Here is a 57,671-nt window from a genome sequence, read left to right as displayed (position 1 = left end):
TCATCAGTTCGGCCGTGCATTCCCGCACCTGCGAAACAGAACCTGCGGCAGATTCTATAAATTGGCTAGTTAATGTCTGAATGGAATCTATCACGAGCAAATCAGGCTTAAGCGCTTCGATTTGCTGAAAAATCTGCTGGGTATTTGTCTCCGAAAGCACGTAGCATTCTGGATTCTTAGCAGCCATACGATCTGCACGCATCTTGATCTGCGCTTCACTTTCTTCCCCAGAAACGTAGAGGATTTTCTTGCCTACTAGGATCAAGGCAATCTGAAGCATTAGCGTGGACTTGCCTATTCCAGGTTCACCGCCTATAAGCACAAGAGAGCCTGGCACAATTCCTCCACCCAAAACTCGATCGAGTTCATCATCTCCGGTCACATATCGCGGTGACTCCTCATAGTTGACTTCGTGGATTTTCTTTGGGACGCTGGCTTTTTTGGTGGTGGAAGATTGGGGCTTCCAAGATCCTTTGCCGGATTCTTCCTTCTGCACTACTTCCTCCACATAGGTGTTCCATTCCCCGCAAGCAGGACATTTACCCAGCCACTTGGGACTTTGCGCGCCACAGTTTTGACAGAAGAAAGTGGTTTTTATTTTAGCCATTTGGAGGTACGATATACGATTTTTGATTTACGAGATGTTGGGGGACTTAGGAGATACTTTTAAAATTTATGAATTACGATTTGCGAGAGACAAAGTACTCCTATCATCTTCCTAGTCAGTTTATTCAAGAAATTTTAAATTTTTCAATTTCAATTCTACCAATTTCAAATGATGAACATCCAATGCCGAATGATGAAGTACTTACTACCTGCTACTTATGACTTACTACTAAAATTAATGCGCCTGCAGCCAATCCGTTCCCGTTCCTACTTCCACTTCTACCGGCACAGCCATTTTGATGGCGTTGGACATTAAGCCGGGAATATTTGCTTTTAAGATTTCGACCTCGTCTATATGCGCATCGAAGACCAATTCATCATGAACCTGCAGGATCATTTTGGACTTGAGGCCTTCTTTTTTCATCCACTTGTGCACATCGATCATCGCTACTTTAATCAGATCAGCAGCCGAACCTTGAATTGGCGCATTGATCGCATTTCGCTCGGCGAAGCCACGCATCGTAGCATTTCGGCTGTTGATATCTCGGAGATATCGGCGACGGCCGAGAATGGTTTCCACGTACTCATTAGCACGAGCTTTTTCGATGGCTCCGTCCATGTATTCTTTCACGGCTGGGAATTCATTGAAATAGGCATCGATAATCTCTTTTGCCTCTCCTCTAGGAATAGACAGTCTTTGCGAAAGTCCAAAAGCAGAAATACCGTAAATAATCCCAAAATTGGCGGTTTTGGCTTTTCTACGCATATCAGAGGTTACTTCATCTAGTGGCACTTGGAAGATCTTCGCAGCCGTAGTGGCGTGAATATCACGGCCATTATTGAATGCTTCGATCATAGATTCGTCACCTGAAAAAGCAGCCATGATACGCAACTCGATCTGTGAATAATCCGCTGCTAGCAATACGTAATTTTCATCCCTAGGAACAAATGCCTTACGGATCTCACGTCCTCTTTCGGTTCGAATAGGGATATTTTGAAGATTGGGATTGGTGGAAGATAGTCTACCTGTGGCTGCCACAAACTGGTTGTAGGTGGTGTGGATTTTCCCTGTTTTGGAATTGATCAGCGTAGGCAAAGCATCCACATAAGTTGACTTCAACTTCACCATTTGACGATAATCCAGAATGTTCTGGATAATCTCATGCTCGTTGGCCAATTTACTCAGCACTTCCTCACCCGTAGCATATTGCCCAGTTTTGGTTTTTTTGGCTTTAGGATCAAGTTGTAGCTTGTCGAAAAGTACTTCACCGAGTTGCTTTGGAGAGGCCAAATTGAAGCGAACACCGGCCATTTCATAGACCTTGTTCTCAATTTCCTTGCTCTCTTTTTCCAGTAAAATAGACATCTCCGCCAGGCTATCTGTATTGATACGAATTCCTTCAAATTCCATATCAGCCAGCACATTGATCAGTGGATTTTCCACTTCGTCAAACAGCTTTTCCAGTTTATTTTCTTTTAAAAGAGGATCAAATTCAGCCTTCAATCTAAGCGTAATATCAGCATCTTCAGAAGCATAAGCAGTCACTTCGTCTTCGTCCACATCACGCATACTTCCCTGATTCTTGCCTTTTTTCCCGATCAACTCAGTAATCGAAACAGGCTCATAATTCAGGTATTGCTTTGCAAGCCAATCCATAGAATGCTTGCCATCTGCATCGATCAGGTAATGAGCAAGCATGGTATCGTAAAGAAGGCCTTTGATCTCGATATTGTAATTTTTCAGGATGAGAATATCGTACTTAATATTCTGACCAATCTTTAGGATTGCTTCATTTTCAAATACTGGCTTGAGCAATTCAAGGATTGCTAAGGTCTCAATTCTATCTGCTGGGCAAGGAATGTAATATGCCTCACCAGTAATGTATGCGAATGAAATACCAACCAATTCGGCTTCCATAGCATTCACAGAAGTTGTTTCTGTATCGAAACAAATTTCTTTTTGAATCTCTAAAAATTCAACTAGTTCAAGGATTTCTGCTTTTCCTTTTACTTTATGATAATTCTGGATATTGCTGCGAATCGTATCTGGCGCTCTGACCTCAGCCACTGTTACAGATTCTTCTTCAAATTCTACTTCAGGAGAAAAAGAAGTTGTAGCAGCTGGAGCTTCGCCAAAAAGACCTAGTTGATCATTTTTCTGAACTGCTGCTTTTTTATCTGTCCCCTTAAAAACTCGGGACGCCAAGGTTCTAAATTCAAGTTCGGTGAAAATCGCTCGAACTTTTTCCTCATCAATTCCCTCGTATTTGAGGTCTTCCTTCACGTAGGTGATCGGCACGTCACACATGATGGTTGCGAGTTCTTTGGAGAGGATTCCCTGTGCAGCGAAGTTTTCCACATTCTCTTTTTGCTTGCCTTTGAGATCAGCGGTATTCTTTACCAATTCTTCTACTGTACCATAGATCTTGAGTAGTTTGACTGCCGTTTTTTGACCGATTCCAGGGATTCCAGGTATGTTATCCACAGCATCTCCCATCAGTCCCAAAATATCACGAACCTGATCTACATTGTCGATATCCCATTTGGCGCAAATCTCTTTTGGACCCATGATATCTACTCCATTTCCCATGAAAGAGGGTTTGTAAAGGAAAATATGATCATCAACCAGCTGACCATAATCTTTGTCGGGAGTCATCATATAAACTGTAAAATTCTCCTTCTCGGCCTGTTTAGCCAGTGTTCCTATCACATCATCAGCTTCATAGCCATCCAGTTCTAGAATAGGGATATTGAATGCTTTTACAATTTCTTTTACCCATGGAATAGCAATAGCAATATCCTCGGGTTGTTCTAGTCTGTTGGCTTTGTAAGCTTCAAATTGCTTATGTCTAAAAGTAGGAGCACTTGTGTCAAAAGCGACCCCAATATGGGTAGGTTTTTCCTTATCTACGATTTCGAGAAGGGTATTGGTAAACCCCAGCATCACTCCAGTATTTAGGCCTTTGGAGTTTATTCTAGGATTTTTGCTGAAGGCAAAATGTGCTCTATAAATAAGAGCCATGGCATCAAGTAAAAATAGCTTGCAGGGCTGTTTTTGGGTCATTTTCGGATGATTATAGGATAAAATAAAGGTCTTTTTTAGGCCGTGTAAGTTACAAATTTTCCGATAGAGCTAGCTCAAAAGGTTGTGTAATCCATAGCTACTAGACAGTCTTTGGCGGAAAATTTGATCTTATGGTAATACATACTATAAACAAATTCTTACATCCTAAACAATTACCTAATGAAAAAATTATTCGCAATTTTAGCATTATTCATCTCCACTCAGATGATCATGGCTGCGCCAGCTAATGAATCAAAATCCAAAAAAGGAGAAACAGAATTAACAGAAGCGCAAAAAGAGCGCTTATCTGAGATCGAGTTCAGAGTAGAAGAAATTAAATCGATGGACTTCGGTGATATGAGCAAGGAAGAAAGAAAAGATGTTCGTATGGAATTGAAAGAAATGAAAGATGAATCCAGAGCCTTGGGTAATGGAGTGTACATTTCTGTCGGTGCAATTATTATCATTTTGTTGATTTTGCTTTTAGTATCCTAAAGAAACCAACCACCAATCAATCACACGAAAAAGGCTGACAGATAATTGTCAGCCTTTTTTGTATTTGTATGTTTTTCAATTTGTGAGATCTACATCATGATCCGCAGTGATTATTGTTTTGAGATCTAATCTTATTCTTGATAGAGCAGCCCCAAAATTCTTTTTGGGTAAAGAAAACCTTCGATTAGCACTACATAGCTAGAACGTATTATTCAGGGTTTTCTGCTATATAATTTCTCACCTGAAGGCCTCTTAAAAAAACCAAAATCAGAGGAATGAGCCACAAAATTTCATTAAAAATCAATTGAAAAGCGGTTCGCTTATTCCAGCCCAAATCAGGCAGAAAACTTAGGGTAAACCAAATAGCCAATATTATTTTGCCAGTGATGCCTGCGATAATCAAGTATACCCAGCTGATGGGGTAGAATGAACTAAAAAATATCAGCAAGCCTACTACTATTCCAAAACCTCCATAATAGGCCATGGAGATGTCTGGACTGAATTCGTTGCCATTTGCAAGCCAACTAATAATAGAATTTCCCATCATTCTGTAGATAGCAGACCAAGCGATCGTGTACATTCCAGAAAGCATTAAAATTCCCCGGAAATGCATAGGAAATATAGGAAAAGAAGGACTTTGATCCATAAGGTTATTTATCTTGGGTAATGGATTTTCAACTTGAAAATCTTTTTACAATAATTATGTATGACTGCAATTCTACCAGTAAGCGATAAATGGATCATAGAACAAGGTTAACTCTACGATTTAGGCCACTTCGATCACCTGTTTTGCGATTGCTATCGGGATGTCTTTTAGCCTGAAAAGCAAAGAGTATATGGCTACTGGCATCATTGCGGATAATTAGATACAATTAATACAAAACTATTCAATGAAATCAAAAAATATAGTTCAATCGCGTGTTTTTATCCTAATTGGTGCAGCAGCTTGCCTAGCCTTAGGTTTTTCCTTTGGTGAAAAATATGGTGAAATCACTCCAGCAGCAATTGATGGAGGATCTGAATTGATCGGACTTAACTTCACTTCTGCCGAAAAAGATAGTATGATCGGCACACTCACTTCTCAGCGTATGAAGTATAAGGGACTGCGCGAATTTCAGGTTGATAATTCGGTAGCTCCATCGCTGATATTCAATCCTCTTCCCATTGGATTCACTCCAACTCAGATTCAGAAAGAGTTGGATTGGGGATTGCCTACTGAAGTAGCGTTGCCTGAGCAGGAGTCAGATATCGCATATATGCCTGTTCATCAGCTAGCAGTCTTGATCAAGAACAAAAAAATTAGCAGTGAGCGATTAACCAAAATCTATTTGGACAGAATCAAAACCTATTCAGATACGCTTCAATGTCTAATCTCGCTGATGGAGGATTCGGCTTTAGCAAAAGCTAAGGCAATGGATCGGGAGATTTCTCAAGGAAAATACCGAGGTCCATTGCACGGAATTCCCTATGGAATCAAAGATTTACTAGCAGTGAAGGGTACCAAAACAACTTGGGGAGCCATGCCTTACAAGGATCAGGAGATTGATCAAACAGCAACTGTAGTCACAAAATTAAATGACGCCGGAGGTGTTTTGGTAGGTAAATTTACTTTGGGAGCTTTAGCGATGGGAGATGTCTGGTTTGGTGGAGTGACCAAAAATCCTTGGAATTTGAAACAAGGATCCAGTGGATCTTCTGCTGGGTCAGCCTCTGCGGTCAGTGCAGGCTTAGTTCCGTTTGCTATCGGAACCGAAACTCTGGGATCTATAGTTTCCCCATCTACTAGAAACGGTGTGACAGGATTGCGTCCTACTTATGGTCGTGTAAGTAAGACTGGCGCTATGGCTTTGAGCTGGTCCATGGACAAAATTGGCCCCATTTCAAGGTCAGCTATTGATAATGGAATAGTACTTTCAGTGATCAATGGCGAGGATGTGATGGATAGAAGCACAATTGCAGCAGCATTTAATTATTCTAGCAAAACTGAGGTCAAGAAATTGAAAGTTGGCTATTTCAAATCATTTTTTGGAGGAGATCGAAACGGGGCAGAAAACGATGCTAAAGTGCTGGAATTATTGAAAAACCAAGGCTTCGAACTTCATCCCGTGGAGTTGAAGACTTCAGTAAATCCAAGTGCAATTGGACTTATGCTAATGGTGGAAGGTGCGGCTGCCTTCGATGAACTGACTCGACTCGGTTGGGATGATGAGCTGGTGGCACAGCACAAAAATGCCTGGCCAAATCTATTCCGAGCTGCGCGATTTATTCCAGCTGTGGAATATGTTCAGGCAGCTAGACAGAGAAGTATATTAATAGAGGAAATGCACGAACTGATGAAGGATTATGATGTGATTGTAACTCCAAGTTTTGGAGGTCCACAATTGCAAATTACCAATCTCACTGGTCATCCTGCGCTTTGCCTTCCAAATGGCTTTACAGATTCGGGGAACCCCACTTCTATTACGCTTCTGGCCAATCTTTTTGAAGAAGAAAAACTAGTGATGTTGGGAAATCTGATTCAGCAGAATAGTGATTGGCAAGCGAAAAGACCGCCGATGTTTGATAAATAACGAGTAGCTAGATCCTGGGTCAATAAGCGATATTTTACGCTGCAGAATTACTGTCGAAAACTCAAACTCCAAGGGAAAACTGGTCGAAATTTCGTGTTCCAAACTTTTGGAATTTGTATTTTTTGGGACAAAAAAAAGGCAAGAATTGAAGTTGATCTCCAGTTCTTACCTTTTTTTTCACTGTATGTATATCCGCAATTGCACCAGTAAAAGGCAAAATGCGGCTCTAAATATGGTAAACACTATAATTCCTGTACTTCGGTCATCCTTCCTAAAGAGCAAAGAAATAGAGATTACGGGCTTCGTTGCGGGTAATCACTTTTCAATATAACCCAGTTCTTACTGAACTATCGCTCCTTGGATTTTCATGTTATTTGGATCTAGAAACCAAATTTTCTGAGTCGTCTCAATAGAATAATGATCTATAAGATGTGTGGCATTATTCATATAAATCTCCGCCAAGGTAGTGGTGGAGTAGAACAGGTTGTCATCTGCAATCTTGATGGAAACTCTGCTTACTTGGTCTCCTGTATAGCTTACTTTGATATACTTTACTTTTCCTTTGGTGTCTGGCAGAAGCTCATGTGTTAATCTATCTTTTGAAGTAATCGTCTCATAGGATTGAATTGACGATGGGTTATTGATATCTGCTTCTGCAAAAGTGCTAAACTCCTGCTTCCAATCTAAGATCGAATAGGCTAACTCAACTTTTTGTTCTTCTCCTTGAATCCTAGAAATTTTTCTCACTTGCATGCCATCGACCTCTTGGATTTTTTCATTTATAAAGCCTTTAAGATCAAAATAAGGGCTTGTTTCAAGTGAATTGGAAGATTCTTGCGCACAGGAAAAAAGTCCAAGGACAACAAGGAAAAGAATTCCAAATGGTTTGAAATGCCTCATCAAGCCAATAGAATATTTCCAGTCATAATTTCTGGCTTCTCTACGCCCATAAGCAAGAGAATGGTTGGAGCCAAATCTCCTAATTTTCCCTCATTGATGGTCAGCTTATCATTTTTGTCCACCATAATGCAAGGCACCAAATTGGTGGTATGCGCAGTATTTGGTGAGCCGTCCGCATTGATCATCATGTCGCTATTGCCATGATCGGCAATGACAATGATGGTGTAATCATTGGCCAGAGCTGTGGTAATCACACTTTCTGCACAGTCATTTACTGCCTCACAAGCCTTCACTGCAGCATCGAAATCACCTGTGTGACCGACCATATCAGCATTTGCAAAGTTGAGGCAAATGAAATCAGCACTTTTCTTTTTCAATTCTCCATTGATTTTGGAGGCGATTTCATAAGCACTCATTTCAGGTTTTAGATCGTATGTTGCGACCTTTGGAGATGGACAAAGCAATCTACTTTCTCCGATAAATTCCTTTTCTCTTCCTCCGGAAAAGAAGAAGGTTACGTGTGGATATTTCTCTGTTTCGGCAATTCTGATTTGCTTTTTCCCAGCTTTTTCTAAGACTTCACCAAGTGTATTATTCAGGTTGTCTTTTTCGAAGAGGACTTGTACATCTTTGAACGTAGCATCATAGTTAGTGAATGTGACGTACTCTATATTCAACTTTTTCATGCTGAAATCTTCGTAATCGCGCTGCGTAAGTGCTTGAGAGATTTCTCTGCCACGATCCGTGCGGAAGTTGAAACAGATCAACAAATCACCATCTTCTATTTTTGCCAATGGCTTATTATCAGCTCCAGCATGGATGATTGGTCTGATAAATTCGTCTGTAACATTATTTTCATAAGATTTACGCATGGAAGCGATGATGTCTTTGGATTTCTCTCCCTCACCTTTCACCATTGCGTCGTAGGCAAGCTTCACCCGCTCCCATCGATTGTCGCGATCCATAGCGTAATATCTCCCTACCACTGATGCAATTTTGCCAGTAGAATTAGTCAAATGTGCTTTGAGATCTTCTAAGTAACCGATACCTCCCTTTGGATCAGTATCTCTTCCGTCCATGAAGGCATGAATAAAAACATCCTCCATTCCATTGAATTTTGCAGCGTCACAAAGCCCTTTCAAGTGCTCTATGTGTGAATGGACTCCACCATCTGAAAGTAATCCCATGAAATGGACTTTTTTTCCAGAGGCTTTGGCTTTAGCAAATGCATTTACCAAAACTGGATGCGTATTTAACTCCTTATTCTCTACGGCAAGGTTGATTTTTACCAGGTCTTGATAGACTACGCGACCTGCACCAATATTCATATGACCCACTTCTGAATTACCCATTTGGCCTTCTGGTAAGCCAACTGCTAAACCAGATGCTTCCAGTGTAGCATGAGGATATTTGGTATAAAGACTATCTATAAATGGGGTTTTTGCTTTATCAATCGCAGAAACTGAAGGATTTTTGGCTATTCCCCAGCCATCCAAGATCATTAAAAGTACTTTCTTATCCATTCGGCAAATATATTATATTATAAGGCAAAGTACTGTTGAATTCCTGATTAGACAAAACTTCATACAATGGATTTGATAAATTACCAGCTCAATGATATAATTCCTTTTTTGGCTTAGTATTTGCCCTGCAAGGGCAATGACCTCATTATTAAGTTTAATCGTATCACTATTTTTGTTTATTCAATCTCCTAATAAGGAAATTGCTAATACTGATTCAATTGATACGGTTATTTCTGCAATTGAAAATAGCTCCAGCGGAGACTTAGCAAAATACTTCGATTCCAGCATTTCTTTAAATGTAAACGGATTACAGGGAGATTATTCTAAAAATCAGGCAGAGCTTGTACTAAAAGATTTTTTTAAGAAAAACCCATCCATGGGATTTATCCTGGTTTTTCGAAGTGAAAATAACCCAAGCCTGAGCTCCTTTATTGGAGATTACCAGAGTGCTCAGGGTTTATTCAAAGTTTTTATAAAAGTATCTCAACAGGATGCAGACTTTAAGATATACAGTCTTGAGTTTGTGAAGGGCTAAGTCTGGTTTTTTTTTACCGCAAAGTTCGCGGAGTTTTACTCAGAGAGCGCAGTTTCCCTGTGAGAATTGAAATGTTCTGGAGAGCTGGTCGAACTATGATCACTGATGATTGAGTTTTTTTTTAGCCACAAAGCCAGCTATAAAGGCAAAAAGTAAGTAGCTATTCTTTCCTTGGTAATTGAATTTGAACATTGATTATCGAAACTTTCTCGTGCTTTCTATGAATCGTACCTATTTAAACAATTTTTTGTTTTTCTGAGAAATTTGCAGTTTAGGGACCTAGCGTGAGATCTGAATGTCTATTTTTGGGGATGAAGCCATCTTATCTTACTGATCAAGCAATTTCCACTTTTATCGCTGCAGCTTTTGCCGAAGATATCGGTCCGGGCGATTACTCTTCTCTTTCCTCCATCCCAAAAGGGAAAGTAGGTCAGGCCAAACTCCTGATCAAAGACGATGGTATTATTGCTGGGATAGAATTAGCGGAGAAAATTTTCAAGACGTTCGATTCAACTCTTGAGGTAGAACTTCTGGTAAAAGATGGGGATAGAGTTAACTATGGTGATATTGGCCTTATTGTGAAAGGTTCGTCTGCATCCATTCTATCCTCAGAGCGATTGGTGCTCAACTGTATGCAACGAATGTCTGGGATTGCTACGCTAACCAATAGACTTACTGAGAAAATACTTCATACCAAAGCCCGTCTGATGGATACTCGTAAGACTACGCCGAATTTTCGATTGATGGAAAAGTGGGCTGTACTGATAGGCGGAGGAGTAAATCACCGCTTTGCACTGTATGACATGGTGATGCTAAAGGATAATCATGTGGATTTTGCAGGTGGAATTCGAAAGGCTATCGAAGGATCTAGAGCCTATTTGTCAGAAAATAAACTAGATCTGAAAATTGAAATTGAAACCCGAAATCTGGATGAGATCAAACAAGTACTTGAAGTGGGCGGAGTAGATCAGATTATGTTGGACAACATGGATTACGATACGATGCGTGAAGCTGTGCGTAAGATCGGTGATGAGTATAAAACTGAAGCTTCGGGGGGAATCACAGAAGACACCTTGGTTGCTGTAGCGGAATGCGGTGTGGATTATATCTCCATGGGAGCTTTGACCCATTCTGTAAAAAGTTTGGATATCAGTTTGAAGGCATTTTAAATAAAAATAGCGGAACATTTGGCTCGGTTTCTGACTTACACTAATTGTAAACACTAACCAACTATGAGAAATACCCTTATACTATTTGTAGCCATTTTTGCATTTGGCTTAGCATCTTGCTCTTCCAAATCCTATCCAGATGTGAACTGGAACAATAAAAAATGGACAGTAGTAGAGATCTTGGGGGCACCGGTTCAGACATCTGGATCTGACCAAGATGCACATCTGATTTTTGACGCAAAAAAAGCCAGTTTTTCTGGTTCAGGTAGCTGTAATCGCATCTTTGGATCGTATGAGATCGGGAAGAAGAATTCCTTTAGTTTCGGAGAAGTGGGAGCTACCCGTATGGCTTGTCAGAACTTACCATTTGAAAACAAATTCCTAGAGGTACTTAAATCAGTGCGTTACTATCAAGTAAATGCTGGTGAGCTTTTGTTGAAAAACGGAAATAAGAAAATTGTGCTAAAGCTACAGTAGGTCTTAAATCCAATCCTTCCTCCTGAAAAATACTAACATCCCTACGATAGCTAATCCCATTCCCCCTATCACATAGAAATATCCATATTTCCAGTGCAGCTCGGGCATATTGTCGAAATTCATCCCATAGACTCCCGCCACAAAACTCAGTGGTATAAAGATGGTGGAGATGACCGTCAACACTTTCATGATATTATTCATGCGGTTGGAAAGGCTATTCATGTAGAGATCTAGCACGCCGGAAGACATGTCACGGAAAACCTCCATGGTCTCGATGACCTGGATGGTGTTTTCGTAGAGATCGCGAATGAATGGTCTTGTCTCAGGACTGATCTTGTCATCTGCGTATTTGTCAAAAGAGCCAATCACCTCACGAAGCGGATAGACAGTTCTCCGTAGATCCATCATTTCACGTCTTTGAAGATAGAGCGCACTTAGGGTTTCGCTACCTGGAGAAGTCATAGCTTGTGATTCCAAGTTCTCGATCCGTTCGCCCACATTTTCCATGACGATGAAGTAATTGTCTATTACCGCATCAAGCAGGGAATAGAGTAAATAATCAGCTTTTCTTTGACGTACGGTGCGCTTTGGGTCTGTCAAGCGACTACGTACAAAATTAAATACATCCCCCTTTTTCTCCTGAAACGTCAGTAAAATCCCATCCTTAAGTACAAAGCTAATCTGCTCATCATCTATGGGGGACTCGGGCGTAGGACATTGGATCATCTTCATGGCTGCAAAAAGATAGTCTTCGAATGCTTCCATTTTAGGCCTCTGATTTACATTCAAAATATCCTCAAGCGTAAGTTTATGAATCCCGAAAAGCACTCCTATTTTTTCAAGTATTGCAACATCATGTAAACCTATTATGTCAATCCAAAGAACTTTTTTCTTCAGCTTCAAATGCTCTCGTAGCTTATCCAGCTGAATAGTTTCCTCATAGAAATCAACTTCATCATAGGTGATCAGGTTAATCTCTACTTCATCGAGCTTTTTATCACCTGTAAAAACCAATGCTCCTGGAGGTAAGCCGATTTTATGAGTTGACTTTCTCTTCTTCTTTTTAGGTTTGAAAAGCTTCTGTACTGCTTTTAGGTTGGGAGTTTGAGGGCTCATAAGGTCTCAATAAAGTTATTTCGAATTAAGAAAGTCAATATTTCTATTTAACCCTACAAGTTTGGTGCGCTTTACTGCCGATTTTTTGAAAACCCGCCTGAAAGTTTCCTCGGTGATCTCTTTCCAATCGGATTTCGTCAATTCCTTCAACTCATCACTTGGTTGAAATCGAGGTTCTTGGTTGGGCTTGGAAAAACGATTCCATGGGCATACATCCTGGCAAATATCGCAGCCAAAAGCCCAGTTTTCCATCTTGCCTTTGAACACATCAGGAATCGCATCTTTCAATTCAATAGTCAGATAAGAGATGCAGCGGGAACCGTCAATCACGCCATTGCCAACTATCGCATCCGTGGGACATGCGTCAATGCAGGCAGTGCAGGTGCCACAGTAATCCTTTGCTAAAGGCGTATCTGGAGATACTTCCAAATCGATAATGAGTTCGGAGAGAAAGAAGAAACTCCCTTGCTTTCGATTTAGCAAAAGGCTGTTTTTACCAAGCCAGCCTAATCCTGCTTTTTGAGCCCATTGCCGTTCCATGACAGGAGCGGAATCTACAAAACTTCGCCCATCGATCTCTCCGATCTCATCTCGGAGTATTTCTAAAAATTCATTGAGTTTGTCCCGAATGACAAAGTGATAATCCTCACCGTAGGCGTATTTGGCGAGTTTGATAGCAGAACTTTCAGATTGTAGTTCTTCAGCTGGATAGTAATTATAAATCAGAGATACCACCGTTTTAGCTCCCTCCACGAGTTTTGTAGGATCGAGCCGCTTGTCAAAGTGATTGGCCAAATAGCCCATTTCACCGTTGTAATTTCGGTTGAGCCAATCTTCCAATTTCGGAGCCTCCTCTTCGAGAAATCCTGCTTTCGCTATTCCACAAAAGTCAAAGCCCAGCCGCTTGGCGGTGGATTTGATGATGGAGGCATTTTTCTCGGCGGAAGTCATGAGGTAAAGATAGGGGAGATATGTTTTCCTTAGAATATGATATTGAGAGATATGAGAAGGCTGTAAGATTTGTAAGTTGTGAGAGGTAAGTGGTAAAAAGTGCCTAGTAAAAATTTAAAGCCTGAAACCCTTCCTATTAGGGTTAGTAGAATAGAAATCTTTTACAGAAAATGCACGTATATTTAAGTCAAACACGTGTCACTTATGAAAACCAAACTCACCCTTACTGTAAGGAAAGAAATTGTAGAGAAAGCCAAGATGCAAGCTGCCAGCAGAGGTATTTCTCTTTCCAAGATGTTTGAAGAGATTTTTGAAAAGGAAAGTCCGGGTGTAGAAAAAACTTCGGAGCAGGTAGCAGCAGCTCGATTTTTAGAAAGATTAAAAGAGGAGACTCCTATCAAAGCCTTAGAAAAGTCAGACAAAGAACTTTTACGCGAACACCGCGATAAAAAATATGTATAGGATATTTTTGGACTCTAATGTAGCGCTTGATTTAGTGGCTAATCGAGAACCATTTGTTGAGGATTCTAAGCCATTTCTTTCTTTGGCCATTCAAGGTGAAGCTCAGCTTTTTATCTCTGAAGTTTCTCTAGGGGTACTAATTTATATGTCTTTTGATCGATATAAGGTGGATAACGCCAAAGAAAAATTGATTCAATATATTGGATTTTGCAAGGTGATTTCTGGTGGGAAGGAAGCATTTTTAAATTCTTTGAATTCCGGTTTCAAAGACAAAGAAGATGGTCTTCAGTATTTTACTGCTGTGGCAAATAAAATGGATTTCTTGATCACACGAGACAAAAAAGACTTCAAGTATGCCGAGGGCAAAATGCCTATTCTCACTCCTAATGAATTTTTCAAAGCTTAATAATCCGCACACTGATCATCTTTTTTGCCTTTTTGCTCCGTTTATTAAACTACCATACCCATCTTCTTGTTATGTCCCTGATTGGAGTGAAAAGGGTCTTTAAAATGTTGAATCGGAGCTTTTTAGCTTTTGCTTTATTATTACATGACTGAAATCAATCTCTAAAATCTTGCTTCTAGCATCTAAAACCTTAATAAATGAAAGGATTTCGATTTACTCAATTCGTACCCACTCAGGATCCTGAGAAGAATACGTTTGAGAATCTGCTGAATATATTTTTGCAACTCATCACCATGACTGGTGGAGATGTAGCGGAAGCGCTGAGTTGGCTCACCAATTTGGACAATCGCTACAACATGACCAATCCCAATTATGGAATTGGCGACTTTATCGACGATCTGAAAAGCAAAGGCTACCTCACAGAGGAAAACCAAAAAGGCGAATTTAAAATCACCGGGAAAGCGGAGCAGACCATTCGAAAGTCAGCTTTGGAGGAGATTTTCGGCAAACTTAAGCGTAGCAAATCTGGTCAACATAAAACCACGCATTCCGGGCAAGGCGACGAAAGAGGCACAGATCGTCGAGCCTATGAATTCGGAGATAATCTAGATCAGATAGCTTTGACTGATTCGCTCCGAAATGCACAAGCTAATCACGGTTTTTCGGGAGAATATCTGCTTACTGAAGGTGATTTGGAAGTATCAGAAAATGAATTCCGCTCCCAGACTTCTACCGTGCTGATGATTGATATTTCTCACTCCATGATCTTGTACGGTGAGGATAGAATCACTCCTGCAAAGAAAGTTGCCATGGCTTTGGCAGAACTCATCAAAACACGTTATCCAAAAGATACACTTGATATCATCGTATTTGGAAATGATGCCTGGCAGATTGAGATCAAGGATTTACCTTATCTCCAAGTTGGGCCATATCATACAAATACGGTTGCTGGACTTGAACTGGCGATGGATTTACTCCGAAAAAGGAAAAATCCAAATAAGCAGATTTTCATGATTACTGACGGCAAGCCAACCTGCTTGAAAGTAGGAATCAAGTATTATAAAAATGCTTTCGGGATAGATAGCAAGATCCTCAGTGAAACGTTAAAACTCGCTGCACAATGCCGAAAGCTGAAAATACCAGTGACAACTTTTATGATTGCTTCGGATCCTTATCTGAAAGAATTCGTGAAGGAGTTCACCAAAGTGAATAACGGGAATGCCTATTACAGTAGCCTGAAAGGGCTTGGCGACCTGATATTTGAAGATTATAAACGCAATAGAACGAAACGCTTGTAAGTACTATGAACTACCAAAAACTGACACCAAAAGAACTCACCCAAATAAAAACTTTCGGCCAACTCAAAGCTGCAGGATACGAATCCAAATCCATTAAAGAAGAACTTCGCGACAATTTGATCACTAAGATCAAGAATAAAGAGAACGTTTTCGAAGGAATCTGGGGATACGAGGACACCGTGATTCCTGACATTGAGCGAGCGATTCTTTCCAGACATAATATCAATTTGTTGGGTTTGAGAGGACAGGCGAAAACAAGAATTGCCAGAATGATGACTCAGCTTCTTGATGAGTATGTTCCAGTAGTTTTAGGAGCCGAATTGAATGACGATCCTTTCAAGCCTTTAACTTCTTTTGCAAAAGACCTGATCGAGGAGAAAGGTGATAACACACCTATAGGATGGTGGCATCGGGACGATCGCTATACAGAGAAGTTGGCGACGCCGGATGTATCTGTAGCCGATTTGATAGGTGATGTGGATCCTATCAAGGCCGCCACGATGAAGTTGAGTTATAATGACGAGCGCGTGATTCACTACGGTTTGGTACCGAGATCTCATCGTTCCATTTTTGTGATTAATGAATTGCCGGATTTGCAGGCTAGAATTCAGGTTGCCTTATTCAATATTTTGCAGGAAGGCGATATACAGATTCGTGGTTTTAAATTGAGACTGCCGCTAGATATTCAGTTTGTCTTTACAGCAAATCCAGAGGATTACACCAATCGTGGAAGTATCGTAACTCCGCTGAAGGATAGAATTGAAAGTCAGATCATCACCCACTATCCAAAATCCATCGAGATCGGTAGAAGAATTACAGCTCAGGAAGCCAATCTAAAAGGTAAACCTGTAGATAATATCTATGTGCCTGAATTGATGAAGGACTTGATCGAGCAGATTGCTATCGAGGCAAGAAGTTCTGAGTTTGTGGATGAGAAAAGCGGTGTTTCGGCGAGATTGACGATTTCAGCTTATGAGAATTTGATCTCAGCAGCTGAGCGCCGAATGTATATGAATGGGGAAAGCAATACTATTGTTCGGATTGCTGATTTGATTGGTGTGATCCCGGCCATCACCGGAAAAGTTGAATTGGTTTATGAAGGTGAGCAAGAAGGCGCGGGATTGGTTGCGTACAATTTAATTGGAAAAGCGATTCGTACCCAGTTTGAAAATTATTTCCCATCTCCTGAGCAGAAGAAAAAGTCAAAAGAAGGCAATCCTTATGTGCTTCCTTTGGCATGGTTTGGAGAAGGAAATGAGTTAGATATTTTAGCCTCTCAGTCGGATAAAGATTATAATTCTGTACTTCATTCTGTGCCCGGATTAGAAGATGTGGTAACGCAACTTGTGAAGGAAATGCCAGAGAAAGAGAAGGAATTCTTCATGGAATTTGCTCTTCACGGCTTGGCAGAATTTTCTCAGCTTAGCAAAAAAGTGCTGGATACAGGCTTGCAGTTCAAAGACTTGTTCAGCTCCATGTTCGATATGGGACCTGGTGATGCCGATGATTTCGAAGAGGAGGACTTATAGATAGTTAATAATTAAAGAGACGCGGAGGCATAAGGTTTAGTCATATGAACTTATAGCTCTCTGCGTTTTTTTATTTCAAGTGCACCAAAATCAAGGCTATTAATGCAGGTAAGCCTTGAATCCATAAGATTTTTTTGCTTGCAGTGACCGCGCCGTAAATACCTGCGACTAATACACAGCTAAGAAAAAATATAGCTATATAATCTGCCCACAAGGGATCTGAGATTAGCAACGACCACCCTAATCCAGCCACCAAAAAACCATTGTACAATCCTTGATTTGCAGCAAGAGCTTTTGTGTGTGGAAAAACATCTGCCGGAATTTGCTTAAACGTCTTTCTTCCAATCGTATTCCAAGCGAACATCTCGAAGTAAAGAAAGTAGAGATGAAGTGCGGCAATAGCAGCAATCATTATATCGGCTAGGAGTTGCATCATGTTTTTTATTTGAAATTAGCGAAAATGGTTAAGAACGCATGCTTAGACTTTATTGATAAGAGGGTATCTAAGTGGTAGATAGGCTTCAATAAAATCACATTTTAATGAGTTGCCGTTTTCATTCAGATAACCATTAATATAATTCCCTGAGTATTATGAAGTATTATAAAACAGAAATTATCATCCAATTAAATTCACTACTTTCGCGACTGAAATAGTTCTTAACTTTATTTCTTTATCAACCGGAAGAGGTTTTACTTAGCTGTAGATTAATAGGGAATCGTGTGAAAATCACGAACTGTCGCGCAACTGTAAGTAACATACCAAAGACGATCATCCTCGCATGTCCACTGTCGCCCATACCACGGAGACGGGAAGGACGATGAACGTCGTTACAAGTCAGGAGACCTGCCTATTCCGACCTGCCTGCCGTCAGGCAGAGTTGACAATGCTTTCGCGAATGAAGCTTTTAGTCAAGTTTGATACGTTTTCTTAGCTTGCTTTCATCTGTGCCTCTCGGCTCAGTTATGAGAATCTATGTGCGTATTTCACTTTTCCAACTGACTTATTCGCGTGCATAGTGAAATGTTGCTATAGAGCTTTTAACTAATTATTTATCATTTAAAGTTAAAAGAGATGCAAACGCATAATCTTGGCTATCCGCGAATTGGTAGCCACCGCGAACTTAAGAAGGTCTGCGAACAGTATTGGTCAGGGAGAATTACACTTTCAGAACTGGTCACCGCAGGAGCAAACATCAGAAAAGAAAATTGGAAGCTTCAAAAAACTGCTGGAATTGATCTGATTCCTTCCAATGACTTTTCGTTTTATGATCAAGTGTTGGATATGTCGCTTATGGTTGGTGCAATTCCCGAGCGCTATCATGAAGTGATCCTACAAAAAGGGCGAAATGAACTGGATCTTTACTTCGCTATGGCGCGTGGGTATCAGCAGCATGGCCTCGATATCACAGCAATGGAAATGACCAAATGGTTTGATACAAACTACCATTACATCGTCCCAGAATTCAAGAAAGATCAGAATTTTAAGATGTTTTCGACCAAAGTAATTCAAGAATTTATGGAGGCAAAGCAAGCTGGGATTCTTACTAAACCAGTGCTTATAGGTCCAGTTTCCTACTTGCTTTTGGGCAAAGAGAAAGAGGAAGGATTTGAGCGCATAGATTTGATTCAAAATTTACTTCCCGTTTATCTTGAAATTCTTAAACAACTAGAGGCATTAAATGCAGAATACGTGCAGTTTGATGAGCCTTTTTTAGCGATGGATCTTTCAGAAAAGGAACTGAAAGCTTTTACCTACGTCTATGGCGAAATCAAAAAAGCTTTCCCGTCTGTTAAGATTATACTGGCTAATTATTTTGATTGTTTCGGTGAAAATCTGGTAACTGTGCTTTCCCTTCCTGTGCATATTCTTCATCTTGATCTGGTGAGATGCCCTTCACAGCTGGATGATATCCTGGATTCGGGAAAATTAAAAGTTGATACCAAGCTCTCTTTGGGAGTGGTAGATGGAAGAAATATCTGGAAAAATGACTTTGATCAGTCACTTGCATTGATCCAAAAGGCGAAAGATGCACTGGGAGAAGAACGTATTTTGATCGCACCATCCTGTTCTTTAATTCACTCTCCTTGTGATTTGGATTTGGAACAAAACACGGAATCGCTTCCTTCAGAGGTGAAGCAATGGTTGGCTTTTGCGAAGCAAAAAATCGAGGAAGTCGTTGTTCTCAGAAAATTGATTGAAAAAGACACTTCTGTTGATATTTTGAAAATTTTGGAACACAATCAACAAGCAGGGAGAAATCGGAAAACCTCATCTTTGATTCACGATGGACGAGTGAAAAATAGGGTAGTCAGTATTGCTCTAGGTGATGATCAGCGTAAAAGCAGCTTTAATGTTCGTCAATCCAAGCAAAAATTAGCTTTAAACCTCCCACTTTTTCCCACAACGACTATTGGTTCTTTTCCTCAGACTACCGAAGTGAGATCTTGGCGAGCGAGATTCAAAAAAGGAGATTTGACCAAAGAAGCCTATGAAAAGCTGTTGGAAGATGAAACGAAAGAATCAATCCTTTGGCAGGAAGATATCGGCATGGATGTGCTCGTGCACGGGGAGTTTGAGCGAAATGACATGGTCGAGTACTTTGGAGAGCAATTGGCAGGTTTTGCATTCACGAAGTTTGGATGGGTGCAGAGTTATGGAAGTAGATGCGTGAAGCCTCCAATTATCTATGGAGATGTACATCGACCTGAGCCGATGACTGTGCGTTGGTCGGCGTTTGCCCAATCACTTACTGAAAAACCTGTTAAAGGAATGCTCACAGGTCCTGTGACGATTTTGCAGTGGAGTTTTGTGCGCAATGATCAGCCGAGATCTCAGACCTGTACTCAGATAGCTTTGGCGATTCGTGATGAGGTGGTTGATTTGGAAGAGGCTGGAATTAGTGTAATTCAGATAGATGAACCAGCGATCCGCGAGGGACTTCCACTTCGCAAAGCTGATTGGCAGAATTACCTGGATTGGGCTGTTCGGGCATTTAGAATTTCCGCCAGCGGCGTGAAAGATGAAACGCAGATTCACACACATATGTGCTATTCGGAGTTTAACGATATCATCCAAAACATCGCAGACATGGATGCAGATGTGATTACGATCGAGTGTTCCAGATCTCAAATGGAATTGTTGGATGCCTTTTCAGAGTTCAACTATCCCAACGAAATCGGACCTGGAGTTTATGATATCCATTCTCCAAGAGTTCCTTCAAAGGAAGAGATGGTGCAGTTAATGGACAAAGCCAAGGCGGTTATCCCTGCGGGGAATCTTTGGGTGAATCCTGATTGTGGCTTGAAAACCCGTCATTGGGAGGAAACCAGAAAGGCCTTAATTGAAATGGTGGCTGCTGCGAAAGATCTGCGAGAAGCAGTATCTGAGCCTGTGAGCTAAAAAAATATGCCTGGCGGGGTTAAAATCCGCTGGGCGTTTTTTTCTAAGCGAAATAATAACAGCAGAGATCACGGAGGTTTCGCAGAGAACGTAAGTTAACAATTGGGTTACTTATGTCTTCGATCTTCTGGCTTATGAATCAAATCTCCTCAATAACAGACTCACCTTTAGACCGATCTCCAGAGGTCCATTGCCAAGTTTCGTAAAGGCGGATTTTGCCATTTGCAAGAACTTCAGGCTTTGATTGGCATATTCCGCTCATCAGCTCTCCTTGCGAATTCACCTGATGATAACGCATATCGATGTTTCCTATATCGTCTACCAATCCTATCAACTGTCCCCGGACTATTTTGCCGCCGGAATACTCGCATGTTAGGATATTGCCATGTTGAATGTAATGGAAAACAGTTTCTGAAGAAGTCTCTCCATTTGCGGTATTGCTTACAGGCCTAAAGGACTTGTTGTTGTAATTCATAGCTGAGAGTTTTTGGTTTTCATTAAATATTCTAACCAGGCAAACAAAGTTAATATCTATTGGAAATATTCTCACCTAACACCGGACACCTAGCCAATTGAGCAAAGCGATTAGGTAAAGTTGTAAAGGTGAAATCACCATTTGAGATCTCCTCTTTTCACTATAATTAAGTCCATTTGTCAGAATCCATGGCTTTCCAATAAATCCTTACCAGTATCTTGTGAATTCAAATCCCAAATTTTGACTTGCGTATGAGATCTCTACTTATTAGTTATTGCCTTCTTTTTAATTTGAGTGCCCAAGCTCAGATGTTTCCACATGGAGAGAAATTCACCAGACAGGATACCCTTCGAGGCACGATAACTCCAGAGCGCGTTTGGTGGGACTTGCAGTATTATCATTTGGAAGTGAAAGTAGATCCAGAAACAAAATCACTTTCGGGAAAAAATACTGTCAAGTATAAAGTTCTAGATGCTCAAAACCGCATGCAAATAGACTTGCAAGCTCCTATGCGACTCACCAAAGCTGAGCAAGATGGGATTGAATTGGAAATCGAGCATGAAGGAAATGCACATTTTATAACGCTTAAATCTGAGCAACCACTAGGAAAAGAAAAGGAGCTAAGCCTAGCCTTCTCTGGCACCCCAGTAGAAGCAGTTCGACCTCCTTGGGATGGGGGCTTGACCTGGAAACAGGATAGTAATGGTCTGCCGTTTATTGCAAACTCCAATCAAGGATTAGGTGCAAGTATCTGGTGGCCAAATAAGGATCACATGTATGATGAGCCCGATCAAGGTGTTCTCATCAGCGTGACTGTACCGGAAAACTTGATGGATGTTTCCAACGGAAGGCTGATCAAAACAGATCATGACAAGTCCGCAAAGACCAAAACCTACCACTGGGAAGTAAAAAATCCGATCAACAATTACGGTGTCAATATCAACGTGGGAGACTACGTTCACTTTGGGGAGAAATACAAAGGTGAAAAGGGTGAGCTGGACATGGATTATTATGTGCTTCGCGAAAACCTATCCAAAGCCAAAAAGCAGTTTAAAGATGCTCCTCGACTGATGGAAGCGTTTGAGCATTGGTTTGGACCCTACCCATTTTATGAAGACAGCTATAAATTAGTAGAAGCACCCTATCTGGGAATGGAGCATCAAAGCTCAGTGACTTATGGGAATGAGTACAAAAATGGGTATTTGGGAAGAGATCTAAGTGGCTCTGGCTGGGGCTTGAAATTTGATTTTATCATCATTCACGAGTCAGGTCATGAATGGTTTGCGAATAATATCACCTACCGGGATATCGCAGATATGTGGATACATGAAGGGTTCACCTCTTATTCAGAAAATCTTTTTTTGGATTATTTCTATGGTAAGGAAGCTGGATCAGCCTATACGCTCGGTTTGAGAAAAGGAATTGCGAATACTGATCCAATAATTGGTACCTATGGTGTCAATCAGGAAGGCTCCGGGGACATGTACAATAAGGGACATAACATGCTGCACATGATCCGCCAAATTGTAAATGACGATGAGAAATGGAGATCGATCTTGAGAGGGTTAAATTCTGAGTTTTACCATAAAACTGTAACCACTCGCCAGATAGAGAATTACATTTCACAGAAAGCTGGCATTGATTTGAAGCCTGTTTTTGATCAATTCTTACGAGACATCCGCATTCCGATTTTCAGTTACTTCTTACAGGATGGTAAGTTGAATTATCGCTGGGAAAATGTAATAATGGGCTTTAATATGCCTGTGAAAATCTATGTGGATGGCAAGGAAATGCATATATCTCCAACTCAACAATGGCAAGCCGTAGAAAACATACAGAAAAACGCTAAAGTCACGGTTGACAAAGATTACTATGTAGGGACGATGAATGTCCTAGGGAATTGAGTTCCTAGCCAGTATTTACTATTCCTTGATTTTATAGATTTTCCCCTCCGTTTTACACATGATATAGATATTATTCTGTGCATCCTTACCGAATTTCAAATCCACTCTATCATTTTTCACTACCTCTCTAAGCGTCATTATATTTCCTTCGAACATCACTCCCCAGCTTTGAACCTGCATGTTGCCCAAGTCTTTTAAGTCTGAGAAAAATAATCTACCTGACAGAATATCGCCAAAAATGAATTTGCCTTTCAATTCACCATAAGGCATTTCATAACCTGCGAAAATCGCTGCTAGCTCATCGTGGTCTAGCTGGATTTCTGGATAGGTGATTCCTAGATTTTCATCACCTGTCTGCAATTCAAAAACATCTCTGAAGTTGCCATGTGGATTAATGATAAAGCGTCCTTCTCGAATCGGCCAGCCATAGAACTTGCCTGGCTCTATTTTATTTAATTCTTCTACAGAGTGCTGTCCGATATCGGTAGCAAACATATTCCCAGCTCTGTCCCAGAAGATTCTATTCGGATTTCGGAAACCATAGGCATAAACTTCTCCAGCTTTTCCATTGACTCCTGCAAAAGGATTGCTTGTTGGAATCCCATACTTCCCATTAGGACTATTTGTCCCTTTAGGATCAATTCTCAGAATGCTGCTATAAATTTTAGCTCCTTTGCTATCTGATAAATAGGCCGCCCGTTTTTCAGTAAGTCCGCCATCTCCGAAACCTATATACAGCAAACCATAGTCCTCATCACCTTTTGTCGCATGCGGATTAAAAGTCAATTCCTGCATACCGTGAGCTTGAGAGGGTATATCTATTCTAAGCAATTCCTTTTCGCTTCCAGCAAAAACGGGTGCATTAGGGTTATTTGCCTTCCATTCTGTTACTACCCATTGCATAAAAACTGGGATGGTATCAGAATAACCATAATCTGCAGATTGTGAACCTCCAGGCTCTGTATGTGATGTAAAGAAGGTGCCATTTTGATCAAATTCAGGATGAAAAGTAAAGCTAGCCAAGCCAGTTGCCCATCCTGGCTTACTTACCAAATCTGGCTTAAGCTCAGTGATAGGGAGGTATAGATTCGGATTCCCATTGATTAGCTCATATAAGCCAACGCGTTGATCATTTATAAATAAACGGCCAGAATTTCTTTCAGCCTCCATTTTGGTCATTTTAGCCATTGGGGCCTTTGAGTCAGAAGCTGGGAGCTGCGCAAAAAATTCAATTTCCAAATATATGCCCGAATCAGCAATGCTATCAGGAATAGGATCTTTCAAGCCCACCAATACAATCGTATCTGGTAGCGTTTCAAATGTGTGGAGATAACTTAAAACGTCATCTAATTCTTGCTCAGAAAGTCCAGCAAACGAAGGCATATGCGTTTTATACTTTTCTACCAAACTAACTGCTCGAGGATCTCCTGAAGCGATAACTTTCGATGGGTCTTTAATGAAATTTTTGATCCAGTTAGTTTCTACGTTGTGCGTGACACCGCTCAGATTGGGGCCTATACCATGCTGATCAAAGCTATGGCATGTACTACAACTTGCTTCAAAAAGTGATTTTCCTAACTGAATTTGTTCGCTGTTCGTACTGATTTCCGCTCCAATTTCATTTTGTTTGGTACAGGAAAAAAAAGAAAGTGCAACTAAAAGAACTGGAAGTAACGATTTATTCATAGGTGCTAAGTTGCGGGTTTTGCTAATTAGCACCAAACAAAATATTTATTTTGATTGATCTGTCCTGCAATGTCTTTTGGTAAATACTTATTCTGCAGAATAAGAAAATATTTTTGACTGTTTAGCTATCTAAAATAATTCTAAAAGTAGCTCCCTCTCCTAGTTTGCTTTCTACATCTATAGTTCCACCCAGACTCTTCACATGGTTGTAAACCAAATAAAGGCCTATTCCTTGACTGTCTTTATGAGTATGGAATGTTTGCTGAAAACCAAAGATTTTATCTTTCATTTCATCCAAATCAAATCCGAGTCCATTATCTGTAAAGATAAGATGGGTCTTATGGGACACAATTTTTGAAGTGATTGTGATGACGGGTTTTTTCTCCGGCTTTCTATATTTGATGGAGTTGGTAATAAGATTGAGGAATATACTTTCTAAATAGGTTGCATTTGAAGTGATTTTTGGTAATTCTACAAAGTCACCAATGACAATTGCATCGGCATTTTTAATAATAGCACCGATGGATTTGGTTACTTTTTTGGTCACTTTTTTAAGATCCACTTCGTGAGTAGGAATGTAAAGAGATTGTTTTTCTCTAAGCTCCTTAGAATAGATATTAAGTTTTTCTCTTAAATCTTCACAGCACATCTTGAAGACTTCCATTAATTCTAGGGTCTCAGGATCCGTTATTGTTGAATAATTTATCAGTTCATAAATAGAAAGTAGATTATTGACAGGAGACCTGAGGTCGTGAGAAGTCATGTGCCCTATATGTCGTAGGTCTTTGTTTAGTTCGGTTAGGTTAGTAAGAAGTACGTTTCTATCTGCCTCAAGCTCTTTTTTTTGTGTGATAACCTTTGCGATAGCAAAGACTAATTTGTCATTTTCAACGGGTTGTGATGTCCAAGAAAGCCATACTATTTCTCCAGATTTGGAGACATATCTGTTTTCGAAATCAGTTAGAGTTTTGGCTCTGAGTAATTCATCTCTTACACTTGCTGTTGCTTCTTTATCTTCATGGTAGATGAAGTGAGAAATAGGGTTGGAATACAATTCTTCATAAGAATAACCTAATACTTCTACTACAGCAGGGTTTACTTTTTTGAAATAACCATCAAAGCCAGCTATACAAACTAAGTCTGGAGTTAGTTTAAAAAAAACATCGTATTGTGAAAACTCGGAATTCATTTTGATTGGATATGCTGAGGTAGATATACACTACATTAAGTGTGGATAGCCTTTAAGGTTAAGAAAGTAAAAGAATAATGTTTAGAACATAAAATAAAAGGCTACCATTTTTATTGGTAGCCTATGGATTGTTTTAGTCTTCTATTGTGAAAGTTTCATCTTCCAAATAATTCGGGTACATTTTACGATGTAACTTTTTTACCTCTGAGAGCAAAGATTCACGAAACTCATGGACATGAAGTCCGTTCACTGCTGCCATAAAAACCGGAGGAATTCCAGTTTTCTTTTGATATGCATCAGCTAAAGATTCGAAGTCGAGATAATTAGCTTCTTCAAGTTCTAGCTCGGTCATTTTCATGCTTTCAGCTTCAGAAGGCATAGTTTCTACCAAGTCTATTTTGTTGAAGACGAGTAAGATTGGCTTGTCTCCAGCTTTGATTTCGTTCAAGGTCTCGGTGACTACAGCTATATGATCTTCGAAGTGAGCATGCGAAATATCAACAACATGAACAAGCAGATCTGCCTCGCGAATCTCATCTAGTGTAGATTTAAACGCTGCAATAAGGTGAGTCGGAAGCTTTCGAATGAAACCTACCGTATCAGAAAGTAAGAATGGTACATTTTCTAGCACGACTTTTCGGACGGTAGAGTCTACTGTTGCAAAAAGCTTATTCTCCGCCAAAATATTTGTTTTAGTAATCAGGTTCATCAGTGTGCTTTTGCCCACATTCGTATAACCTACTACAGCAACACGGACGATTCCTTCTCTACCTTTCCGCTGGGTTTCACTCTGTTTTTCGATCTCCCGAAGCTTCTCTTTAAGAAGAGTGATTCGAGCTCTAATATCTCGCTTATCTGTTTCTATTTCCTTTTCACCGGCTCCACCACGGGTAGTTGTGCCACCACGCTGCCGCTCCAAGTGAGTCCATAGATTAGTCAGTCGCGGAAGTAAATATTGGAATCTGGCAAGCTCTACCTGAGTTTTTGCTTGGGCAGTTTGTGCTCTTTGTAAGAAAATATCTAGTATAAGCAGCGATCTATCGTAAATGGTTACATTCAATTCATTCTCCAAGTTTCTCATTTGAGATGGAGAAAGATCATCGTCGAAGATGACAATATCCACTTCAAAATGCTTGATATACGCCTGAATCTCGATTAGTTTTCCTGAGCCCACGAAAGTTTTTATATCTGGCTTTTCCATTTTCTGGGTAAAGCGATGCACAGTCTTAGCGCCCAAAGTCTCTGTCAGAAATGCGAGTTCATCTAGATATTCTTCTGTCTGCTGATCAGTTTGGTACTGACGAACTACACTTACTAAAATGGCAGTTTTTTCCTTTACAGCTGTTTCGTGAAGTTTTGAAAGTTTGCGGGTATGTTTACTCATAAAGATTTTATGCTAAGTCAAAACAATGCAAAAAGTTAAAATTTAGTTTCCTATTTACTTAGAAATGCTAGTTTACTACATAGTTTTTTTCAAATTGTGGGCTAGCATACCTTAAAGTTCTTCATATTTCCTTAGAATTGATTAGGATAGTGTTTTGAGGCGTGGTTATTTTGTCCTTTAAAGCTTAACTCTATATACGCCATGGCTCAAATTATAAAAGCACCTCTAATTGGTGTTTTAGAGATATTTCCAAGAATTTTTGAAGATCAAAGAGGATATTTCTTTGAATCTTATCGGGAGGATTGGTTACAATCTGAAGGTGTTACTCATGGATGGGTCCAAGACAATCAGAGTTACTCTCAGAAACGGACTGTCCGTGGATTGCATTTCCAGAAGGGTGAATTTGCTCAGGCAAAATTGGTTCGAGTGATACAGGGGAGAGTATTGGATGTAGTGGTAGATTTGAGGAGAGACTCACCGACCTTTGGGGAAATTTATTCTACAATTCTTGATGCCCAAAGAAATAACTTGATGTACGTTCCTACGGGATTTGCACATGGATTTTCTGTATTGGAAGATTCAGTTTTTGCCTATAAATGCTCTAATTATTATCATAAAGAAAGTGAAGGTGGAATTCTTTGGAATGATCCAGCATTAGCTATAGACTGGCAGATAGATGAGCCAATTACTTCTGAGAAAGATGCCGTTTGGCCTACATTGGAAGAATTTCGTAGTAGTGAAGGAGGATTATAATGGGATTTTTGGATCTGTTTAAGAAAAAACCGGAAGTATATGAAGACCTTGACCTTAGTTGGTTAGAGGTGGATATGCATTCACACTTGATCCCAGGGATCGACGACGGATCCAGTACTATGGAAGAGTCCCTTCTTCTGGTGAAGAGACTTTCTGATTATGGCTTGCGAAAAATTATTACTACTCCGCACATCATGTCGGAGTATTATCGTAACACACCTGAAATCATAAAGATGGGGCTTGAAGATCTTCGCCGAGCCGTCAAAAAAGAAGAGATTCCGATAGAAATTGAGGCCGCGGCGGAGTATTACATGGATGAAATTTTCTTAGATAAAATTAAAAATGGCGAAGAAGTACTCACTTTCGGTGATAACTACATCTTGGTAGAGACAAGTTTTATCAATAAGCCACAGATGCTTTTGGAGACTATTTTCCAATTGGAAATGGCTGGATATAAACCGATTTTGGCACATCCTGAGCGCTATCAATACCTCATTTCCGATAAGGGATTGCTTCAGGATCTGACAGACAGAAATATGCTGTTTCAACTAAACTTATTATCCCTAACTGGCTTCTATTCCAAGCCTATTAAGGATTTTGGAGAAATGCTAGTGGAAAAAGGTTTAGTTAGATTTTTTGGCACTGACTGTCACAATCCACGTTATTTAGATATGATGGAGACTTTGCCCAAGTCAAAATTGTTCAGTAAAATCAAACAACTAGATCTTCTCAATTCTTCTCTTTAAGTCTCGGAGTAAGCCAATGAATATTCTCATTACAGGGATTACAGGATTATTTGGAAGCTATCTGGCTAAAGAATTTGCTTCACTTGGCGAGATTCATGGTTTTCGGAGAACAAATTCATCGCTGCGATTGCTGGCAGGAAATGCTTTTCCTATTACTTGGTATGAAGGCGAGCTTTCTGACATGGAATCCTTGGAAAACGCCTTGGAAGATATTGATTTAGTGATTCATGCAGCTGGCAAAGTTTCTTTTGCGGCAAGTGAAAAGGATAGTTTGCACCGTGATAATGTGGAGGGCACGACAAATCTAGTAAATGCGATGCTGAATACAGGGGTGAAAAAACTCGTGCATATCAGTTCTGTATCTGCGATAGGAAGAAGCCCTGAGTTGACACAGCTCGATGAGAATTTCAAATGGACGGAATCACCCTTGAATACTGACTATGGCATTTCTAAATATTTAGCCGAACTAGAAGCATGGAGAGGAGAACAGGAAGGCTTGGATTTGATCGTGGTGAATCCATCAATTCTATTGGGTAAAGTCGATGATGATCGAAGTTCTACGGACATTTATCACTATGTGATTGAAGAAAATTCCTATTATCCTAAAGGCGATCTGAATTACATTGACGTACGTGATGCGGCTAAGCAGGTCAGAGAATTGGTAGAAAAAGAAGCCTGGGGAGAACGTTTTATTTTGAACAATGAGAGCATTTCTTACAAGGAATTCTTTGAGAAAATGGCAGTCTCCTTTGGGAAGAAAGCGCCTTCAAAAGCAGTTAGCCCAATTATGTTGAAAACAGTAGTGTTTTTGAATACGATTTTGAGAAAATTAGGATTGAGCAAAAACCCTCTGAATACTAAAACTGCGATGATTTCACAGCAAAAAGTGTATTTCGATAATTCCAAAGTCAACAAATTGCTAAATAGTAGTTATCATAGCTTAGAGGAAACCTTAGACTGGTCAAAGTAAACTTATTTTTGATCTCAATCGTTTCTTCACCAAGTCCCCAGATCAGAGATAATTATGTTCTCTGAATGAGGAAAAAATTTTAACAAATCGAGATTTTGAGAGACCAATTTTATTGGTAACTTAAATTAACCATAACGTATCCTAATGACCGGAGATCACGATCACGATTGGGAAAATGACAAGAAGCTGGTAGAGCGATTTGAAAATTCCCTGCAATCCAATCTGGACCTTTATTTCGAAGAGGAAGAATTGGAAGATATCATCAGATTTTACTTTGATCAACAGAAGTTTCTGAAGGCACTACGTGCTGCTGAGTTTTCATTAGAACGTTTTCCGTTCTCAGTGGAAATCAAGCTGCTGCAAGCACAATGCTTGATTTTCAATGATGAATTGGAGGAAGGCCTAGGCATCTTGGAAAACATCAATAACATTTCCCCTAACAACGAAGAAATCATTCTTGCATTGGCAAATGCGCATATTTTGGGAGGGACACCACTGGAAGGGATAGAATTATTGGAGAATTTTCTGCCTCTAGCAGAAGATAAGGCTGAGGTTTTATATTCCTTGGGCAACTTGTATCGTGTCCAGAACAACAATGAAAAAGCAAGTTACTATTTCAAAGAAGCTGTAAAGAATCGCATCAACCACGAAGACGCGCTTTTTCAGTTGGCAATGATCACTGAGGAAGAGGGCTCATTTGACGAGATTCTTGATTTCTATCAAGAATTCATTGACCAAGATCCGTATAGTGCAGGTGCCTGGTATAATTTGGGCGTCGTTTATAACCGGCTAGGTAGATTTGAAGAGGCAATTAAAGCGTATGACTATGCCATCTTGATTGATGATGCGTTTGCTTCTGCCTATTTCAATCTCGGCAATGCGTTGATGAACACGCAGCAGTACGAGCTAGCGTTGGAAGCCTACCAAAATACTATTAATTGTGAAGGGGCAAATGCGGAGAATTGCTGCTACATGGGTGCTGCCTATGAGAAGTTGGAAAAAATTGATGATGCGTTCAAATACTTTAAGAAATCTGCAAAGTTTGATGAAGAGTACGATGACGCTTGGTTTGGCTTAGGAATGTGTATGTTAAAGAAGGAAAAGTTCTTTGAAGCTATACATTATTTCAAAAAAGCGTTAAATCTCACAAAAGAAAATTCTAATTATTGGGTAGGACTTGCAGATGCTGAATTTAATCTTGGCAACATGCAGGCTAGCTCCGAAGCATACGAAGAAGCGATCAATTTGGAACCAGGTATTTTGGAAACCTATGTAAATCTGGCACTTATCTATTTTGAACAGAATCGTTTCGAAGAGGCAATTGATGTCACTAAGGAAGGAATTGAGGAATTACCAGAAGAATCAGAGCTTTATTATCGGTTGGTTGTTTACCTTATCAAGATGGGCAATTACAAAGAGGCGTTTTCAATTTTGGAAAATGGGTTAACTTTGGACTTTGAAAAGCATACTCTCATGTATGAGTTGATGCCAGAGCTTAAAAAGCAAAAGGCATTGTACAAGATTATTGCACAATATCGAACCGAAAATCTCGATTCTTAACATTAAAACCTCGCTAATGAATTATGAGCTGAATAATATCCCCGTTCGTACTGACAAGCCACGAACCACGGGATTTACCATGGCCATGGACAAAGGCCTAAGCCTACGTGCCACAGAAGATTTTGTAGAAAGTTGTTCTGACTTTGTAGATATCGTGAAGCTAGGATGGGCTACTTCCTATGTGACCAAAAATTTAAATGAAAAGCTAGCTATTTACAAAGCAGCGGGTATCCCTGTTTATTTGGGAGGGACACTTTTCGAAGCTTTTCTTGTAAGAGGTCAATTTGACGATTACAGAAAACTTTTGGATAAATATGACCTTTCTTTCGCTGAGGTGTCAGATGGTTCTATTTCATTGAATCACGATAAGAAATGTGAATACATCACTACACTAGCTAAGCAAGTAACGGTGCTTTCTGAAGTTGGATCTAAAGATGCTGCGAAGATCATTCCTCCATACAAGTGGATTGAGCAGATGCGGAAAGAACTGGATGCTGGTGCTTGGAAAGTAATCGGAGAAGCTAGAGAAGGTGGAAATGTGGGACTTTTTAGAGATTCTGGAGAAGTAAGACAGGGACTTGTTGAAGAAATTCTCACTCAGATTCCCGAAGAAAGAATTATTTGGGAAGCTCCTATCAAATCTCAGCAAGTGTGGTTTATCAAGCTGATCGGTGCTAATGTGAATCTTGGTAATATTAGTCCTTCTGAAATAATTCCTTTGGAGACTATCCGATTAGGCTTAAGAGGCGATACATTCGACCACTTTTTGGGAGAAATTAAATTGTAACACAACACAACTCATTACAGGCTGGTTGGATTATTCCAATCAGCCTTTATTTTTGACCATGGATTCTATCAGGAAATATATTTTCACTTACCTAAAAGGTATGGGAATGGGTGCGGCGGATATTGTACCAGGAGTTTCAGGCGGCTCTATTGCGTTGATCACGGGTATCTACGAAGAGCTCCTTCAAAGTATCAATTCCTTCAATGGTGAAAACCTTAAACTTTTGTTCAAGTTTGAGTTCAAGGCATTCTTTCAGGCAGTGAATGGCGCGTTTTTACTTAGTCTTTTCCTTGGGATTATGACGAGTATTTTCTCCCTTTCCAAGGTCATCACCTACATGATGGACGAGCATCCTATTCCACTTTGGTCTTTTTTCTGCGGATTGATATTGGTGAGTGCATTTTTGATTCTGAAGGATATCAAAAAGTGGAGTATAGGAGTAATAATCGCACTTATTTTCGGAATTATCATCGCTTATTGGATTACTGATTTGCCACCATCTAACAGTCCAGATGCACTTTGGTTTACCTTTGTAGCCGGAGCGATTGCAATTTGCGCGATGATTCTGCCGGGTATAAGTGGAAGTTTTATTCTTCTGATTTTAGGTAAATATGAACCTATCCTGAATGCAGTTTCTGAACGTAATTTTGTCACCTTAGCAGTATTTGCATTAGGTTGTATAGTTGGACTTTTATCGTTTAGTAGGGTGATCTCTTGGTTATTAAAGCGGTATTATTCTATTACTATTGGGCTACTCTCAGGTTTTATGTTAGGTTCCATAAATAAACTCTGGCCTTGGAAGATTGTCACAGCTTACCGCAAGTCTTCCAGCGGAGAGGAAAAACCATTTTTGACTGAAAATCTTCTTCCTTCTGCTTATTTGGAGCAAACTGGTTTCGAACCAAAATTGATGCTGGCTTTTGCGGCCTTTGCTTTTGGAATATTGTTAGTAATTGGAATAGAGCGCTTAGCAGTATATTTAAAAAAAGCATAAAACGATTACAAATTAAACGTCACAACGTGTGATGAATTTCCAATATGCCAGAATCCTCCCGATTGCTATCTGGATGAATTTTGAAAATCAATTAATAAACAGATGAGAAAATTCGGATTAATCGGACATCCACTTACACATTCTTTTTCGAAGAAATTTTTCTCTGAAAAATTTGATAAAGAAGGAATAACAGACTGTTCTTATGAGCTATATGATATTCCAAATGCACGTGATCTAGAAGAGATATTAAGCGATGACCCAGAAATAGAAGGTATCAACGTAACTATCCCCCACAAGGAAGATGTAATTGCCTTGATGGATGATTTGGATGAAGTTTGTGAAGAAATCGGCGCGGTAAATTGCATTCATATTCAGGATGGAATTCGCACAGGTTATAACACTGATTACATAGGATTCAAAAATTCACTTTCTCCTTGGCTTGGTGGTGTAAAGCCAAAAGCTTTGATTTTGGGAACTGGAGGAGCATCTAAAGCCATTAAGCAGGCTTTGATAGATTTGGATATTGATTTCCTGAATGTATCCCGTTCAGAAGATGAGGATCAAATTACCTATGAAGATCTGGCCTCAGACCCTGAGATCATGAAGAATCATCACTTGATTATCAATACAACTCCACTTGGCACTTTTCCAAATGAGGAAGGTATTCCTGCTATTCCTTTAGAGCAGTTTTCAGCTGCGCATTTTGTGTATGATTTGGTCTATAATCCTCCGGTGACTACGTTGATGAAAGCTTGTTTGGATGCTGGAGGCAAAACCAAAAATGGTCACGAAATGCTAATTCTACAGGCTGAGGCTTCTTGGGAGATCTGGAATTCGTGAAAGCTGGAAGACCGATGACGAATGACCGAAGTAGCGTCAATAAATGTGTTCTAAAGCATTTATAACTAAATGAAAAATTTGGACATATTTCAAATTAAAGCCCAACTTAATAAAAGGAAAAACATTGAACAGTTTTAAGGAACTGGCAATAGTGGCGAGCATGAAATACCAAAATGGATATAAATTAGACCTGAAAAATATTCATTCACTCTTGTCTATCACGAAGTTTACAATGACTCCGACCAAGGAATTGATAGCGTTTATAACTATTCGTATGTTATACCAGATGACCTTTATGGAAAGAACATAACTGAATGAAAAAGCGTTGAGGAAATTCTATACAAGGCTCAATCTATATTTGGGAATGGCAATTTCTATAATGAAGTATTTTTAGACGAAATCATAAAATAAAACGCTCTACAAAAAAATATAAACTGCATAAAAAGCTGTAAGCCAAGTGGTAAACATTCCTGAATTAAGAATTGGTCGCAATTTTGTAAATTTGAAATGCTATGACTTATCAAGTAGAAATTTTGAATCCTAAAGCTGAAAAACTGCTGCGAGAACTCGCGGACTTGAACCTCATTTCTATAGCTGATTCTTCGAAGGACCCTTTTATGGCTGTAGTGAAAAGACTTAGGAAAAAAGCAGCAATTAATCCACCGACTTTAGAAGAGATAACCAAGGAGGTTGAATTAGTGAGATCTAAGCGCTATGCCAAGGGAAAAGCATAGAGTTATTTTAGACATCAATATTTTGGTGAGTTTTCTTTTAACCAAAGATTTTTCCAAAGTTGATCAACTGTTTAAAGATGGCAAACTCACTTTGCTTTTTAGCCAAGAACTTTTGGATGAATTTTTAGAAGTAACTCAAAGGCCTAAATTCAAAAAATACTTTTCCACAACAGATCTTCAGAGCCTAATTTCAAAAATTAGAACACAAGCTGAATTTATTTTGGTAACATCCTCTTTTCAAATATGTCGTGATCCTAAAGATAATTTTCTTTTGGCATTGGCCAATGACGGGAAAGCATCACATTTAATAACAGGAGACAAAGATTTATTGATTTTAGAAAAACTGAATGAGACGGAAATCTTAACTATTGCCGATTATTTTGCCAAAAAATGATCATGGAATTGTTATTCACTGAACAGGAAAGGAATTCAGTGCTTTAGGAAAGATCGGAGCACATGGAATATTCAGCATTTAATCTTTTACAGCTAAGCAAACCATTGAAACATGAAAAAAGCCATACTCATCATTCAGTGTCCCGATCAAAAGGGAATCGTCGCCGAAGTTTCCAGATTTCTTTATTCTTATGAAGGAAATATTCTGGAAGTGGATCAGCACGTGGATGAGGAAATGGGTATGTTTTTCATGAGAGCGGCTTGGGAATTAGATTCGTTTTCTTTGAAGAAAGATGAGATTGCTTCTCGATTTAAGGAAGAAGTTGGTGAGCGATTTGAGATGGAGTTCAAGCTTCATTTCAACTTCCCTAAGCCAAGAATGGCGATTTTCGTCAGCAAACTTTCCCATTGTCTCTTTGATATTTTAGGCAGGCATCATGCAGGGCAACTTGATGTCGATATTCCCTTGGTTGTTTCCAATCATGAGGATTTGAGACAGATCGTAGAAGCTTTTGGGATTACTTTTCATTACATCCCAATTACTAGAGATACAAGGTCATCCGCTGAAGCTAATCAGTTAGCTCTGATGAAGGCTAATAAAATTGACTTTGTCGTGTTAGCGAGATATATGCAGATTATATCGGAGGAGTTTATAACGCATTTTCCTAATCGAATTATCAATATCCACCATTCTTTTTTACCGGCATTTGTAGGAGCTAGACCATATCATGCTGCCTACGAAAGAGGTGTGAAAATCATCGGTGCCACTGCTCATTATGTGACAGAGGAACTAGATGCTGGCCCGATCATCGAGCAAGAAGTAGCTCGAGTGAGGCATCACAATACCGTCACTGAATTAGTACAGATCGGTCAAGACGTGGAAAAAGTAACCCTTTCAAAAGCCATCAAATACCATATCGATCGCAAGGTGATGGCGATCAAAAACAAGACAGTAATTTTCTATTAAGGAATGATATTCCTGGGAATGTCCTTCGGCAACCTGGTTAGCATTTCGTAGTTCACTTGTTGTGTCGACTCGGAGAAAGATGATACCGTAATTTCCTTTCCTCCCTGCTTGCCAATAAGGATTACCTCATCTCCTATTTTCAACTCTTTTATTTTGGTCACATTCACTGCGATGGCATTCATCGTGACAGTACCCACAACTTGGCAATAATGTCCACCTATCAGCACCATCCCCTGATTACTAAGGAGCCGACTATAGCCATGCCCATAACCTACTGGCACGATCGCCAGGCGAATATTTTCTAAGGCCATATAGCTATTTCCATAGCCAACAAATTCTCCAGTTTTCACCGCCTTAAGGCTCATTACAGTGCTTTTCCAAGTAATCAGCCGTTTGAGAGGGTTTTTGTTTCCCTTAGGAAGTGAATTCAGCTTCGCGAAAAACGTTTCTTTAGTAGGCCAAAACCCATAGCCAGCGATTCCAATTCTCACCATATCCATGATCGTTTCCGGAAAAATAAGTGTAGCTGCAGAGCAAGCTGTATGGTAGGTTTTGAAACCTAACCCTGCGCTAGCGAAAAAATCTTTGAATTCGTGATAGCGAGCGATCTGATTTTTTACTCTCACAAAATTGCTCACGGATTCTGCGCCTGCATAATGTGTGCAAAGTCCTTCCATAGAGATGAACGCTTTATTCGAATAAAGTATTTCTGCGAGCTTCTCTCGTTGGATCCAATCAAATCCAGTTCGATGAAAACCAGTTTCCACTTCTACATGTAATTTAGCGGCAATACCAATTGACTTTGAGATTGAGATAGCTTTTTCAAGCCTGTTAAAATCGAAAACGTAAAAACTGATTCCCTTTCTAATAAGCTCTTCTAACTCTTCGAGATGAAGCATACCCAAGATCATGATTTCTGATCCTTTTTTTGATTTCTCCCAGACTTCCCAGGCTTCATCTGAACTAAACGTGCTGAAATGTCGAATCCCTGCCTTTTCGGCTATTGTTACCATTTGTGCAATGCCATGTCCGTATGCATTTCCTTTCACCACTGCAGATATTGTAGGCTTTGGGCCTATTTCTGAACGTATATAGCGTATATTTTGTCGGTAAGCCTTGGCGCTGATTTCAAGAGTGGAAGTAGCAAGCATAGTTATATTCTAATTAAATCGAGAAAGTAAGGCACTCTACCTCCTTATCCCAATTCTTGATTAATTTTATTCTTTAAATGCACAGGTATGAAAAACACTTTTCAAGTTTCTGATCAAAAAAACCGTTGCCCTTGGTGTTTGGGTTTCGAAGAGTATGTCACCTACCATGATACTGAGTGGGGTGTTCCAGTTTGGGATGATCGAGTTCACTTCGAATTTATGATTTTAGAATCTGCTCAGGCGGGATTGAGTTGGGCTACAATATTAAAGAAGAGAGCAGGCTATCGCAAAGCTTTTGCAGACTTCGATTACAAAGTAGTTGCAACGTTTCCTGAAAGCTACGTACAGGAACTATTGCAAGATCCGGGCATTGTCAGAAACGTCCTGAAAATCCGAGCCGCCATTAATAACGCTAAATGCTTTATGATGGTCCAAGAAGAATTTGGATCTTTTTCCAAATACATCTGGAGTTTTGTGGGAGGGAAACCCATTCAAAATCGCTTGACGTCCATGAGTGAAGCTCAAGCCACGACTAAAGAATCTGATTTGCTAGCGAAAGACCTTAAGAAGCGTGGATTCAAATTTCTAGGTAGTACAACAGTCTATGCGCACATGCAGGCGACTGGGCTATATAATGATCATTTAGAATCGTGTTTCCGATTTGTAGAAGTTTAAACTTCTACAAATGCAAAGAACAACAACCAGACTAGGAATAAGAGCGGCAATAAAATAGGTAAGGAGAATCTTATGATGTAGCCAAAGAAAGAAGGCATCTTAACGCCATTTTGTTCTGCAATGGATTTTACCATGAAGTTAGGTCCGTTTCCTATGTAGGTCATCGCTCCGAAGAATACTGAGGCAATAGCAATAGCCATCAATTCAAATGCAGAATCATGGTATCCATCTGCAGCAAACTGGCGAACTTCTTCAATGTTACCAATGGATGCGCCCTTGGAAGCCATAGCTGCTGCCAGGAAGTTGAGGTAGGTAGGTGCGTTATCTAAGAATCCGGAGAGTATTCCAGTTCCCCAATAGAGCGTGTTGTGCGTAATCATAGCAGCACCTTCTGGTGATTTGGCGAAAGTACCCACTAGCTCTAAGGCCGGCATCATTGTGCCAAATATTCCTACGAAGATAAACGCCACTTCCCGGATAGGCTCGAAATTGAATTCATTTCCTTTAATAGCTCGTGTGTCTGCAAACCGGTAAGACAGATATGCTACAGACAACATGATAATTTCCCTGATATATGAGAACTTTTGGCCATCATAAACTATGGCAGGGACGCCTTCAATTACGTTTGGATCAAGGAATACAGAGCAAATTATAATAAACAACCAACCAAAGTTTTTTATCCCGATCATGGAAAACTTGTTCGTGTAAACAGTCTCTTCTAGTTCAGAATCATCATTTGCTCTTCCTAACTTCTTATCTATGAAATAGAATGCAATGGCTAATGCGGAAAGTGCAAACATCCAAGCTGGCCAGTTATGCTCTAATGTCCAGAAGAAAGGAATTCCTTTAAGGAAACCTAGGAATAGAGGTGGATCACCTATTGGGGTCAAAGATCCACCAACATTACTCACCATGAAGATGAAGAATATGATATGATAGGCTTGAACATTTCCCTTATTAAGTCTTATAAAAGGTCGGATCAAAAGCATGGAAGCTCCTGTGGTGCCAATCAAGTTTGAGATCAAAGCTCCAATGATTAGAAGAGTGACGTTTGCCATTGGTGTGGCTTTTTTGTCTATCTCTATCAAGATACCGCCAGAAGCTATATAAAGTGCGGCTAGGAGTGCTATGAACTGAATGTACTCTGCCATTGCGTGGACAGGTGCATGCACATTATCTAGAATAAATAAATAATAGAATACTACCAGAAGCGCGAGGCCTACAGCAATTTTAGGATAATTTTTGTGCCAAAAATGCTCATAAAACAAGGGTCCAGTGGCTATCATAAGTAATAAAGCAGCAAATGGAATGACCAACCAAAGTGGAGCAATATGGTGGGCTTCTTCTCCTGCCTCGGCAGAAATCACGGTGTGAGAAGCTGCTTGATCAGCGGAAGAATGATCCGCTTGAGCAAGATAAACTTGCTGAGTATCGGTAGTTTGTGCCACAACAGATTGTGTTTCTATTGCACCAAAAAATAATATTCCGAAAAGTATGGAGAAACTAAAGATAAAATTCTTCATTAGGCTTATAGGGTATGCTGGATGTTCTTTTCGGTTAATTTAAGCAAATAAATATGTGTTTCTATTCGAATTTGGCTTCTGCTAAACTACAGATTTTGCCGGATACAGTTCAATCAAAATTTACCAATCTGATGGAATTAATCAAAAATTAACTCCATCAGTTCAAAGGCAAAGTATAGTTTTACACGAGTTGTGCTAGGGCTATATTAAAGGAAGTTTCAGCTAGGTTTATTTTAGAAGGGTTCTTAGAATTGACATTTTTCAGAGCCTTTTCAATTGTACTGCTTACATCTGAGAATATTGCCATATCAGTGACTTCGGCATTGTCGCTCATCAAATAAGCAAAAACCCGAGCCATACCACAATTTGCAATAAAATCAGGAATTACAGATACCTGCCGATCAGTCCAAACGCCGATTGGACCAAAGAAAATCTCAGGATCGGCAAAAGGGACATTCGCACCGCATGAAATTACTTCCAATCCTGACTTGACCATTCGTTCCGCTTGATCTTTCATAATAAGCCTAGAGGCAGCGGCAGGAATGAAAATTTCACTTTCCAGATCCCATATTTTTTCATTTATCTCGTCAAAAGAAAGTTGATTGTCGGCGACGAGTTTATTTCCTTTTCTAAAAAGGAAAAGCTCTCGAACTTCGTCTAATGAGTAACCTTCCTCATTGATCACGCCGCCGTCTCTATCGATAATTCCAACTATTTTCACGCCTTCGACAGCTAGAAAACAAGCTGCAGCAGCTCCTACATTGCCCCAACCTTGGATAACTGCACGTTTACCTTTTATATTTCCTCCCCAGATTTTGTAATAATGTCTAACAGCTTCTGCCACACCAAATCCAGTAATCATATCGGCTACCGTATACTTTTTATTTCCGTTTGGAGTGTAAAGAGGGTCTTCCAAAACCTTGGAAACGCCCTGTCTAAGTTGGCCGATTTTTCTGATTTTTTCCGGTTCTGTAGCATGAAAATGCCCATTTACCACTCCTTCCTGTGGATGCCATAGGCCATAAGATTCGGTGATTGGAATCACTTCATGGATTTCATCCACGTTAAGATCACCTCCAGTGCCGTAGTAGCTTTTCAACAATGGCATCACCGCTTTGTACCATCGACGTAGTACTTCATCCTTACGAGGATCATTTGGATCAAAGTTGATCCCGGATTTGGCACCGCCTATCGAAGGGCCGGAGACAGTGAACTTTACTTCCATCGTTTTGGCTAGAGACTCTACTTCCCGCTTGTCTAGCCCTTTTCTCATTCGAGTTCCACCGCCAGCAGCCCCGCCACGTAGGGAATTAATCACTACCCAGCCTTCTGCTTCAGATTCGTTGTCGCTCCATTCAAAGGTGATTTCGGGCTTTTTATTCTCAAATCTTTTAAGTAATTCCTGCATGCATTTTGGGTTTATATCTTGGCAAAAATAGAAAAATAAACCTCTTTTGCTACAGGAAGTCTGATGGACGGCTATCCAAATATAACGCCTCCGGAAGAGTCTGAACTAGCTCCAGTTACGGAAGATAACGCGTTGTTTTCATTTCTGAGACGTAATACGCCCAAAAATCCAAATACTAATGCTTCCTTGAATTCTATCAATTCAGAAGTAGCTGCCGCATGACTCCACTTACCTTCAAGATGGCTATTCAATCGCTCTATAAAAAAAGAATTGTATGCTCCACCTCCCGTTATTAACACAGAAGGCTTGTCTATTCTACTTTGAAGCTTTATGATTTTGGCGATCTGAAATGCATAATGCTCTACAAGAGTTCTCAAGATGTCTTTTTCCGATAGGCCACTAGAACTTATCAAGGGTATGAAGTCATTTTCCAAATCCTCTCTGCCTAGTGATTTAGCAGCTGATTTTAAATAATAAGGAAGAGCATTCAATGCTTCAAAAAGGGATGTATTGAGTGTTCCTACTTTTGCCCAAGCTCCATTGTTGTCGAAATCGGCGCCTAGGGCACTAGCCTGAGTATTCAGCAATAAGTTGAAGGGGCAAGTATCAAAGGCGATACGATTACCTGCTGACTCCATACTAATATTTGCTATACCACCGAGGTTGATGCAGAAATCAATTGTAGGGAAAAGTAATTGATCCCCTATGGGAACTAAAGGTGCACCTTGTCCTCCCAGCTGTACATCGTTCATGCGGAAATCGTTAATTACTCGGAAACCTGATGCTTGATGCAGTGCCCATCCATTGCCAATCTGAAGGCTAAGTCCTTTAGAAGGTTGATGAAATACCGTATGTCCGTGTGAACAGATAGCAGTTGGTTCGATTTGCTTATCTATGCAGTATTCCTTTACTTTCTCTCCCATCCACTTCCCAAAATTCACATCCAATAGTGCTAATTCTAAGGCCGAAAGTTTATGTGAATTCATAAGCTTTTGACCTAACTCTAAGGGAAAGGGGATTGTAATCGCATCTATAATCTTGTAGGACCACTGAGGATTAGTCTCATAGCTGCAATAGGCTATATCTAATCCATCTCCAGAAGTACCGGACATCAATCCGATCATGGTAAAGTGAGTAGAGTTCATGGGTTAAAGTTTGTTAAGTGTTTAGCAAGCCAAAGATAATTTAACAAAGATAAAAGGTGCAGCTTTTTTTGAATGGCTATTTTGCAGGATATTAAATCATCTGAATGACAAATCTGATCATAGATATTGGTAATACTAGAATTAAGTGTGCACTCTTTGAAAGAGAAAAACTGCTTCAGGAAGAAGCATTCAATGAGATTGAGTCTGCATTAGCTTATTGGAAATCAATAGCTTTTGACCAATGTTTGGTGAGTTCGGTAAGGTGGAGTCAAGATGAGCTGCAGGCTATCTTAACCTTTAACTTTACTTACCTCAGTCATGTGACATCATTACCTATTCACAATGCTTACGGTACACCCGCTAGCTTAGGTTTGGACCGCATAGCGGGTGCGATTGGAGCTTGGTCTATGCGAGGTGGCGGACCAATTCTCGCAATAGACTTGGGAACTTGTATTACTTTTGACTTGATCGATGGTAATAATTCTTATTTAGGAGGAGCAATCAGTCCTGGATTAAATATGCGTGCTAAAGCAATGCATGATCTTACCGCAAGATTGCCCTTAGTAGATTTAAAAGTAAAGCCCGCCGAACTGATTGGCGATAATACAATCACTTGTATGCAAATCGGTATTTGGCGTGGAATTGAGTTCGAATTGCGAGGGCAAATCGAAGAATACATTAAAAAATTTCCAGAAATCGAGGTCTTTGTTACTGGCGGAGATGCCCAATCTTTTGATTCAATGGCAAAAGACCTCATATTTGTAGTCCCAAATTTGGTCCTATACGGATTGAATTCTATTCTAAATCACAATGTTGAGTAAAATCAAATTGCAATTGCTGGGTGTACTATGCACCCTTTTCTTATTTACGGAAGCTCAGGCACAGTCCAGTGCATCCACCTATAGTGCATTAGGTATCGGAGAATTTAATTATTCCGGTCTTACCAGTAATCAAGCTATGGGAGGACTTGGGATCAGTTTTGGCTCCGCTTGGAATCCTAACGTGGTCAATCCCGCTCTGAGTACTAAAAACTCAATTTTTAATTTTGAGGCTGCACTTAATTACAAGAAGATAGCTGCAAATAATGGCACACAGACATCGGATGTCGATGGTGGAGGCTTGTCTTATGTCGCGTTTTCACTTCCAGTGAAAGTAAACAAAGCGACGCTCGGATTAGGTTTGAATCAAATCACGAGTGTGAATTATCGACTGCTTATACAAAGCCAAGTAGATAATGCTAATGTAAACGCCTTGAATTCTATTGAAGGTGATGGAGGTATTTCGGAAGCTTATCTTTCTTATGGGATGGTGATAGCAAAGAATTTTAGCTTAGGAGTAACAGGATCATACTTATTTGGATCAACAATTCGCACGGATCGCTTGGCACTAATTGACGATGAAGGTGCTCAAGTCGGTACCACTACCGAATATTATGAAAGATTAACAGTTAGTGATGTAGGCATCAAAGCAGGTGCTTATTACTTCCTACCATTGAACGCCAAAAGTAAATTACACTTAGGCGCCATTTATCAACACTTAGGGGATGTTAATGGAAAAGCTTTTGCCAAGCTGGCATCATTCGGCTTAGCTAGCAGTCCAGATACAGATGGTGACTTGATCGCAAATGATGAACCAGGCAGCATATATATCCCTGATCGCCTTGGATTCGGGGTTACCTACGAGAAGAACAATAAGTTTGTGATTGGTTTGGAAGGCCAATACCAAGATTTCAAAAAGTATAGATCTTTGTTAGATGACCCATTACAATTGAAGGAAGCAATTAAAGTAGGATTGGGATTCCAGATTGTGCCTGATTATCTAGATATAGACAATGGTCTTAAGAGAGCTACTTATCGCATTGGTTTGGAATACCAGCAGACACCATATTACTTGAACTCTACTAATATCAATGATCTTGGCATTAACTTTGGAGCTTCACTTCCTGTAAACCAACTCTCATTAGTGAACTTCGCTTTGAAAGTCGGACAGCGAGGAACCACTGATAATGGCCTCATCCGAGAGAATTATGTGAACTTCACTTTAGGGTTATCACTAAATGATAATAGTTGGTTTTACAAACGAGTTTTTGAATAATAATTAACCAAACCAAACCATACAATCAAAATGGTTAAGTCCGGAATTCATAAGCCGGATTTAGACATGAAGATTAAATTGTGCCGAATTAAACCATTATGAAAATGAAAATTAAATCTACAATTTTAGGGATAGCTGCCCTGCTCGTAGCCGGGCTGGTTCAAGCTCAGGATTTTAAATTTCCTGCCGATCCAGCGCTAGAGAAAAAAGCTAGAGAATTAAATGCTGCCTATACTGACTATAAGGATTCTGAGCAGTTTATAGAGGCTACTCATCCACTGAACTGGTTGCTTGTGAATGTGCCTAATCTTAACGAATCTATCTATCAGAATGGTGTAGTAATCTATGATGCTGCTTCAAAAGCCACTACTGATGAGGCACAGAAGCGTGTGTATCAGGATTCAGTAATGTCCATCTTTATCAAGAGAGGTGAGATTTATAAGGATGAGGCGAAATGGATTGAGAATAAAGCCTACTATGGCTATGAGTATTTCAAAGGTGATGAGGATAAAATCCCTAGCGTTGCGAAAGACTTTGAAAGAGCTATAGAACTTAATGGAGGATTAGTTACTACTGGACTATATGCTTATTATTTTAATATAGTTTATAGAAATTATGCATACCATAGTGCTTATACTCCAGAGCAGGTATTGGAAAAATTTAATTTCATCCAATCTGAATTTGATAAGGCCGAAGCAAAAGGAGAAGATATAGCAACTCTTAGAGGTACGACTGAACAGATTTTGGCGGCTATGGAGCTGATTGATTGTAACTTCATTGAGAATACAATGGGGCCAAAATTGGCTGCTGATCCAACAAATGAAGCTTTAGCTACTCAAATCTTCAACTATTCTGTACAATACAAATGCTACAGTACAAAAGCATTCTTACAAGCACTTGAAATTAAGCATGCGAATGAGCCTTCTTTCTCTACCTCTCAGGTGATTGCAATGAGATACATGCAAGAAGAAAACTCTGATAAAGCTGAAGCTATGTGGGGTCAGGCCTTGAAACTTGCAGAAAATAATACGCAGAAAGCAGATGCTCAGATGGAGCTTGCTAAGATTTATGCGAAGCAGGGAAAGAAGTCTGCTGCTAGATCTGCTGCTAAGGAAGTTGCTAACCTTGATCCTTCTAGAAATTCTGATATCTACTCCATGATCGGTGGTATGTACATGAACTCATTCAATGATTGTAAGGGAGGCGTAAGCGTGATTAAAGACAGAGCTGTTTTCATTGCTGCCTATAATGCATATCAAAAAGCTGGAGATTCTTCAGGAATGGCTCAAGCTAGAGCTCAGTTCCCATCAAAAGAAGAAGTCTTTGCTGAAGGAATGCAAATTGGTCAGTCGCTTAGCACAGGATGCTGGGTAGGTGAGTCAGTTTCTTTGGCTACAAGAGATTAATTCATTAAATTATATAAAAAGGCAGTCTTCGGGCTGCCTTTTTTCATTTATAGGCGTAAAACAATTTTCAAGTATCTTTGAGCCGTGAAGAATAGAATACTATCACTCGTATTTGTGTGCGTGGCCGCATTAACTAGTTCCTGCAGGGAAGATGTGGATGCTTCGGTACTGGAAGCTTATGTTGGGCCTATTAATATGGCTATCAATATTCATCTCATCCGAAGTGATTCAGCGATCGTACGCTCAGAAATTAAGGCTCCTAAGCAACTTGATTTTGCAAATGGTAATCAGGAGTTTCCTGAAGGAATAGAGATACAGATTTTTGAAAAAAATGGTGAGCTGAGCACTACTATGGTAGCAGATAGGGGGTATTTGTACAAGGAGGATAATATTTTTAAGGGAGAGGGTAATGTGCAAGTTCACAATATTATCAAGGATCAGAAACTTCAATCTGAAGAGCTTTTTTGGGAGCCGAATAAGAAAAAAATTTATACAGAAAAATTTGTCAGAGTACAAAATGGAGGCACATTCTCCTATGGTTCTGGCTTCGAAGCAGACGAGACTTTCAGTACTTACACGCTCAAAAATCCTAGAGATGGCCAGATTGAATTATCTGGAGAAGGAATTTAATAGATTAATAAGTAACAGAACAATTGATAAACAGTACAGAATTTTGGTTTCTCTGTACTCGCTAAAAATCCAGAATGAAATTAGTTGACGCATTATTATTAGCACTTTCGCTTGCATTGATGATTGTGGGGATTCATCAGACCGTCACCCAAGGAGTGGGAGCTTCCTATGCAATTTTTATGTTTGCGGTAGCCCTATTATTTTGGTTTCAGTATCGCAAAATGCAAAAGCCCGAAGAACCACCCATGCCGAATAAAAAGGCCAAACCCCGCAAAAAGCGTTAAGAATGGAAATAAGTTATGATTTAATTTTTGTGCTCCTCACACTGGTGTTATCTGCTTTCTTTTCAGGGATGGAGATTGCATTTATATCAGCAAATAAGCTTCAGATAGAGCTTCAAAACAAACAAGGTGATCTGACAGGCAGGTTGCTCAGCATATTTGTAAAGCGCCCTGGACAATTCATCGGTACAACACTTTTGGGGAATACCATCTCCCTGGTACTCTACGGTATCTTTATGGCTCACCTCATGGAAGGTCCGTTGAAAATGTGGCTGCCAGATGGTTTTAATAATGATGCAATTGTGCTGGTATTACAGACTTTGATTTCCACTATTGTAGTCTTAGTGACTGCTGAATTCTTGCCTAAAAGCCTCTTCATGTTGAATCCCAACAGCATGTTAAATTTCTTTGCATTACCCTTCTACTTGGTGTATGTGCTGTTCTACCCTGTAGTATGGGCAATTGTGGGACTTTCTAGATTTTTCATCACTAAGATACTCCGTTTGGAATACAGTGAGGACAAGCCTGTATTCACGGTGACTGATCTGAACAGCTTTGTGCAAAATCATATTCATAAAGGAAAGGAAGATGGTCATGTGGAGATTGATACAAAGATTTTTGATAATGCCGTAGAATTTAAAACGGTGAGAGTGAGAGAATGCATGGTGCCACGGACAGATATTGTTTCTGTAGAAGTAGCAGATGCTATAGAAGAGTTGAAGCAGGTATTTGAAGAAAGTGGACATTCCAAGGTTATTGTCTATAGGGAATCTATCGATGATGTGATCGGATATTGCCACCAATTGGAACTGTTTAAGAAGCCTAAAACCATCGAAGAAATACTTACTCCGATAATCATTGCACCAGAGTCTGCCTTGGCAAATGAATTACTGATTCAATTTATACAGGAGCGAAAAAGCCTCGCTTTGGTGGTTGATGAGTTTGGAGGTACCTCAGGTATAGTGTCTATGGAAGATATTATTGAAGAGATTTTTGGAGAAATAGAAGACGAATATGACTCAGATGATTTGATCGAGCAGAAAATTTCTGATCAGGAATATTTGCTAAGTGCACGTCACGAAATTGACTATCTCAATGATAAATATGGTTGGGAATTGCCGATTGGGGACTTTGAGACCCTATCTGGACTTATTCTTTCACTTACAGAGAACCTTCCAAAGAAAGGCGAATCGGTTACTTTTGAGTCCTATAATTTCACAATAATGACAAAGCAAGAGCATAGAATTGAGACCGTTCGTGTGAAAATCAACAGCTCGGGAATTTTCTAGTTAAGAGTTTGATTCAGAATATATTTTGAATTTCGTTCGTAATGCTCTTATTTTGCGACATTCTAAAAAAGCGTAGTAACAATAATGGCGTTAATTAAACAAATTAGACAAAGGACAGGTCTTATGATCGGCGTAATTGCCGGCGGATTGATTTTATTCCTTCTAGGAGGAGATTTATTGAGTCCAAATTCCTCCCTTCTTGGCGCAAGTCAGAATATCGTAGGCGAGATCGCAGGTGAAGATATCACCTACGAAGAGTACATCGCCCGAGTAGAAGAATTCAAACTTGCAAATCAGCAAAGAACTGGACAAGTCCCTTCTGAAGTAGAAATGTACTCTATCAGAGAGCAAGCTTGGCAGTCAATGATTGTGGAGCGTGTATTCAGAGAAGAATACGAGAAATTGGGATTAACTATTTCAGATGCGGAATTGGTTGATATGGTTCAAGGCAAAAACATTGTTCCGGAATTACGTCAGCAATTGGTAAATCCACAGACTGGGCAGTTTGATAAAAGTCAGCTAATTGCCTTCCTTCAATCTCTAGAAACTGCAGATCCTGCTCAGCAGGCCTACTGGGCTCAGCAAGAGCGACTTTTCGCTGATGCTAGATTGAGAATAAAGTATGACAATATGCTAGCGACTTCTGAATTCGCTACTCAAGCTGAGGCTAAGGAAGAATACAAAGCAGCGAATACTATCGCTGATGCATCTATCTTATTCGTTCCTTTCTATGCAATCGCAGATGAAGACGTAACTGTTTCTGATAGCGATATGCAAGCATATTTGAAAAAGAACCAAAGCAAATTCAAGTCTGGAAATGCTGTAAGTCTTGAGTATGTAAGTTTTAGCATTCAGCCAAGTGGTCTAGATTCAGCAGATGTTATTTCTCAGATCAATGAATTGACTAACGAGTTTAAGACTGCAGAGAATGATTCTCTGTTTTCATTGAGAAACTCCGATGCACCAACTCCTTTTTACACTTTCAAACCGGGTGAAGAGCTTCCAGCTAATTTGACTAACAATGTTGACGGAATTGAAGCAGGCCAAACTTATGGACCTTTCATTACGGCTAACTCTACTTATGTGTCTTATAAGGTCACTGATCAATATTCAGGAACTCCAAGATTGAGAGCTTCTCATATACTATTCAGCACAGAAGGAATGGACGATGCTACTAAAGCTGTAGTAAGAACCCAAGCAGAAACAGTTCTTGCTGAAGTAAAAACTGACGACAATTTTGAAATTGCTGCTAGACAATATGGTCAGGATGGCACGGCTCAGAATGGTGGAGATTTAGGTTATTTTGCAAAGGCCGATTTCGTTACCGAATTTGCTGAAGCAGCTTATGCAGCAAAATCGACAGGAATACTGCCTAATTTGGTAGAAACTGAATACGGTTTCCATATCGTAAAAGTGACTGAAATGCCTAAGAGCACTTACACGAAAGTTGCGACACTTGAAGTGGAATTAGTAGCTAGTGATGCTACTAGAAACGAAGCTTTCAGAAATGCTGATTCTTTTGCAGCAAATGCTGGCAACCGAAATGAGTTCACCGAAAACGCAACCTCTGAAAATTATAGAATTATTCAGGCGAATAATATAGATGCAAGTGCTAGAAATATAAACAATCTTCAAAACGCTAGAGAAGTAATTCGTTGGGCATTTGCTGACGAAACGTCTACTGGAGAAATTTCCTCAGTTATTGAACTAGAAAATGCTTATGTAGTAGCTGCCCTTGTGAGCAGAAGAGACGAAGGAGATGTAAAGTTGGCTGATGTGAAGGAGCAAGTAGAAGCTCAAGTTAGAAATGAGAAAAAAGCGGAAGTCATCAAATCTAAATTAGCAGGAAAAACTTCGTTAGAAGAAATGAAAGCTGTCTTTGCCAATGAAGCTTCTATCAATGAGGTTCCTGATTTGAAGCTTAGTGCTAATGTAATACCTGGCGTTGGTTTCGCTCCAGCAGCGATCGGTTCAATCTTCGGCATCAAGCAAGGAGAGCTTACAAAGCCAATCCGTGAAGACGTAGGGGTGATCGTGGCTAAATTGAACACATTGACTCCAGCAGCGGAAATAGGTGACTATTCTGCATATCAGGGGCAACTGACTCAAAATGCTTCTCAAAGAACTACGTATTCTGTGATGATGGCACTGCAAGATTTGGCAGGTGTCAAGGACTATCGATATAAATTCTTTTAATAGAAAAGAAATTAGATTCGGAACCCATGCCTGACAGCATGGGTTCTTTGTTTATATTCGAAATGTATTTAGCAAAACATTAGTTGGTATGGCAAAAAAGGAATTTGACCGAGAAAACTTTAAAGAACAATTAGAAGCCAGCGGAGAGTTTCCGCAACTTTATATGTTCAAGTTTATAGTACCTGGTGAAAAAGAAAATGAAGTGCTTGCTCTATTCCCAAAGCATGAGGTAAGCACTAAGGCAAGTTCTGGAGGGAAATATGTTAGTACCACTGTTCAGGCTATGATGCAGAGCGCTGATCAGATCATCAACATCTATGAGCAGGCGGCTAAAATAGAAGGACTAATCTCACTTTAAACTGATTGACCTATGTGGAAAGAAGAAGATAACAAGTTGAAGAAAACATTCAAATTCAAAGATTTTCAAGAGGCATTTGCTTTTATGACCCGAGTGGCATTTTTAGCCGAGGCAGCTCAGCACCACCCGAATTGGAGCAATGTTTACAATAAGGTTATAATTGAATTGACCACTCATGATGCGGGGAATACAGTGACCAAGAAAGACCGTGAATTGGCCAAAGCCATTGATGAGCTAGGTGCATGAGTGAAAATTCCCCCAACTTATTTCTAGTACCGACTCCCATTGGAAATCTGAAGGACATCACACTACGGGCGATCGAGGTGCTAAAAACTGCCGATGTGATCCTCGCAGAAGATACGCGTACAAGTGGGCAATTACTCAAACATCTGGAAATTTCACGCCCTCTACAGAGCTATCATATTTTCAACGAACATAAAACAGTTGTAAAACTGGTAGAGCGAATGAATAGAGGGGAAGTATTTGCCTTGATCAGCGATGCAGGCACCCCAGCTATTTCAGATCCAGGATTTCTATTGGTTAGAGAAGTGCTCGCTGCTGGATTGGATGTACAATGCCTTCCAGGAGCCACAGCCTTTGTACCTGCCCTGGTGAATAGCGGTTTGCCAAATGATCGCTTTGTATTCGAAGGATTTCTGCCGCACAAAAAGGGGAGAAAGACAAGAATTGAGGGTTTAGTGGAAGAAGTTCGCACCATAATTTTTTATGAATCACCCCACCGTCTTTTGAAAACTCTGGGACAGCTTGCTGAAGCTTTTGGTGAAGAAAGGCAAGCTTGTGTATCCCGTGAGCTTACTAAGCTCCATGAGGAGAACGTTAGAGGCACCCTAGCCGAGTTAATTGAATATTATCAGACCAATACCTTAAAAGGAGAAATCGTCCTTACAGTGGCTGGAAAGAATCCCAAAGCCTGATTTATATAACCATCGATTATGATCTCAACTGAAAAACTTACAGTACTTCTTGAGAATACGCAAGAAATAGCCAAAGAGGCCGGAGCCTTTATTCGGAGGGAAAGACAGCACTTCAATCTAGATCGAGTGGAACATAAAGGTTTTAATGATCTGGTATCTTACGTAGATAAGGAAGCTGAAAGGCTCATCGTGAATAGATTAGCTTTAATTTTTCCTGAGGCTGGTTTTATCACGGAAGAAGGTACAAACACTACTCAAGCAGAAGTTTTCAATTGGGTGATTGATCCATTGGATGGCACAACAAATTTTATCCATGGTGTTCCTATCTTTTGCGTAAGTATTGCCTTGATGGAGAGGGATGAAGTAGTACTGGGTGTGGTCTATGAAGTGAATCTTCACGAATGTTTTTATGCAATGAAAGGTGGAGGAGCCTTTTGTAATGATACTCGCATCAGAGTAAGCGAAGCCAAGACTCTCTCTGAATCGCTTATTGCTACAGGCTTTCCTTATTCCAACTTCGAAATGATTGACAAATATCTGGCTGCTCTAAAATCCTTGTTGACTACATCACATGGTGCACGTAGATTTGGAAGCGCAGCTGTAGATTTATGTTATGTAGCCGCAGGACGTGTAGAAGGATTTTTTGAATACAATCTTAATTCCTACGACGTTGCAGCAGGAACGTTGATCGTAGCCGAAGCAGGGGGGAGTGTCACTGATTTCTCAGGTGGAAATGATTTTGTTTTTGGCAGGCAGATTTTGGCAACCAATCGTAAGATTCATGAGGAAATTCTCTCAGACTTAAAAAAAGTTTGGGATTAATCAACCAAGGAAGTAATACCAAATCATAATCGTTACGATTGAGATAGGTATTCCCAGACCAGCAAGCAGTGTGGCTAGCTTGGGCCTAAGATCGTACTGGATGGCTACTATGGAGCCTGTGATCATGGGAGCCATAGCACTTTCGAGTACGGTGACTTTGAATTCTAGGCTATTTTCAGGGATAAAATTCCTATAGATCAACCAAACCATGATAGGCGCCAGTAACAGCCGATAGCCCATTCCAAACCAATAAAACCTAGAGCTGAGTGAGTCGAAGTCTAGAGAGAACTTTAATCCAATTGCAAAAATGGCCATTGGCGCCATAGTTTTTCCAATCAGTGTAACTATTGGAATCAAAAACTCTGGAGTTTTCCATCCTAAAATACTCATAGCTATGGTCGCTAACAAAAATCCAAAAGGTGGAAACTTCAGGATTTTCATAGGTATTGAACTCAGGTTTCCTTCCTTATGAGAATAGATTGAGCCTACTAAAATCGAAAGTGATGAAACAAGTAAAAATGAACCACCTTGATCTATAAGGAGTGCTATCGGCAAGGCTTCTTTTCCATACAATGCTTCTACCACAGGAAATCCTAAAAACGACGTATTGGCTAGACCGGATACGATTACTAAGCAACCTGTGGTTTGGTTGTCCCACTTTAAAATTTTGCCTATCGTCCCGAAAATTAACCAAGATAAAAGGAAGGTGAACCAAGCTGCAGATATAGGTAAGAGCAAATCCCAGCCAGGATCAATCTGCGGTATGTATAGAAGAGCAAGCGCAGGGAGAACAATATTTAGAAGATAAGCATTAACCCATTTCGTTATTTTATCTAAGGGAAGATTAGGTTGTTTCTGTAGAAAAAGTCCCAGTAAAAGGCATAAAAATGCGATAATAGCTCCAGTCATGCTGCTTTTTTGAAAATCGGATTTTTTAATAACATAAAAATAATCTTGTAAAATTGTAATTTGCTGACTATCAGTCTATTTTTGAGCTTAATAATTCCAAGGCTATGACTAAACTTATACCGATTTTTATCAATGGACGAAAATGGATACAGCTTTCGCAGCTCTCAAATGAGCAATCCATAAAGTTGAAATCTTGGATACCTGTCAATTGCTTAAAGAAAATCAAGTTTCAAGGAAGTGAATTTAGCGATTGCTTAGCTTTTGAGACCTATGAATATTGGTTTCGCACCTATCAAATTTCTGAGCAAAAGCAGGCTCTGCTTGATTTTTAATCCAGTCCGAAACTTTTTCTCTTTTCATCAAAATATTTTCCCAGCTCTGGATAGAAGTCACTGTCGACTTCTGGAATACCGTCCAAGATCAATTCCATATTACCTTCCATCGCATCGGTATTTACTTGCATTCCCTCGATTAAGTAGACCAAGTCTTCCAAAGTTAAAGGTTCATAGCTCGATGAAGGATAGAGCATATACTCATTTCCATAGAAATCCACTGCTTCAAACTGAATTTTTCGCTCCAGCCAATGCGCATAAATACTAATTTGTTCTCCCCATTGGCTTTCGGGGTAGTTCAGTTTTACCATTAAAACAGAAGTAGTATCTTCTGTAAAATAGGTTTCAGGGCAGAATTTAAAATCAATCATCGGTCAAAAATAACAATTCCTTAAAATTCAGAATTTCAATCCAAATTTTGGATTGGATAATCGGGACTTTCGGGCTATTTTTGGGCACATTTACAGGTAGGTCATCTGGCTGCCGTTCCATTTAATTTTGCTTTCAAACACCTGATTATGAAAAGAGATACGCTTGTTTTTGACTTGATCAACGAAGAAGAAGACAGACAAAAGAGAGGCATCGAACTGATTGCTTCAGAAAACTTCACCAGTAAGCAAGTAATGGAAGCCGCGGGAAGCGTGCTTACAAACAAATATGCCGAGGGCCTTCCGAGTAAGCGCTATTATGGCGGTTGCGAGGTAGTAGATAAGATCGAGCAATTAGCTATAGATCGTGCCAAAGAGCTTTTCGGTGCTACTTGGGTCAATGTTCAGCCGCACTCAGGTGCTCAGGCAAATGCCGCTGTGATGTTGGCATGTTTAAAAGCTGGCGACGCTATTCTAGGTTTCGACCTTTCTCATGGTGGTCACTTGACCCATGGTTCTCCGGTAAATTTCTCCGGTAAGCTTTATGAGCCTCATTTCTATGGAGTAGAGGAAGAGACAGGAAGAATCGACTATGAAAAATTGGAAGAGAAAGCATTAGAGGTTTCGCCAAAGATGATTATTTGCGGAGCTTCGGCTTATTCTAGAGATTGGGATTATGCTAGATTGAGAGAGGTAGCCGACGAGGTGGGAGCTCTTTTGTTGGCAGATATTTCCCATCCATCTGGGATGATAGCAAAAGGACTTTTAAATGATCCGCTGGATCATTGTCATATCGTGACGACTACTACGCACAAGACCTTGAGAGGTCCAAGAGGTGGTATGATCATGATGCGTGAGGATTTTGACAATCCATGGGGAATGACTACTCCTAAAGGAGAAATCAGAAAGATGTCTTCGTTATTAGATATGGGCGTATTCCCAGGTACTCAAGGCGGTCCTTTGGAGCATATTATTGCTGCAAAAGCTGTTGCATTTGAAGAGTGTCTTTCAGACGAATACATGCATTATATACTTCAGGTAAAAAAGAATGCATCCGTTATGGCTGATCAGTTCGTAAGTCTGGGATATCAAATTATCTCTGGAGGAACGGATAATCACATGATGCTCATCGATCTTCGAAATAAAGATCTTACTGGGAAAGTAGCTGAGCAGACTCTTGGGAAAGTGGATATTACCATCAACAAAAACATGGTTCCATTTGATACTAAGTCTCCATTTGTTACTTCTGGAATGAGAATAGGTACAGCAGCTGTTACTACCCGTGGTTTGAAAGAAGATGATATGTTAAAGATTGTCAGCTTGATTGACAGAGCTTTGATGAATTATGAGAATGACGCCGAATTGGCAAACATCCGTAGCGAAGTAAACGCTTGGATGAATGAGTTTCCATTATACTAGAATTTAGACACTACCCGTGGCGTTAGACCAATACCAAGAAGAAGAGGAAGAAGGAGGAATGTCCTTTTTGGATCATTTAGAAGCTTTACGCTGGCATTTGCTGCGTTCAGTTTCAGCGATTCTGATTTTATCTGTTGCGGCCTTTTTGGCCAAAAGCTTTGTTTTCGGAATTGTAATATTAGGACCTTCCAAAGTTGACTTTATCACCTATAGGTGGCTGTGTCAACTTAGTGATTATGTAGGTGTTCAGGCTCTTTGTATAGACGAGCTGCCATTTACAATCCAAAGTAGGCAGATGACTGGACAGTTTACCATGCACATGACTTCGAGTTTTGTGGTGGGATTTATTGCTGCATTTCCTTTTGTATTCTGGGAAGTATGGCGATTTATCAGTCCGGGATTATACGATCAGGAAAAGAATGCTGCTAGAGGAGCCGTTTTCTTTGTTAGTTTGCTGTTTTTCATGGGCGCTGGTTTTGGGTACTTTATCCTTTCTCCGCTTTCGATCAACTTCCTTTCTAACTATCAACTGGATCCGTCGATTCTGAATGAATTCGACATCACTTCCTATATTTCTACGCTCACGATGTTGGTGCTCGCTTCTGCGATCATGTTCCAACTCCCTGTAGTAGTCTATTTCTTGGCAATGTCAGGAATGGTGACTTCTGGGATGCTTAGGGCGTATAGAAGACATGCGATGGTTATAATCCTTGTATTATCAGCGATCATCACACCTCCGGATGTTATCAGTCAAATATTGATTGCAATGCCGATACTGGTTTTGTATGAAGCTGGAATTCAGATTGCGAAGAGATTAGAAAAAAAGAGAGCAGCTAGAAAAGCGAAGGAAGAAGTGGATGATGCCCTTTAATTTTAGACGTTAGACATAAGTATCAAGAAGCAAGATTGTAGAGTCTAAAATCTATAGCTTGAGATAAAATTGGAAGGTCAGGAATACTTCGGTTTCCTGTCTTCAATCTTCGGTCTTTAAAGAAAAAGTTATGACAATGAAAATAGCAATAGGTGGAGATCACGCAGGTTTTGAATACAAAGCTAAAATGGTCAGCAAATTGGAGGCACTTGGCTATGAAGTAAAGGATTTTGGTCCTTTCTCGGATGCTTCTGTGGATTACCCAGATTATGTGCATCCCTTAAGTTCGGCAATCGAAGCCGGTGATTATGAGTTGGGCATTGTGATCTGCGGATCTGGAAATGGCGTTGCCATCACTGCTAATAAACATCAGGGAATCCGTGCCGCATTATGCTGGAATGAGGAATTGGCAGTTTTGTCGCGACAACACAATAATGCAAATGTACTCGCTCTACCTGCTAGATTCATCTCGTATGAACTGGCTGAAAAGCTAGCAGAAACTTTCCTTACTACGGATTTTGAAGGTGGCAGACACCAGAATCGCGTGAGTAAAATAGCTTGTAGTTAAAAAATGGCGGATGCCGGTTTTCCGGTGTTACATGTAAAAGCCCATCTTGTGTGAACAGGATGGGCTTTTTGTGGTTAAAAGACTATTTTGTTGAAAAGTTTTATTTCTACAAACTTAGAGTTCCATCAGATATTTGACTAGCCATAATAAGTGCATTATATAAATTGGCAATTTTACCGGATTTGGAGATTTCAGCAAAAGACTTTTCTTCTCCATCTGGTCCACCTACATGAACATTAATAGCCGGAGAAATCCCTGAATTCATAATGATTTGCTTCACTTGAGTAGCATTTAAACCTGGGAAATAAGATCGAATTAGAGCTGCTAAGCCTGCTACAGCTGGAGCTGCCATAGAGGTACCTCCCTGAAATTCATAGGAATCATCTGGCATGGTCGAGTAAATCTCATCGCCTGGGGCGAAGATGTCCACATTCTCTTTTCCATAATTAGAAAATACCGCGATCATGTTTGACCCATAAATAGGGGACAACGCTCCTACAGTAAGATATCTATCCTTCAAGTCTTGTGATTTTATTGCTGGATTATCATTTGGAAAGTTTGGGTTTTGTGGAGAGTCTAGATCAATCGCGTCATTACCAGCAGCATGGACAAACAAAACATCTTTGGAAGCGGCGTATTTCAATGCCTCATAGACCCATTCTGAATTTGGTGAAAAGCCTTTTCCGAAACTGGCATTGATCACTTTCGCTCCGTTATCTGCTGCATATCGTATGGCAAGAGCAATATCTTTATCATATTCATCCCCATTTGGAACGGCCCGAATAGACATGATTTGGACATTTTTTGCAACGCCATCTACTCCTTTTTTATTCTTACGAGTAGCAGCAATTATCCCTGCAACATGTGATCCATGGCTTTCTGTGGAGTGTCTGGCCATTGGATTTCCATTGCCATAGTTCGTATCTGCGATGTCATAAGGATTATCTTTTACCTGAGTACGCCCGTTGAAGTCCACATTCAAATTGTAATCAAGCTGATCACTATAATATTTGATTCCATCTTGAAGATCTTTAATTGCCAGTGCAACTTCCTGTCCCATACCTATTACCTGCATGAGCATGCCAACTGTTCTCTCTTCTTGTGTGTTTTTCGGCTGAAAGCCTTCCAAGTCCTCTAGAGAATAAACTTCCTTACCCAAGGATTTTTGCATGCTTTGGTCAGCCATGCTAATTAACTGCTCAATTTGCTTGAGTTGTGGTAGCGCTAAATTGGCTTCACTGACCTTTTCCTCCAGCTTCTCTTGCGCAGCTTGCTGATATGCTGGGTCTCCAATTTTTAAGCGTAAGATCCGAGCCATCTCCAATTGTTCATTGTAAGATTCACCCAAGAAATTATATCCATGAATATCATCTACATAGCCATTGCCGTCATTATCTATTCCATCTCC

56 protein-coding genes and 1 riboswitch (2 of these 57 only partly in view) are annotated in these 57,671 nt (G+C 40.0%); of the genes, 37 read left to right on the top strand and 19 right to left on the bottom strand.

What is annotated here, in order from left to right; translation table 11 throughout:
• A protein-coding gene (radA, locus tag BVH02_RS05375; RefSeq protein WP_086499851.1) for a DNA repair protein RadA crosses the window boundary here: on the bottom strand, window positions 1–607 show its 5' portion. 767 nt of this gene lie to the left of the window's left edge; 607 of the gene's 1,374 nt are visible here — the first part of the coding sequence; its start codon is at window positions 605–607; its stop codon lies off the left edge, out of view.
• A gap of 234 nt (window positions 608–841) precedes the next feature.
• Window positions 842–3,670 (bottom strand): DNA polymerase I, encoded by a 2,829-nt coding sequence (gene polA / locus BVH02_RS05370; RefSeq protein WP_086499848.1) that lies wholly within the window; start codon window positions 3,668–3,670, stop codon window positions 842–844.
• A gap of 180 nt (window positions 3,671–3,850) precedes the next feature.
• Here polA and BVH02_RS05365 point away from each other — a divergent pair, with 180 nt between their 5' ends.
• Complete coding sequence (locus BVH02_RS05365; protein ID WP_086499846.1) at window positions 3,851–4,165, top strand: hypothetical protein; 315 nt, start codon at window positions 3,851–3,853, stop codon at window positions 4,163–4,165.
• A gap of 208 nt (window positions 4,166–4,373) precedes the next feature.
• On the opposite strand, the gene BVH02_RS05360 is transcribed toward BVH02_RS05365, so the two are convergent.
• On the bottom strand, window positions 4,374–4,811 hold the full coding sequence (locus BVH02_RS05360) for a hypothetical protein (RefSeq protein WP_086499844.1): 438 nt from the start codon (window positions 4,809–4,811) through the stop codon (window positions 4,374–4,376).
• A 244-nt stretch (window positions 4,812–5,055) separates the two neighbouring features.
• On the opposite strand from BVH02_RS05360, the gene BVH02_RS05355 reads away from it, so the two are divergent.
• Window positions 5,056–6,735: an amidase gene (locus BVH02_RS05355; protein WP_086499842.1), complete on the top strand. Its 1,680-nt coding sequence runs from the start codon at window positions 5,056–5,058 to the stop codon at window positions 6,733–6,735.
• Between the two features lie 339 nt (window positions 6,736–7,074).
• Here the strand turns inward: BVH02_RS05355 and BVH02_RS05350 are convergent, their stop codons facing one another.
• The gene (locus BVH02_RS05350) at window positions 7,075–7,635 is read right to left on the bottom strand and encodes a hypothetical protein (protein ID WP_086499837.1); all 561 of its coding nucleotides are present in this window, start codon (window positions 7,633–7,635) and stop codon (window positions 7,075–7,077) included.
• Window positions 7,635–9,158 carry a 2,3-bisphosphoglycerate-independent phosphoglycerate mutase gene (gene gpmI, locus BVH02_RS05345; RefSeq protein ID WP_086499835.1) on the bottom strand — a complete coding sequence of 508 codons (1,524 nt, stop codon included), beginning with the start codon at window positions 9,156–9,158 and terminating at the stop codon, window positions 7,635–7,637. The genes BVH02_RS05350 and gpmI overlap by 1 nt, the downstream gene beginning before the upstream one ends.
• Before the next feature lie 136 nt (window positions 9,159–9,294).
• Between gpmI and BVH02_RS05340 the strand changes: the two genes are divergently transcribed.
• The 3 genes from BVH02_RS05340 to BVH02_RS05330 all read left to right on the top strand — a co-directional run bounded on the left by BVH02_RS05340 (window position 9,295) and on the right by BVH02_RS05330 (window position 11,339).
• On the top strand, window positions 9,295–9,693 hold the full coding sequence (locus tag BVH02_RS05340; protein ID WP_086499833.1) for a DUF4783 domain-containing protein: 399 nt from the start codon (window positions 9,295–9,297) through the stop codon (window positions 9,691–9,693).
• Window positions 9,694–10,004: 311 nt separating this feature from the next.
• Window positions 10,005–10,862, top strand: a complete 858-nt coding sequence (gene nadC / locus BVH02_RS05335) for a carboxylating nicotinate-nucleotide diphosphorylase (protein ID WP_086499830.1) — start codon at window positions 10,005–10,007, stop codon at window positions 10,860–10,862.
• Between the two features lie 63 nt (window positions 10,863–10,925).
• On the top strand, window positions 10,926–11,339 hold the full coding sequence (locus tag BVH02_RS05330) for an META domain-containing protein (protein ID WP_086499828.1): 414 nt from the start codon (window positions 10,926–10,928) through the stop codon (window positions 11,337–11,339).
• Between the two features lie 3 nt (window positions 11,340–11,342).
• On the opposite strand, the gene corA is transcribed toward BVH02_RS05330, so the two are convergent.
• Both corA and queG read right to left on the bottom strand, forming a co-directional pair.
• Window positions 11,343–12,455, bottom strand: a complete 1,113-nt coding sequence (gene corA, locus BVH02_RS05325) for a magnesium/cobalt transporter CorA (protein ID WP_086499826.1) — start codon at window positions 12,453–12,455, stop codon at window positions 11,343–11,345.
• Window positions 12,456–12,470: 15 nt separating this feature from the next.
• On the bottom strand, window positions 12,471–13,406 hold the full coding sequence (gene queG / locus BVH02_RS05320; RefSeq protein ID WP_086499823.1) for a tRNA epoxyqueuosine(34) reductase QueG: 936 nt from the start codon (window positions 13,404–13,406) through the stop codon (window positions 12,471–12,473).
• Window positions 13,407–13,610: 204 nt separating this feature from the next.
• On the opposite strand from queG, the gene BVH02_RS05315 reads away from it, so the two are divergent.
• The 4 genes from BVH02_RS05315 to BVH02_RS05300 all read left to right on the top strand — a co-directional run bounded on the left by BVH02_RS05315 (window position 13,611) and on the right by BVH02_RS05300 (window position 17,101).
• Entirely contained in the window at window positions 13,611–13,868 is a 258-nt protein-coding gene (locus tag BVH02_RS05315; RefSeq protein WP_086499821.1) for a DUF6364 family protein, read from the top strand.
• Window positions 13,861–14,274 carry a PIN domain-containing protein gene (locus BVH02_RS05310; protein WP_086499819.1) on the top strand — a complete coding sequence of 138 codons (414 nt, stop codon included), beginning with the start codon at window positions 13,861–13,863 and terminating at the stop codon, window positions 14,272–14,274. Before BVH02_RS05315 ends, BVH02_RS05310 begins: the two co-directional genes overlap by 8 nt.
• Window positions 14,275–14,471: 197 nt before the next feature.
• The gene (locus tag BVH02_RS05305; RefSeq protein ID WP_086499817.1) at window positions 14,472–15,572 is read left to right on the top strand and encodes a vWA domain-containing protein; all 1,101 of its coding nucleotides are present in this window, start codon (window positions 14,472–14,474) and stop codon (window positions 15,570–15,572) included.
• A 5-nt stretch (window positions 15,573–15,577) separates the two neighbouring features.
• The gene (locus BVH02_RS05300) at window positions 15,578–17,101 is read left to right on the top strand and encodes a P-loop NTPase family protein (protein WP_086499815.1); all 1,524 of its coding nucleotides are present in this window, start codon (window positions 15,578–15,580) and stop codon (window positions 17,099–17,101) included.
• Window positions 17,102–17,171: 70 nt separating this feature from the next.
• Here the strand turns inward: BVH02_RS05300 and BVH02_RS05295 are convergent, their stop codons facing one another.
• A complete protein-coding gene (locus tag BVH02_RS05295; RefSeq protein ID WP_086499933.1) occupies window positions 17,172–17,534 on the bottom strand; it encodes a DUF1304 domain-containing protein in 363 nt (120 codons plus the stop codon).
• Window positions 17,535–17,769: 235 nt separating this feature from the next.
• Window positions 17,770–17,967: riboswitch (cobalamin riboswitch) on the top strand.
• A 206-nt stretch (window positions 17,968–18,173) separates the two neighbouring features.
• On the opposite strand from BVH02_RS05295, the gene metE reads away from it, so the two are divergent.
• Window positions 18,174–20,501 (top strand): 5-methyltetrahydropteroyltriglutamate--homocysteine S-methyltransferase, encoded by a 2,328-nt coding sequence (metE, locus tag BVH02_RS05290; protein ID WP_086499813.1) that lies wholly within the window; start codon window positions 18,174–18,176, stop codon window positions 20,499–20,501.
• Window positions 20,502–20,640: 139 nt separating this feature from the next.
• Here metE and BVH02_RS05285 read toward each other — a convergent pair whose 3' ends face one another.
• Window positions 20,641–20,976, bottom strand: coding sequence for a n-acetylglutamate synthase (locus tag BVH02_RS05285; RefSeq protein WP_086499811.1), 336 nt, complete (start codon window positions 20,974–20,976; stop codon window positions 20,641–20,643).
• Window positions 20,977–21,227: 251 nt separating this feature from the next.
• Between BVH02_RS05285 and BVH02_RS05280 the strand changes: the two genes are divergently transcribed.
• Entirely contained in the window at window positions 21,228–22,880 is a 1,653-nt protein-coding gene (locus BVH02_RS05280; RefSeq protein WP_086499809.1) for a M1 family metallopeptidase, read from the top strand.
• Between the two features lie 18 nt (window positions 22,881–22,898).
• Here BVH02_RS05280 and BVH02_RS05275 read toward each other — a convergent pair whose 3' ends face one another.
• The 3 genes from BVH02_RS05275 to hflX all read right to left on the bottom strand — a co-directional run bounded on the left by BVH02_RS05275 (window position 22,899) and on the right by hflX (window position 27,139).
• Entirely contained in the window at window positions 22,899–24,566 is a 1,668-nt protein-coding gene (locus tag BVH02_RS05275; RefSeq protein WP_086499807.1) for a PQQ-dependent sugar dehydrogenase, read from the bottom strand.
• Between the two features lie 121 nt (window positions 24,567–24,687).
• On the bottom strand, window positions 24,688–25,755 hold the full coding sequence (locus BVH02_RS05270) for a PAS domain-containing sensor histidine kinase (protein WP_086499806.1): 1,068 nt from the start codon (window positions 25,753–25,755) through the stop codon (window positions 24,688–24,690).
• A 133-nt stretch (window positions 25,756–25,888) separates the two neighbouring features.
• The gene (gene hflX / locus BVH02_RS05265; RefSeq protein ID WP_086499804.1) at window positions 25,889–27,139 is read right to left on the bottom strand and encodes a GTPase HflX; all 1,251 of its coding nucleotides are present in this window, start codon (window positions 27,137–27,139) and stop codon (window positions 25,889–25,891) included.
• Window positions 27,140–27,340: 201 nt separating this feature from the next.
• On the opposite strand from hflX, the gene rfbC reads away from it, so the two are divergent.
• From rfbC to purU, 10 genes are all read left to right on the top strand, one after another.
• Window positions 27,341–27,892, top strand: coding sequence for a dTDP-4-dehydrorhamnose 3,5-epimerase (rfbC, locus tag BVH02_RS05260; RefSeq protein WP_086499801.1), 552 nt, complete (start codon window positions 27,341–27,343; stop codon window positions 27,890–27,892).
• Window positions 27,892–28,638: a tyrosine-protein phosphatase gene (locus tag BVH02_RS05255; RefSeq protein WP_086499799.1), complete on the top strand. Its 747-nt coding sequence runs from the start codon at window positions 27,892–27,894 to the stop codon at window positions 28,636–28,638. The genes rfbC and BVH02_RS05255 overlap by 1 nt, the downstream gene beginning before the upstream one ends.
• A 16-nt stretch (window positions 28,639–28,654) precedes the next feature.
• Window positions 28,655–29,608: an NAD-dependent epimerase/dehydratase family protein gene (locus BVH02_RS05250; RefSeq protein ID WP_086499798.1), complete on the top strand. Its 954-nt coding sequence runs from the start codon at window positions 28,655–28,657 to the stop codon at window positions 29,606–29,608.
• 144 nt (window positions 29,609–29,752) lie between these two features.
• The gene (locus BVH02_RS05245) at window positions 29,753–31,168 is read left to right on the top strand and encodes a tetratricopeptide repeat protein (RefSeq protein ID WP_086499796.1); all 1,416 of its coding nucleotides are present in this window, start codon (window positions 29,753–29,755) and stop codon (window positions 31,166–31,168) included.
• 16 nt (window positions 31,169–31,184) lie between these two features.
• Window positions 31,185–31,955 (top strand): phosphosulfolactate synthase, encoded by a 771-nt coding sequence (locus tag BVH02_RS05240; protein WP_086499794.1) that lies wholly within the window; start codon window positions 31,185–31,187, stop codon window positions 31,953–31,955.
• A 58-nt stretch (window positions 31,956–32,013) separates the two neighbouring features.
• Window positions 32,014–32,949 carry a DUF368 domain-containing protein gene (locus BVH02_RS05235; RefSeq protein WP_086499792.1) on the top strand — a complete coding sequence of 312 codons (936 nt, stop codon included), beginning with the start codon at window positions 32,014–32,016 and terminating at the stop codon, window positions 32,947–32,949.
• Window positions 32,950–33,051: 102 nt separating this feature from the next.
• Window positions 33,052–33,789: a shikimate dehydrogenase family protein gene (locus BVH02_RS05230; protein WP_086499791.1), complete on the top strand. Its 738-nt coding sequence runs from the start codon at window positions 33,052–33,054 to the stop codon at window positions 33,787–33,789.
• 512 nt (window positions 33,790–34,301) lie between these two features.
• On the top strand, window positions 34,302–34,523 hold the full coding sequence (locus BVH02_RS05225) for a hypothetical protein (RefSeq protein ID WP_086499789.1): 222 nt from the start codon (window positions 34,302–34,304) through the stop codon (window positions 34,521–34,523).
• Complete coding sequence (locus BVH02_RS05220) at window positions 34,504–34,917, top strand: putative toxin-antitoxin system toxin component, PIN family (protein WP_086499788.1); 414 nt, start codon at window positions 34,504–34,506, stop codon at window positions 34,915–34,917. The genes BVH02_RS05225 and BVH02_RS05220 overlap by 20 nt, the downstream gene beginning before the upstream one ends.
• Before the next feature lie 111 nt (window positions 34,918–35,028).
• Window positions 35,029–35,883 carry a formyltetrahydrofolate deformylase gene (gene purU / locus BVH02_RS05215; protein WP_086499786.1) on the top strand — a complete coding sequence of 285 codons (855 nt, stop codon included), beginning with the start codon at window positions 35,029–35,031 and terminating at the stop codon, window positions 35,881–35,883.
• Here purU and alr read toward each other — a convergent pair.
• Complete coding sequence (gene alr, locus BVH02_RS05210) at window positions 35,880–37,034, bottom strand: alanine racemase (RefSeq protein WP_086499784.1); 1,155 nt, start codon at window positions 37,032–37,034, stop codon at window positions 35,880–35,882. The two genes, purU and alr, sit on opposite strands and share 4 nt — an antisense overlap.
• An 87-nt stretch (window positions 37,035–37,121) precedes the next feature.
• Between alr and BVH02_RS05205 the strand changes: the two genes are divergently transcribed.
• On the top strand, window positions 37,122–37,709 hold the full coding sequence (locus BVH02_RS05205) for a DNA-3-methyladenine glycosylase I (RefSeq protein WP_086499782.1): 588 nt from the start codon (window positions 37,122–37,124) through the stop codon (window positions 37,707–37,709).
• Here BVH02_RS05205 and BVH02_RS05200 read toward each other — a convergent pair.
• From BVH02_RS05200 to BVH02_RS05190, 3 genes are all read right to left on the bottom strand, one after another.
• Window positions 37,706–39,232, bottom strand: coding sequence for a sodium:proton antiporter (locus BVH02_RS05200; RefSeq protein WP_086499781.1), 1,527 nt, complete (start codon window positions 39,230–39,232; stop codon window positions 37,706–37,708). The two genes, BVH02_RS05205 and BVH02_RS05200, sit on opposite strands and share 4 nt — an antisense overlap.
• 181 nt (window positions 39,233–39,413) lie before the next feature.
• A complete protein-coding gene (locus tag BVH02_RS05195; protein WP_086499778.1) occupies window positions 39,414–40,640 on the bottom strand; it encodes a Glu/Leu/Phe/Val dehydrogenase dimerization domain-containing protein in 1,227 nt (408 codons plus the stop codon).
• Between the two features lie 71 nt (window positions 40,641–40,711).
• Window positions 40,712–41,785, bottom strand: coding sequence for an anhydro-N-acetylmuramic acid kinase (locus tag BVH02_RS05190; protein ID WP_086499775.1), 1,074 nt, complete (start codon window positions 41,783–41,785; stop codon window positions 40,712–40,714).
• A gap of 104 nt (window positions 41,786–41,889) precedes the next feature.
• Between BVH02_RS05190 and BVH02_RS05185 the strand changes: the two genes are divergently transcribed.
• The 11 genes from BVH02_RS05185 to BVH02_RS05135 all read left to right on the top strand — a co-directional run bounded on the left by BVH02_RS05185 (window position 41,890) and on the right by BVH02_RS05135 (window position 51,796).
• Window positions 41,890–42,606, top strand: coding sequence for a type III pantothenate kinase (locus BVH02_RS05185; protein WP_086499774.1), 717 nt, complete (start codon window positions 41,890–41,892; stop codon window positions 42,604–42,606).
• The gene (locus BVH02_RS05180; RefSeq protein WP_086499772.1) at window positions 42,596–43,879 is read left to right on the top strand and encodes a hypothetical protein; all 1,284 of its coding nucleotides are present in this window, start codon (window positions 42,596–42,598) and stop codon (window positions 43,877–43,879) included. Before BVH02_RS05185 ends, BVH02_RS05180 begins: the two co-directional genes overlap by 11 nt.
• Window positions 43,880–43,983: 104 nt before the next feature.
• The gene (locus BVH02_RS05175) at window positions 43,984–45,285 is read left to right on the top strand and encodes a tetratricopeptide repeat protein (RefSeq protein WP_086499930.1); all 1,302 of its coding nucleotides are present in this window, start codon (window positions 43,984–43,986) and stop codon (window positions 45,283–45,285) included.
• 84 nt (window positions 45,286–45,369) lie between these two features.
• On the top strand, window positions 45,370–45,915 hold the full coding sequence (lptC, locus tag BVH02_RS05170; protein ID WP_086499769.1) for an LPS export ABC transporter periplasmic protein LptC: 546 nt from the start codon (window positions 45,370–45,372) through the stop codon (window positions 45,913–45,915).
• 74 nt (window positions 45,916–45,989) lie between these two features.
• A complete protein-coding gene (locus BVH02_RS05165; RefSeq protein WP_086499768.1) occupies window positions 45,990–46,199 on the top strand; it encodes a hypothetical protein in 210 nt (69 codons plus the stop codon).
• Between the two features lie 2 nt (window positions 46,200–46,201).
• Window positions 46,202–47,485, top strand: coding sequence for a hemolysin family protein (locus BVH02_RS05160; protein WP_086499767.1), 1,284 nt, complete (start codon window positions 46,202–46,204; stop codon window positions 47,483–47,485).
• Window positions 47,486–47,569: 84 nt separating this feature from the next.
• Window positions 47,570–49,681 (top strand): SurA N-terminal domain-containing protein, encoded by a 2,112-nt coding sequence (locus tag BVH02_RS05155; protein ID WP_086499765.1) that lies wholly within the window; start codon window positions 47,570–47,572, stop codon window positions 49,679–49,681.
• 88 nt (window positions 49,682–49,769) lie between these two features.
• On the top strand, window positions 49,770–50,039 hold the full coding sequence (locus BVH02_RS05150; RefSeq protein ID WP_086499763.1) for a DUF493 domain-containing protein: 270 nt from the start codon (window positions 49,770–49,772) through the stop codon (window positions 50,037–50,039).
• 12 nt (window positions 50,040–50,051) lie between these two features.
• Window positions 50,052–50,285: a 4a-hydroxytetrahydrobiopterin dehydratase gene (locus tag BVH02_RS05145; RefSeq protein WP_086499761.1), complete on the top strand. Its 234-nt coding sequence runs from the start codon at window positions 50,052–50,054 to the stop codon at window positions 50,283–50,285.
• The gene (gene rsmI, locus BVH02_RS05140; protein ID WP_086499759.1) at window positions 50,282–50,974 is read left to right on the top strand and encodes a 16S rRNA (cytidine(1402)-2'-O)-methyltransferase; all 693 of its coding nucleotides are present in this window, start codon (window positions 50,282–50,284) and stop codon (window positions 50,972–50,974) included. The genes BVH02_RS05145 and rsmI overlap by 4 nt, the downstream gene beginning before the upstream one ends.
• 18 nt (window positions 50,975–50,992) lie before the next feature.
• Window positions 50,993–51,796 (top strand): inositol monophosphatase family protein, encoded by an 804-nt coding sequence (locus tag BVH02_RS05135; protein ID WP_086499757.1) that lies wholly within the window; start codon window positions 50,993–50,995, stop codon window positions 51,794–51,796.
• Here the strand turns inward: BVH02_RS05135 and BVH02_RS05130 are convergent, their stop codons facing one another.
• A complete protein-coding gene (locus tag BVH02_RS05130; protein WP_086499755.1) occupies window positions 51,797–52,705 on the bottom strand; it encodes an AEC family transporter in 909 nt (302 codons plus the stop codon).
• Window positions 52,706–52,809: 104 nt separating this feature from the next.
• Between BVH02_RS05130 and BVH02_RS05125 the strand changes: the two genes are divergently transcribed.
• A complete protein-coding gene (locus tag BVH02_RS05125) occupies window positions 52,810–53,037 on the top strand; it encodes a hypothetical protein (RefSeq protein ID WP_086499753.1) in 228 nt (75 codons plus the stop codon).
• On the opposite strand, the gene BVH02_RS05120 is transcribed toward BVH02_RS05125, so the two are convergent.
• Window positions 53,034–53,408 (bottom strand): UDP-glucuronosyltransferase, encoded by a 375-nt coding sequence (locus tag BVH02_RS05120; protein ID WP_086499750.1) that lies wholly within the window; start codon window positions 53,406–53,408, stop codon window positions 53,034–53,036. The two genes, BVH02_RS05125 and BVH02_RS05120, sit on opposite strands and share 4 nt — an antisense overlap.
• A 147-nt stretch (window positions 53,409–53,555) precedes the next feature.
• Between BVH02_RS05120 and BVH02_RS05115 the strand changes: the two genes are divergently transcribed.
• The 3 genes from BVH02_RS05115 (at window position 53,556) to rpiB (ending at window position 56,263) form a co-directional block, all read left to right on the top strand.
• Entirely contained in the window at window positions 53,556–54,824 is a 1,269-nt protein-coding gene (locus BVH02_RS05115) for a serine hydroxymethyltransferase (protein WP_086499748.1), read from the top strand.
• A gap of 16 nt (window positions 54,825–54,840) precedes the next feature.
• Window positions 54,841–55,695, top strand: a complete 855-nt coding sequence (tatC, locus tag BVH02_RS05110; RefSeq protein ID WP_086499743.1) for a twin-arginine translocase subunit TatC — start codon at window positions 54,841–54,843, stop codon at window positions 55,693–55,695.
• A gap of 130 nt (window positions 55,696–55,825) precedes the next feature.
• Window positions 55,826–56,263: a ribose 5-phosphate isomerase B gene (rpiB, locus tag BVH02_RS05105; protein WP_086499742.1), complete on the top strand. Its 438-nt coding sequence runs from the start codon at window positions 55,826–55,828 to the stop codon at window positions 56,261–56,263.
• Window positions 56,264–56,369: 106 nt separating this feature from the next.
• Here rpiB and BVH02_RS05100 read toward each other — a convergent pair whose 3' ends face one another.
• Window positions 56,370–57,671 carry the 3' portion of a S8 family peptidase gene (locus tag BVH02_RS05100; protein ID WP_086499740.1) on the bottom strand. The gene runs 333 nt beyond the window's last position, so only the last 1,302 of its 1,635 coding nucleotides appear in the window; its start codon lies beyond the right edge, outside the window — the gene reads right to left on this strand; its stop codon occupies window positions 56,370–56,372.

The organism is Algoriphagus ratkowskyi, assembly GCF_002150505.1.
Classification (GTDB): Bacteria; Bacteroidota; Bacteroidia; order Cytophagales; family Cyclobacteriaceae; genus Algoriphagus; species Algoriphagus ratkowskyi.
The sequence above is the reverse complement of the archived record's forward strand: the minus strand, read 5'-3'. Positions and strand labels throughout refer to the sequence as shown.

Coding starts and splice junctions, on each gene's coding strand:
- polA (WP_086499848.1), bottom strand. CDS start 3,670: ATGACCCAAAAACAGCCCTGCAAGCTATTTTTACTTGATGCCATGGCT.
- BVH02_RS05365 (WP_086499846.1), top strand. CDS start 3,851: ATGAAAAAATTATTCGCAATTTTAGCATTATTCATCTCCACTCAGATG.
- BVH02_RS05360 (WP_086499844.1), bottom strand. CDS start 4,811: ATGGATCAAAGTCCTTCTTTTCCTATATTTCCTATGCATTTCCGGGGA.
- BVH02_RS05355 (WP_086499842.1), top strand. CDS start 5,056: ATGAAATCAAAAAATATAGTTCAATCGCGTGTTTTTATCCTAATTGGT.
- BVH02_RS05350 (WP_086499837.1), bottom strand. CDS start 7,635: ATGAGGCATTTCAAACCATTTGGAATTCTTTTCCTTGTTGTCCTTGGA.
- gpmI (WP_086499835.1), bottom strand. CDS start 9,158: ATGGATAAGAAAGTACTTTTAATGATCTTGGATGGCTGGGGAATAGCC.
- BVH02_RS05340 (WP_086499833.1), top strand. CDS start 9,295: ATGACCTCATTATTAAGTTTAATCGTATCACTATTTTTGTTTATTCAA.
- nadC (WP_086499830.1), top strand. CDS start 10,005: ATGAAGCCATCTTATCTTACTGATCAAGCAATTTCCACTTTTATCGCT.
- BVH02_RS05330 (WP_086499828.1), top strand. CDS start 10,926: ATGAGAAATACCCTTATACTATTTGTAGCCATTTTTGCATTTGGCTTA.
- corA (WP_086499826.1), bottom strand. CDS start 12,455: ATGAGCCCTCAAACTCCCAACCTAAAAGCAGTACAGAAGCTTTTCAAA.
- queG (WP_086499823.1), bottom strand. CDS start 13,406: ATGACTTCCGCCGAGAAAAATGCCTCCATCATCAAATCCACCGCCAAG.
- BVH02_RS05315 (WP_086499821.1), top strand. CDS start 13,611: ATGAAAACCAAACTCACCCTTACTGTAAGGAAAGAAATTGTAGAGAAA.
- BVH02_RS05310 (WP_086499819.1), top strand. CDS start 13,861: ATGTATAGGATATTTTTGGACTCTAATGTAGCGCTTGATTTAGTGGCT.
- BVH02_RS05305 (WP_086499817.1), top strand. CDS start 14,472: ATGAAAGGATTTCGATTTACTCAATTCGTACCCACTCAGGATCCTGAG.
- BVH02_RS05300 (WP_086499815.1), top strand. CDS start 15,578: ATGAACTACCAAAAACTGACACCAAAAGAACTCACCCAAATAAAAACT.
- BVH02_RS05295 (WP_086499933.1), bottom strand. CDS start 17,534: ATGCAACTCCTAGCCGATATAATGATTGCTGCTATTGCCGCACTTCAT.
- metE (WP_086499813.1), top strand. CDS start 18,174: ATGCAAACGCATAATCTTGGCTATCCGCGAATTGGTAGCCACCGCGAA.
- BVH02_RS05285 (WP_086499811.1), bottom strand. CDS start 20,976: ATGAATTACAACAACAAGTCCTTTAGGCCTGTAAGCAATACCGCAAAT.
- BVH02_RS05280 (WP_086499809.1), top strand. CDS start 21,228: ATGAGATCTCTACTTATTAGTTATTGCCTTCTTTTTAATTTGAGTGCC.
- BVH02_RS05275 (WP_086499807.1), bottom strand. CDS start 24,566: ATGAATAAATCGTTACTTCCAGTTCTTTTAGTTGCACTTTCTTTTTTT.
- BVH02_RS05270 (WP_086499806.1), bottom strand. CDS start 25,755: ATGAATTCCGAGTTTTCACAATACGATGTTTTTTTTAAACTAACTCCA.
- hflX (WP_086499804.1), bottom strand. CDS start 27,139: ATGAGTAAACATACCCGCAAACTTTCAAAACTTCACGAAACAGCTGTA.
- rfbC (WP_086499801.1), top strand. CDS start 27,341: ATGGCTCAAATTATAAAAGCACCTCTAATTGGTGTTTTAGAGATATTT.
- BVH02_RS05255 (WP_086499799.1), top strand. CDS start 27,892: ATGGGATTTTTGGATCTGTTTAAGAAAAAACCGGAAGTATATGAAGAC.
- BVH02_RS05250 (WP_086499798.1), top strand. CDS start 28,655: ATGAATATTCTCATTACAGGGATTACAGGATTATTTGGAAGCTATCTG.
- BVH02_RS05245 (WP_086499796.1), top strand. CDS start 29,753: ATGACCGGAGATCACGATCACGATTGGGAAAATGACAAGAAGCTGGTA.
- BVH02_RS05240 (WP_086499794.1), top strand. CDS start 31,185: ATGAATTATGAGCTGAATAATATCCCCGTTCGTACTGACAAGCCACGA.
- BVH02_RS05235 (WP_086499792.1), top strand. CDS start 32,014: ATGGATTCTATCAGGAAATATATTTTCACTTACCTAAAAGGTATGGGA.
- BVH02_RS05230 (WP_086499791.1), top strand. CDS start 33,052: ATGAGAAAATTCGGATTAATCGGACATCCACTTACACATTCTTTTTCG.
- BVH02_RS05225 (WP_086499789.1), top strand. CDS start 34,302: ATGACTTATCAAGTAGAAATTTTGAATCCTAAAGCTGAAAAACTGCTG.
- BVH02_RS05220 (WP_086499788.1), top strand. CDS start 34,504: ATGCCAAGGGAAAAGCATAGAGTTATTTTAGACATCAATATTTTGGTG.
- purU (WP_086499786.1), top strand. CDS start 35,029: ATGAAAAAAGCCATACTCATCATTCAGTGTCCCGATCAAAAGGGAATC.
- alr (WP_086499784.1), bottom strand. CDS start 37,034: ATGCTTGCTACTTCCACTCTTGAAATCAGCGCCAAGGCTTACCGACAA.
- BVH02_RS05205 (WP_086499782.1), top strand. CDS start 37,122: ATGAAAAACACTTTTCAAGTTTCTGATCAAAAAAACCGTTGCCCTTGG.
- BVH02_RS05200 (WP_086499781.1), bottom strand. CDS start 39,232: ATGAAGAATTTTATCTTTAGTTTCTCCATACTTTTCGGAATATTATTT.
- BVH02_RS05195 (WP_086499778.1), bottom strand. CDS start 40,640: ATGCAGGAATTACTTAAAAGATTTGAGAATAAAAAGCCCGAAATCACC.
- BVH02_RS05190 (WP_086499775.1), bottom strand. CDS start 41,785: ATGAACTCTACTCACTTTACCATGATCGGATTGATGTCCGGTACTTCT.
- BVH02_RS05185 (WP_086499774.1), top strand. CDS start 41,890: ATGACAAATCTGATCATAGATATTGGTAATACTAGAATTAAGTGTGCA.
- BVH02_RS05180 (WP_086499772.1), top strand. CDS start 42,596: ATGTTGAGTAAAATCAAATTGCAATTGCTGGGTGTACTATGCACCCTT.
- BVH02_RS05175 (WP_086499930.1), top strand. CDS start 43,984: ATGAAAATTAAATCTACAATTTTAGGGATAGCTGCCCTGCTCGTAGCC.
- BVH02_RS05165 (WP_086499768.1), top strand. CDS start 45,990: ATGAAATTAGTTGACGCATTATTATTAGCACTTTCGCTTGCATTGATG.
- BVH02_RS05160 (WP_086499767.1), top strand. CDS start 46,202: ATGGAAATAAGTTATGATTTAATTTTTGTGCTCCTCACACTGGTGTTA.
- BVH02_RS05155 (WP_086499765.1), top strand. CDS start 47,570: ATGGCGTTAATTAAACAAATTAGACAAAGGACAGGTCTTATGATCGGC.
- BVH02_RS05150 (WP_086499763.1), top strand. CDS start 49,770: ATGGCAAAAAAGGAATTTGACCGAGAAAACTTTAAAGAACAATTAGAA.
- BVH02_RS05145 (WP_086499761.1), top strand. CDS start 50,052: ATGTGGAAAGAAGAAGATAACAAGTTGAAGAAAACATTCAAATTCAAA.
- rsmI (WP_086499759.1), top strand. CDS start 50,282: ATGAGTGAAAATTCCCCCAACTTATTTCTAGTACCGACTCCCATTGGA.
- BVH02_RS05135 (WP_086499757.1), top strand. CDS start 50,993: ATGATCTCAACTGAAAAACTTACAGTACTTCTTGAGAATACGCAAGAA.
- BVH02_RS05130 (WP_086499755.1), bottom strand. CDS start 52,705: ATGACTGGAGCTATTATCGCATTTTTATGCCTTTTACTGGGACTTTTT.
- BVH02_RS05125 (WP_086499753.1), top strand. CDS start 52,810: ATGACTAAACTTATACCGATTTTTATCAATGGACGAAAATGGATACAG.
- BVH02_RS05120 (WP_086499750.1), bottom strand. CDS start 53,408: ATGATTGATTTTAAATTCTGCCCTGAAACCTATTTTACAGAAGATACT.
- BVH02_RS05115 (WP_086499748.1), top strand. CDS start 53,556: ATGAAAAGAGATACGCTTGTTTTTGACTTGATCAACGAAGAAGAAGAC.
- rpiB (WP_086499742.1), top strand. CDS start 55,826: ATGACAATGAAAATAGCAATAGGTGGAGATCACGCAGGTTTTGAATAC.